Raw genomic sequence first — 57,671 nt, 5'->3', positions numbered from 1 at the left:
TTTGACATTTTCTTGTCTCACAGTTTTAAAGACAAAAAGTATATCGCTGGTCTATATTTAGAGTTGACTTCAAAAGGATACTCTGTTTATGTGGATTGGATTATCGATCCTCATTTTCAACGAGACAATGTAACGAAAGACACTGTTAACAAGATTAGATTGAGAATGAAGCAATCCAAATCTCTAATATATGCTACTTCAGAAAACGCTTCCAATTCTAAATGGATGCCATGGGAATTAGGGTTTATGGATGGAGACAAAGGAAGATGTGCAATTCTTCCAATTACAGATTATGAAAATGACACTTTTAAAGGTCAAGAATTTCTATCGGTATATCCTCTTGTAACCAAAGGAAGTAACATTTATTATGATTCAGATTTGAATATTCAATTAAGTACATTTTCATCTAAAGAGATGAAAAGTTGGATGAACTTTTAACTAAAAATATAACCTTAAAAACAAAATATTATGGCAAACACTCACAATCTTTTTATAAGTCATTCATGGCAATATCCTGATGCTTAAGAAGGTCTGTGTAATTTATTGGATAATAGAAGTTATTTCTATTACAAAAATTATTCAGTACCAAAAGATGACCCTGTTCACACAAATGGGACCGACAAAGAACTAATAGATGCTATCTACAATCGGCTACGATTATGTCATGTCGTATTAATAATGGGAGGAGTCTATTCTACCTATAGTAAATGGATTAATAAAGAAATATTAATAGCAAATGAAAGTTTCTCAATACCAAAACCTATTATAGGAATTAAACCTTGGGGACAAACCAATATCTCCACTAAAGTTCAAGAGAATGCAGTTGAAATAGTTGGTTGGAATACAGAATCTATAGTTGCTGCAATTAGAAAACATTCAAACGCATAATTATGAGAAAAGCATTAGTAATTGGAATAAATCATTATGAAGATATTAAAAGTTTAAATGGTTGTGTAAATGATGCAATGGAAGTTAACAGAGTCTTAAGTCGACATGCAAATAATGAAGACCATGAAAAGAATTTTGAAGTAGAGTTAATAACTGCTGATCATGGCCTACAACTTTCTAGAGGAATTTTAAAAGATAGAATCGAGGAGCTTTTTCGAGACCCAAGAGAAATTTCTTTATTGTATTTTTCTGGACATGGTCATGTAGAGTTTACAGGAGGATATTTAATGACTTCAGAGTGTAAAAGAGGTGATGATGGGCTTTCCATGGCTGAAATATTGAGCATTGTTAACAATTCACCAGCTCATAATAATATTATCATTTTTGATTGTTGTCATGCGGGTAGTTTTGGAAAAAGTTCAATGAATACTAATTTAACTTCAATTAATGAAGGTGTTACTGTTTTAGCTGCTTCTGCTGCAAATCAGTATTCTGTAGAAAAAAATGGTTCTGGTGTTTTTACTAGATTATTAATTCACGCTTTGGATGGTGGAGCTGCAAGTATTTTAGGTGAAGTGACACCAGGAAACATATATGGATACATAGATAAAGCTATGGGAGAAAAAGGTCAAAGACCAATTTTTATGACCAGTATAAGAAGATATACCAATCTTAGAAAAGTTTATACTCAAATTAGACCTTTGCATTTAAAAGAAATGATAAACTTATTTCCAAATGGTCCAGATGAAGTATTTAATCTGAACCCCTCATTTGAACCCAAAAGCGAGAATCCTAACCCCGAAAATGTAAAGAAATTTGAAGTTCTTCAGAAATACAATAGAGTTAATTTAGTTGTTCCAGTTGATGCTCCTCACATGTATGATGCTGCAATGGAATCAAAATCGTGTAAATTGACTACGCAAGGGAAGTCATATTGGGAAATGGTTAATAACGATATAATATAAAAACTATGAACGAAATCTTATTTTACATCACACACTACGGAATGTACTTGCTTTATGGATTGATAGCATTCTTAATTCTAAAATCTATTTTTAGTGCTTCTTTAAAAAGCTATCACTCAAGGTGGAACACTTTGATAGATGATTTTAATTTTTCTACAAAAGATTTTTATAAGCTTCTTAAAGAAGAGCTAGAAAACAAAGGGATTAAACGAATTAAAATGGAGCAAGTGTCTTTAAAAGAAGGTAATGCATTGTCATCTAGACGATCCTATTTAAGAATTACATGGAAAGACTATCAATATGATATTTGTGGAGCACCATTTGGTAACGGTTTTTTTATTTCATGGTGGCTATTATATAAAAACTCTTTTGGTCAAATACTAATTTCAAAAATACCATTTGTAGGCGGTTGGCTAGCTAGAAAATTATATCCTGTTACTTATTATAAAATTGATACAGCCTCTATGTTTATGAGTTATGCACAAGCTGCTGTATTAAAAGTGATTGATGATATTACCAAATCTCAAGGGATAAGATCATTATCAGAACAAGAACGCAAACCAACACTACAAGATATCTTCAAACGATAATGAGATGAAGCTATCATTAGTAGAACAGGCTACAATTAATTTTTATGAGTTTGATTATAAGGGACGTGGTTATTACCACTTCCCTTTTTGTGTAGAAATAGAACCGCCTTTTAATCCTTTTTCTCATTATCAAATTCTAAATAACTATCCGCAAAATTATGATGATGGAAAAGTTCCTTCCTATTTTAAACAATTAACAACACTCTTTTCTTCCAAAGAAAAAGAATTAAAAGTTGAAGATAAACCTTTTTTACCAAAACAAGTTACTTCAAAACCGACATTAATTGGATTAGAAATTTCTTTTCCAAAACGCCCTTATATTGATAAAACCTTGTTTGTGGAGCTGTTGAATATACTTTGCTATACAGAAAGTAATATATCTTTTGAAATTATTGGCACTTTTGAAAAAGTTACGATTCAAATTGTATGTAGTGAAAAAGATAAAATGCGTGTTGAATCTCATTTTAAAGCCTATTTTTCTTCTATTTTGCTTAATGAAATAAATGCTTTAGAACTTCCTTTTAATAATTATGATGACATTGCTATTTGTGATTTTGGTTTGGAAGAAGAATTTATGCGTACTATAGAGACTCCTCAAAATTTTAGTATTGATAGTCTTACAAGTGTATTTGCTACATTGGAAAATTTACAACAAGGAGATGTTGTAGTTTATCAGGTTCTTTTTAAGGGTGTTTTAAATTCTTGGTCAAAAAGTATTATTAATTCGGTTTCTGATTCACAAGGGAATTCTTTCTTTATGGATGCTCCAGAGATGCTACAAGTGGCAAAAAACAAGGTATCTAAGCCTTTGTTTGCTGTTGTGGTACGATTAGCTACACAGTCATTATTAAAGGAACGTGCCCAATATTTAGCATCTGAAATAATAAGAACAATTTCTACATTTTCAAAATCTGAGTTCAATAGATTAATTCCCTTATCTAATGAAGGGTACAAATATCAACATCATGTAGAAAATCTTTTTTACAGACAGTCTAATAGATTGGGAATGTTATTAAATACAGAGGAATTAGTGTCGTTAGTACATTATCCAAATGAGAGTGTCATCTCATCCAAATTAGGGTTTACCGATGAAAAAACAAAAAAAGCACCACAAATTGTTTTACTAGACACAAAAGGTTGTTGCATCGGCATCAATTCACATCAACAAGAAAAACAAAATGTTTACTTAAATAAAGAACAAAAGCTTAAACATATTCATATTATTGGAGCTACAGGTGTTGGGAAATCGACGTTGATTGCAAACATGGTTTTGGATGATATTGTAAAAGGAAATGGGATTGCGCTGTTTGACCCGCATGGCGATATTTGTAATGACATTTTACTCCGAATTCCAGCACATAGAAAAGAAGATGTTATTATTATTGATCCATCAGACAGTGAGTTTCCTATTGGATTTAATTTATTACATGCAACTACTGATGCAGAAAAAATAGTACTAAGTTCAGACTTGGTTTCTGCTTTTAAACGTCATGCTACAGCTTGGGGAGATAATATGACAGCAGTATTGTCGAATGCTATTAATGCTTTTCTAGAGAGTAACACAGGAGGAACACTCATAGAATTAAAACGTTTTTTGATTGAAGAAAAATTTAGAAATTCATTTTTAGAAAATGTAGATGATAATTCCATCCATTATTATTGGCAAAATGAATATCCAATGGTTAAAAAAGGAATTGCACCTCTTTTAACACGAATAGATACGTTTTTACGTCCAAAAATAATTCGTTATATGTTGGCACAAAAACGCGGCATTGATTTTAAGGAGTGCATTGAAAACAAGAAAATAGTTTTACTCAAATTATCTCAAGGACTTATTGGGGAAGATAATTCATATTTATTAGGCTCTATTTTTATTTCAAAGTTCAACCAAGTTGCTTTATCAAGACAAAGTATTTCAAAAGAAAAAAGACATCCATTTTATATTTATATGGATGAATTTCAAAATTTTATTACGCCTTCTATCACTTCAATGCTCTCTGGTGTTCGTAAATATGGTATTGGACTTGTTTTAGCACATCAAGAATTGTCACAAATTGAAGAGTCAAAAATTTTGAATTCAGTGATTTCGAACCCATTTACAAGAATATGCTATAGATTAGGCGATAATGATGCTCGAAAATTAGAATCTGGATTCTCTTTTTTTGAGCAAAATGATTTACAGAGTTTAGGAACAGGACAAGTAATTATGCGTGTAGGAAGTAGCGCAAATGATTTTTCACTTACAACTCCTAAACTAACTGAAAATATAAATTCAGAAATTAAGAAATTTATAGTAGATAACACCAGAAACAAATACACTAAAAATCGTTCGGAAATAAAGAAATTATTAGATAATTTGTTACCAAAAATTACGAAGAAATCGCTTGATAAAAAAGACGAAGAAAAATTTACACAAACGGAAAAAGAAAAAAATATTAATGTAATTCCTATTCCTGTACCTACTTCTGTAATTGAAGAAACTGAAATTATACCTTCTGAAATAAAGATAGAAAAACCAACTACTCCGTTTGAAAAACAAAAAGAAATCTATCTCGAGCAAGCTGAAGAGCAAGAAGTACTTCGTCAACATCGTTCACTACAATATTTTGTAAAAACAATGGCAGTACAACGTGGCTTTAAAGCTACATTAGAAGAAGAAACGAATAATGGAGGGCGTGTTGATGTTGGGTTGTTAAAAGATGATATCCGTATCGCAATTGAAATTTCAGTTACCAATACTGTTGATTATGAAGTTCAAAACATTCAAAAATGTATTGATAATGGATATTCATTGGTATATATGATTTCTAATAATGAAAAGCATTTGCAAAATATTAAAGAACAATCTTTTAAAATTATCTCTAAAAAATTACACTCTAAAATACACTTCTTTCCTTCTGAAGAATTATCACTCTATTTGGAAGCACTAAACCCAACATCAATAACCAAAGAAAAACGTGTTCGTGGATATAGAGTAAAAGTAAATTACAAAACAGAAGATGTAGATATAAATAAGCAAAAATCAATCGCTAATATTATTATGGATGCGTTGCGAAAGAAGTAGCATTATTTTTCAAAAATGTATTGATTTTTGTTTCTGTTTTTTTATCAAATTTACAGTATCTAGCTTGTTCTATTTTTAGAATTTCTTCTTTAGGGAGATTAACCATCTGTAAAAAGTTATCCATTGAAACAGAATTCTGTTTCCTCCATAATTTTGTTCTCATTCCAATTTTATCAAAGCCTGATTTTAGTCGTGGAGTGAATCCCAAAAAATCAAGTATAGATTCTAAATATTTTGGATGTATTGTTTTTTTGTTCAATTCCCAACTTGATAAACACATTCCATTTACTCCGAAGGATTTTGCCGCAACTGCTTGAGATAGATTCTTTTGTTGTCTTACTTTCTTTATGAATTCACCTAAAGTTTTAGGTTTGATTTTTGGTATTGATTTTTTCGGTATTTTAGCCTTTAGAGTAAAACTGCAAATGGGTGTCATTGAGTATAGCCCTTGTTGTGTGTAGTTTTTTATTCGTTTTTATATTCTAAAATATCTCCTGGTTGACACTCTAAAGCCTCACAAATTGCCTCAAGTGTTGTAAATCGTATAGCTTTGGCTTTACCTGTTTTCAATATCGATAGATTTGCTGGTGTAATTCCGAGAATTTCAACCAATTCTTTCGATTGCATTTTTCTTTTCGCAAGCATTACATCTAAATTAACTATAATAGCCATAATTATATAGTTAATTCGTTTTCTTCTTTTAAAGTTATTCCTTCTTCAAAAATATCCGCTAAAAAGAACATTAGATAACCTAAAATTAAAAAAACTATTAATTCAGTTGACAATAAGTCAATTACTTTACTTGAACCCAGTGTCCAAGCTAACACAGCAATATCAATAATCAATGTTCCAAAAGCAAAAGCAAGAAATAATTTTCCTGCCTTTTTAAAAGCAGAACCAACTTCTTTTTGAAAAGTAATTTTCTCAGCAAACAGCTTGGTCGTTTTATTCAGTTGATAAAGACCTAAAAATATGAAACCAAATACAATAATATAACAAATGGCAAATATTAAATAAGCAGTTATTGACATTTGATTATTAATACTTGTCAAATTTACCTTAGAGAAAAAAGGCTCTTCTGGTAAATTCCATTTTCTTATTAATTGAAAAGTCCATTTTAGATATTCAATTAGTTTCATTCCTGCGAAAACAATTCCAATAACGTAAACTGTGTGAAACGCTTTAATACCTTTGTCTGTGTTTTTTGTTTTATTTTTCATTTTATATGAGTTTTATTATTGCAAATCTATAATAAATTATCGTAAAACAATAATTAAATATTAAAAAAGAATAAAAATAATTATATTTGTCTGATTTTCAAATGTTTATTGTTTGGTTAAATTACACACAACAATCGTCTTTATGCCAAAAGTTCAATTTTAACGAAAACTCTTATACCTTAACCTTTTTTTGTTTTTTTTTCCGTACCAAATCTTAAACCCAGTATAAGTAAGTAAAACAGGAATAAAACCTGCAACAAACCAAAGTACTCTTGTAAATAATCCTCCAAATTCGCCAAAATGAATTGGTAAATGCCACTTTTCCATTATCGCAGAACCCAATGGTAAGTTTTTTGGATTACGCTCAGCAAGTATTTGTCCTGAATAAGCATCTGCTTTTAGAAATACTCTTGTATCAGCACCAGCATATATTTCAATGTTTTTTTGATATGCAAATGATAAAGTGCCAGAAACCTCATCAGTCATCCACAAATTACGTTTGTACAATTCAACATAATGTTTGTTCATTTCTAACAAAGCTTCTTGAATTGTAAGCTTATTTTTTTTGCCAAAATGAAGAATTGTACTTTCTTGTGTCCATAGAGATTTATCCAAAGGCTCTGAAAATGTAATGGTATCAATCGCCCATTGCACCTCATCGTCAAAGTAAAAAGCGGTTCCAGTTATTCCAACGAGAAATAAAGGAATAAAAAAATAAAAACCTATAACATTATGTAAATCGTAGTTACGACGTTTCGAACTTGATTTCCATTTTATTTTAAAGCTTGTTTTACGTCTACCTTTATGATTAGGATACCATAAATACAGTCCAGTTGTAAGCATTAATAAAGCGAAAAGCAGAGAAGCAGTTCCCGTAATAATTCGCCCAGTATCACCTACAGTCAAAGTTGTATGTAAATCAAGTATAAAACCGAAAAATAAATTACCCAAAGCCTCGCCACCTTTGGTGATTTTGCCTGTTGATTGGTCAATATAATACCAGTTTTTATCATTGAAAAGTTTAAAAATGTAGGTATCTCGACCACGCTTTGGCCATTGAATACTTTCTATAGATTTATTAGTTTTATTTTCAATATAAGTCGCCAAGGCAATATCATCTTTAAACAAATCTTTACTGTCTTGGGTTTGATAAAGGTCGCGCTCCAAAAAGGCAGCAAGTTCTGGCTCAAACACATAAATTGAACCAGTAATACCTATAACGGAAAGTATTAGTCCAGAAGCTAACCCAAACCACAGATGTATTTTTCTTACTGCTTTTTTTAAACGCATTTACGTATAATAATTTTTAAAACTTTGCTGCAAGCGAAAAAATAGCAGTCGTTGGTGCACCATATAAGAAACTTCCAAATGCAAGACCTTCAATAAATTGGTTATTGGTAAGGTTGCGAATGTTTGCACGAGCCGTCATTTCTGTTCCCATTATATTAAAATCATATTTTGCTCCAAGGTCTAAACGTACGTAACCATCTACCTCAAAGGTTTCTAAATTGTCTGCAAAACGGTCACCTGTGTAGAATATTCCTACATTAGTCGAAAGCCCTTCAACAAAAGATAATTTATAATCTGCATAAATATTACCCTGAAACTCTGGCACACTCGCAGGTCGTTTTCCATCAAGCTTAGGCTCTGTTTCGTTATCAATTTGGGCATCTAAATAAAGCCCTCCTACAACTAATTTTAAGTCGTTTGTTACTTTCCCTGAAAGTGTAAATTCTGCGCCACGATGTCTTTGGCTTCCTCCATAACGGAAAATGTTATTGTTATCTATAAATGCAAGTGGCTGGTCAATATCAAACACTGCTGCTGTAAGTAGGGCTTTTTTAAATAATTCAACCTTCGCACCAAATTCAAACTGTTCTGTTTCAACCGGGTCTAAAAAAATATCGTTACCGAAATTGTCTGCCTCAGTAGGTATTTGCAATCCATTGGTCACTCCTGTTGCATAACTACCATACAAACTTATATCTTCAGTAGGCTTATAAATTACTCCAATATTTGGCGACAAAATATTGTCCTTATAAGATTCTTTAAGTGTTTTACTATCATTAAATACATCTTCATTTTTCTGTTCCGTATAGCGAACTGCTGCCAAAATCTCAATTTTATCCGATATTTTGATAAAATCTGTTATATACGCAGCTTTTTGAGTAAAAATCAATGCTTCAACGGTAGGACCTGCTGTGGCATTAGGATAGGGAAGGTCAATAGGGTTAAATATATTTGAACTACCTGCCGTAAATCTTGCATTAGTTGTAGAAAAACTTAATGGATTTCTACTGTAAGCAGTACCTACAGCAATATTATGTTCCAAAGAAAATGTGTTGAACTTCCCTGTCAAAAAGACCTCTGTAGACAATGGGTCTCTTACTTGTGAAGGGCTAAAGTATATTTGAGATTTAAAATCGCCATTAGCTTGTAGAGTACCATTTACAATACCCGCAGCTTTCTGGTCTCTAATAAGATTCATTTTTTGAATACGCCCCTGTACTTTCCAGTTGTCATTAAAATTATAAGTAACACCTATAGAACCCACGAAATTTCGCGTAGGATAGGTCCCCCATTTTTGACCGATAAATGTTTTGGGGTCAAAATCTTCAAGTAATTGTTTTCGCTGGGCAATACTCAATTTAGAATCAAACGAATTTAGCCTAATAGTAGCCTGTTGTTCCAATTCACGATATTGATATTCTCCTTCAAAATCAATAGTCAATTTTTCACTAGGCTTCCATTCAAAAAGTGCACTAAACATTTGCCGAGGTCCCGAAACATCATTTACAAATGACGCTTCTTCAGAAACCAACGCATTTATTCTATACCCAAAAGTTTCATTAATTGTTCCGCCAAAGTCTCCGTGAATACCTACAGTCCCATTACTATCACCAAAACCTTGTATAAAAATATATGGTTTAGCTGTCGGTCTTTTTAACACATAGTTAATAATTCCGCCTGGTGGTGTAAAACCATAACGTATAGCAGCAGGACCTTTTACAATTTCAACCGCGGCCTTGTTCTCAAAAGGACTTTGAACCTGATTTTGAAAAATTAAATTTTCACGACGATAACTACTCGAATTATCCAAATTATAACCTCGTACATTAATCGTTTCATTAAACCCAGGTGGATTACTCACTATAATTGATGGATCGTTACGTACAAGATCTCCTAAAGCACGAACTTGTTGGTCAAGCAGCACTTCTTGGGTAATAACAGAAACCGATTGAGGAATATCAACCAAATTGCGTGAGCCAAACGTAGCTGCTGTCTGCTTTTTTGCAACATAACCTACCTCACGCTCGCCTACAATAATTACCTCATCTAATCCTTCTGCACTTTCTTTTAATGTAAAATTAACTACCTGCACATTATTTGTTAATCTAATTCGCTTTTCAACTGTTGTAAAGCCAATTAAACTTGCAACAATTGTTATTTTACCATTATCAAGATTTTTAAAAGTATATTTTCCATTCTCGTTTGTAATTGTTCCTTTTGAAGTATTTTTAATAATAACGTTAACACTTGAAATTGGGCTTCCATTGCTATCTGATATTGTTCCAGTTATTGTTGCATTTTGTGCAAATGCTAAATTAGTTAGCAAAGATAAAGCCAAGGTAAGTAATAAATTTTTCATTGTTTTAATTTAGATTTAATATAAACAGTTAATTTTCCACAAAAATATGTTTGCCTTTTAATATATCCAAGTTATTTATAATAAATCTAAATAATAATTTTAAGAAGTCTATTTAGTCTTGTTAATAGCATGTTTTTTTCTTTTGAAAAAGAAATGTAACAAAAGAAAAGAAACTATCTCGCAGAGTAATTTTTTGCGCACGCGGAAATCTATCACTAAACTTTCTATTTTAGAATTCAGAATATAATTTATTATATTGTCTACACACTTTATATTTCCTTACCACTTTAACAACAAGAGAAATCTAATAACATATAACTACAATAAGTAAGAAAAAATATAAATAATTTAAAAACAGGTATTTATACCTGTTTTTATTTCAAAAATAAATAGTAATTTTACCAAACTTTCATAAATTACATACTTCTTACACACCAAGCAAAACATCATTTGGCCAAATGATTACAAAGAGTTTGCAAAACGCAAACCTATTTTAATCAAATTGTTTGTTACAGCACAAAAAAATAAAAACAATTGTGCATTCAAATACAAACAATTATAAAACAATCTATTATGGCAAAGCAAAAAGGCTTTATAAAGCTTAAAGGTTCTTTAGGAGGACTAACATTTTACGAAAGTAACGGAAAAAACATTGTAAAAACTACAGGAGGTGTAGACAAAAGTAGAATAGAAAACGACCCAAACTACAAAAGAACAAGAGAAAACATGTCAGAGTTTGGAGCATCTGCAACAGTAGGCAAAGCACTTCGTCAAGGCTTAGGCGCCATCATTAAAAATATCAAAGACCCTACCATTACAGGAAGAATCACAGGGCTCATGAAACAAATCAATACCCTAGGTACAGGTGTACGCGGACAAAGATCCTTTGAAATTTTAAAAAACAAAATTATTTTAGAAGGCTTTCAATTCAATAAAAAAAAACCACTCAGTAGTGTATTTTATCCAGAATACGCACCACCAACACTAGATGCCAATAGAAGCATTGCAACCTGGATAGTACCAGATTTTAATACAAACAATTACTTAAGAGCCCCAGAAGGAGCAACACACTTTAAAATAATATTAGTAACTACAGTTTTAAGTAACTATCAATACGAACCAAAAGCCAAAAAATTCGAACCATCAAACCCAACAGAAAACCAAACAAATGGCATCAATTACAGTACAGCCATACCAATTGGTGGTAACGTAGGCTCAAACACTACTTTAACCGTAGATTTAGAATTTACAGCACCATTACCAGCAACAGTAGGCGTCATAAGCGCAATAGGTATTTTGTTTTACCAACAAATAAATACCGAGCTCTACGAATTATCAAGCGGCAATGCAATGCAAATAAGTGTAGTAGGGTAGGGCACTTTTATCTTAAAATATAAATAAGGCAGTAGTAAGAAACATGTTTTGTTTATGAAAGTAAGAGGTTATTTCATTAGAAATAACCTCTTTTTTTTAAAATAACCAGAGTTCTATTTAAAAATAAATAGATAACTACATCTTAATTTGTTAACAAACAATACTTTACACCCCATATCATTTCAACCACAACAAAAACCCCATAATTTAAAACACCAATTTACAAAATCCCATATGCTACATTATCAAGAATCATATTAATTATCAAAAGAAAATAGTTAACTCATTAATAATAAATTAGTAATATGTCATACTCACCTTATAAGGTACTATGCAATCATCATAGCCCTACAATAATACACAAATTCCAAAGAGTAGGGGAGTGTACCCTGTTAAGGTACAAGAAGCAATTTAGGTTTACCTTTCAGCTAAATGGTGCATCATCAGTCTTATATATAAAAAGTTAATCTTATTGCATCCAACGATCTTGTATATGAAACGTAGCCTGTAAATAGACACTAACTTTTCGGATTATACACGAGCCGAATTTTTATTTTTTCTATTTATTTTTTTAGTTTTTAAATATACAAAAATAAAAATTTGGCGGACTTCATTAATAAGCAAAAACCTTTGGGAAAGCCCGAAATAGCTATGTTTTATATACGTTATTGGCGGTAGTATTTTATCGTTCGTTGTGTCCTTTTCCGTCAAATATTTTCGGCATTGACTTTTCAATTCTCGATTCACGAGTTTTTGATTGTCTGGCTTGCGAAAAATATAATAAATACCCTCTTTGTCGTCCTGGTGTTAAGTCGTAAAATGCAGTCTCTAAATCAGGATTTTTTTCAAATGCTTGTTTAAGTTCATCAGGCATTTTAAATTCTGAAGTCTTTTTCATTTTCACTTCCAAACCTGCTTTTTCCACTTCGATTGCCTCAAAAATGTAGGTTTTGATAACGGATTTTAATTTAATTATTTCTTGCAAAGTGGTAAATCGAATTTGTCTTGCCGATTGTACGTTTTCGGTTTGTTGGATTAGAATTTCATTTGTGTCTTTTAACAAAACACCTTTGTGAAAAAGTAAGGCACAATATTCTTTAAATCCGTGAATTAAAACAATGTTATTGCCTTGGAATGTATAACAAGGGTGCATCCATTTGAAATCTTCGTCAAGTCCACAGTCCAAACAGATTTCTCTTAACAATTTGGTTTCTTCTTTCCAACTTTTTATTTTTTCTATATATTTTTCGACTTTTTCCATTTTTAAGTTTGTTGTATTAGTTGACTGAATTTTCTGCTTTCTGGTCTAAAATACCAAGACAGAACAGTTACAAGCAATAAAACTAATGACGGTAACGCATCTGTTATTGATTGTCCGACTGCAAAATGGGAAACCATTGCTCCCGACATTGTAAAGAAAAACCCTGCATAAGCCCATTCTTTTAAAAGTGGGAATTTGGGAATGAGAATTGCTATGACTCCCAATATTTTCCAAACTCCAAGAATACTCAACAAATATTTTGGATAACCCAAATCTTCAATGATTTCAACATATCCGCCAATTTGAAGTAATTGTTGTATTCCGCCTGCTAACATTCCAAATGAAAGGAAAATGGTAACTACCCAATAAATGATTTTTTTACTTTTTGATGACATATTTCGATTATTTCAAATTGATTAAAATTTCTTGTAATTTATTGTGAGCCATATTCAAACCATTAGCAAAAGGTAGTTTTAACTGTTCCGCTCTATGTTTCTCTGATTTGTAAATTATTTGAATTGTAAGTTTACTCGTGTCTTTAGTAAGTTTTGCAAAGTCCAAAAATTCAAGTTGCACACCAATTGGCATATTTTCCATTTCAAAGGTTCGTATGATTTTTTGATTTGGTAAAACTTGATGAATGGTTCCATTTGCTTTAAATACTACGTTTCCGTTGTATGAAGTTTCAAACTGGTAACTCCCGTGATTTTTATTTTCAAGTTTTATCACTTTTGTTCCCATCCATTGTTCCACAAGTTCCGGTTCGGTATATGCCTTGTAAAGTAGTTCAATGGGTAAATCAAACTCCCTTGTTATTTCTAATTCCTGTTTGCCGTTTTCGGCATTGATTTTTGTTTTATTTTCCATTGTGTTCGTTATTTTGATTGATGCTTTTTCATTACGGATTCTAATTTATTAAATCGTTCATCCCACATTTTTCTGAACGGTTCGATAAATTCGGCTATTTCTTTCATTCCGTTTGGATTTAACTGATAGTAAATCTCTCTGCCTTTTTGTTCTTGTTCCAATATTTCGCATTCTGTGAGTATTTGAATGTGTTTGGAAATTGTTTGCCTTGAATAGTCGAAATTTTCGGCAATTGCAGTTGGTGTCATTGCTTGTAGAGCGACTAAAGAAATTATCGTTCTTCGAGTTGGGTCAGTAATGGCTTGAAATACATCTCTTCTTAATTTCATTACGCAGTTATTTGACTGCAAATATATGTGCAATCATTTAACTGCACAATTTTTTTCCGATTTTTTTTAACGGAAGTTACGAAGTTTGTTGTGTGTTCTGCGGTTTCTTAATATTACCGCCAACGATGTATAAGATTCATAAGAAAAATAAACTAATAAATAGGAATGTCGAATTATTGTAGCGTTAATCTGAGAATACATAAATATAAAATTAGAAAACTAATTATTATATTTACTGCACACAACTGCGAATATAAAAAATGCCAAAAAAAGAGCACTTCCCATATTCGCAGACGTTACAAGCAATCCCCCATAGAAACCTTCTTTCCTCATTACGTTGGCTAACGTAAAAATCGTATCTTTCTAAATAATTAATTTGAGCTCTTTGCAAGGCCGTTTTTCAAAGTGTTGCTACTGCGTGTAAGCACGTGCGCAATCCTGGTTGAAATGTTTGCCATCAGTACATTGGCGATCCCGATAGCTATCGGGAATCCCGTTCAGAATAATCTCTTTGCCTAAAGCACATTTCCTTAGAGCTTTTTAAAATCTTTAAGTATGAAAGAACAAATTAGCTTAGATGTAGTCAATAAAAATGCAGCAGGCATTGATATTGGTAGTAGAAGTCATTGGGTGGCAGTTGGTCAGAGCGATGACTTAATCAAAGAGTTTGGCGTCTACAATGAAAATCTATACCAACTTGCCGATTGGTTGACCTCACACAAGATTAAGCATGTTGCTATGGAGAGTACCGGAAACTACTGGCAAAATTTACATGCCGTACTGCTCTCAAGAGGATTTGAGGTAACCCTGTGCAATGGTAAATTTACCAAAAACATCAAAGGAAAGAAAACAGATGTCAAAGACTGTCAATGGATCCAAAAACTACACAGTTTAGGACTGCTCTCGGGTAGTTTTTTACCCGATGAAGACACCGAAATACTCAGGACATACACAAGACACCGATACAATCTGATAAAACAAGCTGCCTCGGCAACAAAGAAGATGCAGAAATACCTTAGACTTATGAATATTCGCCTCGATGTAGTGGTCAAAGATGTGGTGGGACTTACAGGACTTAAAATTATTCGTGCCATTGCTCTAGGCGAAACCGATCCAGAAAAACTAGCAAGTTTACGTCATTACAACTGCAAGAAAAGCGAAGAAGAAATTGCCAAAGCATTGCACTCCAACAGAAGAAAAGACTTTCTTTATGCACTAAAAGATGAGCTAGATACCTACGATTTCGTGCAAAAGAAGATAAGAGAATGTGACGACCAGATTGCCGCAAAACTCGACGAAATAATAGGTAAAGACCCTGAAAAACAAGAACATTATATCGATAAGAAACCGTATAAACGCGTTAACAAAAACACTCCTAAAGACATAGACATCAATTTAAAATCCTACCAAATGTTCAAAGGTGTAGACCTTTTAGCCATAGAAGGTATGAGTTACAATACCGTCCTTACCATTATGAGTGAAGTAGGTTTTGATGGAATCAAAAAGTTTAATTCCGCAAAACAATTTACATCTTGGCTTAGGCTGGCGCCCAACAACAAAGTAAGTGGTGGAAAAGTGCTATCCAGCAAAATAGGGAAAGGAAGCAACAGACTCAAAATTGCTCTGCGAAATGCAGCAAACTCCATTGGTAATTTAAAAGACAGCACACCACTGCGGGATTTTTTCCATAGAATCAACTTCAGAAAAGGCCGTGTCTCGGCCATCACTGCAACAGCAAGAAAATTAGCAGTCATCATTTGGAATATGGTCACAAAAGGAATCCCATACCAAAATCCAGAAGGCTATCTCTACCTTGACCAAAAAAGAAAATTAGGTATCGTTAAAAGAATGAAGAAACAAATCACTAAATTTGGAATAACAAATGACGATTTAGAGCTAAACACAACCCCTTGAAAAACAAGAATTTAATTTTACGTTAGTCAGAAGCAAAAAACGAAATGAAGTACATCGTAACAATAATTTTACTAACAGCATTATTTTCTTCTTGTCAAGACAAATCTAAAAACAAAGGATATTTAATTAATGGATTTGCAGAAAATGTATCCGACAGCACTAAAGTTTTATTGTACCTCTACCCAAAGACAAATCAAATAGCTGATTCCACATTTGTAATCAATGAAGAATTCCAATTTAAAGGGAATTTAAGCCGTCCAAGATTGGCACATTTAAGAATAATCGAAAGCAAAGATGATAAGACATTTTGGCTTGAGAACAAACAAATAAATTTCATTGGTAAGAAAGGCAACTTTTCTAAAGGAAAAATAAAAGGTTCAGAAACACAGAAAGAATCGGAAATACTTTTAAAAAGAAAAGACTCTATTTTTAAAGAAATGGAAAAGCTCGAAGCAAAGGTTACAGAGAAAAATCGAGATTCCCTTTTTAAGATTTATGAAAAAATGCAAAACATAGAAATTGAAATTAATAATAAGTTCATTCAAGATTATCCCAATTCTTACGAAAGCCTCACTCGCTTAAACTGGTCAAAAGAACGAATGGGAAGTGAAAAAACAGCCATAGTTTTCTCATATTTAAATTCGGACTTAAAATCTACTGAAGAAGCAAATGCAATAGAAGAGTTTATTTCTAAGAATAAAAACTTAAAAATAGGAAACAAATTTGTAGATATTGAACAATCCAATATCTATGGGGAAATCACAAAGCTCTCTCAAATACATAAAAAGTACACTCTCATAGAATTTTGGGCCTCTTGGTGTGGTCCTTGTAGAAGTTTCAATCCAGAACTGGTTCAACAATACAATCTATACAAAGACAAAGGGTTTGAAATTTTCGGAGTATCACTAGATACCAACAAAGAAAAATGGAGAAAAGCCATAGAAAACGATGGTCTTAATTGGGAAAATGTAAGTGATTTAAAAGGAAATAGTAACCAAGCTGCCATGATTTATGGAGTTAGAGATATTCCCGATAATTTCTTGATTGATAAGAGCGGTGTAATCATCGCAAGATTTATAAGGGGACAAAAGTTAGAAGAAAAATTAAAAGAATTATTTAACAATAAATAATGCCAGCAGTTAACAAATAACTCAGGTAAAAAACAAGTAAAATAGACTTAATTTTCAACCAAAGTACTTCTAAAAGTATCATCTACGGAATTCCATTTTTAACGATAGCAAAGGCCTGTTTTACTGCTATTAATGCTAATTTTTTGCTCTTACCCTTAACCCTTAGCTACAATTCTATTAAATAACGTCTTGTAACTTATTAAATAATGGTAATGCCTATGAAAAAGGTATTCAAAACGTTAAACTTAATACATTTTACACGAACAATTCTTTAGGTTTCACAAAAAGATAGAAGCAATTTACTTTTAACCCTAAAGTAGGTTTTCAGTTTGAAAAACAAAATTTAGAAAGTGTAATTTTTACATCAGAAAATACAACTAAAAATTTTGAAAACAATTTAGATTAGACACATTCTAAAGTCTATTTTAATTTACAAACACAATACAAAAAAGATAAATGGCGAATAAAATTTACAACACCTATTAATTTTTATAACTACCAATTAAAAGACAAACCTTTACAACGTAATCAAAACCTAAATAGATTAACTTTTTAACCACACTTTTCTTTAAATCATAATATTACTAATTTAAATTACATTAGCAAATTCGTGATTAAAATATTTTTAGAAATCAAAGCAAAAAGTACTAAAGTATATAGTTTTAACTAAATTCAAAAAAAATAAATTACCCAATTTGTAAACATATAAAAGAGATACTAGTGCCATGTCAACGTCATGTCAACGTCATATCAACGTCATGTCAACGTCATATCAACGTCACGTCTAATAAACACTAAAATTATCAAATAAAAACCAAATAGAAAACCCGAAACAATTTTTGTAAGTAGGCAAGAACAAATAATTACTTATAGTTATTGTTAGAGATCCATTATTTCTTAGTTGTCAACCAACCCATATAAATAGATTTAACTAACCAAATTCCTGTCTGTAGAAGAATTTGGTTAACTTAATCAACAATAACCTTCTCGATAGTAGAGGTAGAATCGCAACGTTTTACGTACAAATGTACATTCCTTAAACTGTCTTTTCCAGTAACAAAGTATTCTGCACAAGGCTTTTGTCTTGGTTTACTTTTGCCGAAATCTACATCTCCATTTGTTAGAATTGTAGAAATTTTTAAAGTATCAATATCAAATTTCTGCATTGTATTTTTTGCGTCATCAGAAAAAAAACGACTTTTAATTCGAATTGTTTTAAGAGTTCTGGCGTCCATTCCATAATCGAAAGTTGCATTTTTCTTTTGCCAGAAAAAATAAACTCCCACAGATCCAATAGCTAAACCAATTAAATAATAAAAAATTCTCTTTACTAACATTTTTGAATTTTGAAATGCAAATTTATGTAAAATGAGTGGTTTTTTTAAGTAGTTTTGGTGTTATTTATGGAATTTATTGAACCGTAAATTTTTAATAAATCTAAACTCAATAGAAATAGTTTTCTTAATTACTTTAAACTAACATCTACTATATACTTTCCATTCAGCCAATTTCTGCCAAGTAAAACTTTATAGGTTGATGTTGATCTGTCATTTAAATCAACTAAGACTTTTCTAGAAGTTTTTTTATATACTAGTGTTAAGTAAACAAAGATTCTTTTCTCTTTTTTTTCAGCATTAAAAACCACTCTTTCATCGATAATTTTTTTTGTTATAGAAATTTTTTTACCTTTTCTATTTACAATACTAAATTTTACATATTTACCTTTCTTTTTTATGTTTTTCGCGTTTATAGATGTTGTTTTAGCACCAGTATCTACTCTAGCTCTAAATTTAATTTTTGCTGCTTTAGTTTTTGCTCCTTTAGTTTTTGTTCCTTTAATTTTTATGGTTACTTTTTGCCCTATAATTTCTTTATCTTTATTTTTTTGAGAAAAAGATATTGTAAATTTAAAAATAAATATAATTAAGATTAATATTTTAAAGATTGCTTTCATTATGTGTTTTCTTAAGACTAGTTAATGTTTTTTTTGAGTATTTTTAATTAAGTTTTTTGTTAAAACTTCGAAAATAAAGAGTATAAGTATGTCGATAATTATTGCAGAAAACGATTTTTTTTTTAATATTATTTAATTCTCGTTTTTCTTTTAAAACTGTCTTAAATGTTAAAATTGTAAAAGACATAAAAATCATTCTAAAATAAATAAGCTTGTATTATTTTAGTTCCCATTTAACACCAACTCCTGCATATTGGTTTCTATACCCTCTAAAAGATCGTGCACGTATATTTGTAAAGTTGGTTGATCTTAGCATACTGTATGCATTTGCGGTTAAATAAAAACCATTTTTGCCTAATTTATGAGACATATTAGCAGAGAATTCAAAATATTTATATTTAATTTTCTCGCCAATAAATCCATCATTATTCTTACTTTTAAGATTTGCATAATTTCTACTAAGATATTTAAATGAAGTGCTAAGAATAGTTTTCTTTGACCTAAATTTAATTTGTAGAGAAGGTCCATGTTGTTTATATCCAGATTTATTATTTAATTTATCAATTCGGGTTAAATAATAATAACCAGATTTAACTTTTAACTTCTTACTTATAGGGTACTGGTAAAAAGCCATTGCATATATTAAATTCCAATTTCGTTCTTTGTTGGGTTTAGTAGATGCTGCATTAAAAACTTTATAGTCTCGCTTTCTAAAACTACTTGTAATTCCATATTTATGAATAAGTTTATTAGGTTTAAATGATTGTACAGTATTTAACTGAACACCAAATTCTTTGTACTCTAAATCTCTAGTGCCAAATTTATCATAATCTCTAAATTTAAAAAAAGTTTCTATTGTAGTACTATTTTTGTTAATAGGTTTAAAAAACACTCCTACATTTAAACCATAGTTGCTATATCCAAGTGGATTTACAAGCACATCTTGATCTCCATCTAACCCTTTTCTAGCCATTCTTAAAAAAGATGTATTTAAAAATAACTTTGTTCGCTTTATAAGATTGTACGTGTATTTTAAGTTTGTATGTAAACTCCAATAACTGTCGTTACTATTGTTATAAAATAGCCTAGTTTTTGGAGTTGTACTAAAATTAATTTTATGAAGATTATATTTGTATTTATAGCTATAATTAACTTTTATATCTTGATAGGCACTACTTTTAATAAGTTTATCTTTTGTAAATAACTTACCACCTCTAAGAATTTCTTCAGGACTTTTAAAATAATTATATTCATAACCAGTTAAAGTTCTTGTTTTAAATTTATGTTTTGTTTGTCCGCTTATTAGTATAGTTAAAAAAAGACAAATAAGACTTAATACTTCTGTTTTCATAATATTGTTTATTAAGTATTTTATTACTCTACTAATAATTTTATAGCTTTAGTCATTCCACATTTGTTTACCGATTGAATTGCTAGTCCTGGGCGTACGTTGATTTCCATTATTTGTGGTCCTTTAATTTTATCGATAACAATATCTATTCCCAAATAATGTAAAGGAAAAACCATAGCAGTATCAATAGAGAGTTGTAATATTTTATCCCAATATGGAATAGGCTTTCCACTTACCTTTGCTGGTTTATCTGGATGATGATCACTATATCTTTTACCATCAAAAACTTGTGTTAATTTGCCAGTAAGCATATTAATACCAATACCAACTCCATCTTGATGCAAGTTTGCTTTTCCATTAGATTTTGATGTTGGCATTCTAAGCATAGACATAACAGGAGTTCCTTTATAGGTAATAATTCTAAAATCTGGAACACCATCACCATATATTTCTGCAAAGAAAGGATGTGGTATTATACATTCTTCAATAAGACATGAGTCGTTTGAGGTCATCGAGAATACACCTGAAACAATACTAGTAATATGTTGAAATATTTTGATTTCTGAAATCGGATTACCACCACTAATCCATTTGCCATCTATAGATTTTTTTAAAACCTTAATACCTTCACCACCAAATCCATTAGAAGGTTTTATTACTAGTGCTTTATATCTTTTGCAAGATTCCCATTTTTGTTTTATCTCGCTTATTTTTTTAATTACAGCGTATGTTTCAGCACAAGCAATATTATTCTTATGAAGTATTTCTTTTGTTTTTACTTTATCATCTGCAAGAGAATAATCTCTTTTCTTATTATTTGGATAAATTAATTCTAAATTTCTTTTGTTAATACCTATAACTCCTAAAGGGTTTTGTATTTTAAAAATTTTATTAAGCATAAATTCTTGTTTTTATTGTTATTAATTTTTTAAAGCGAAATAATTCAGTTAGTCGAAATCCAACGTATTTTCCAAGCAACATTGCTATAACTATAACTAACATTAGTATTTCTGGAAATAAAATAAGTATAGAAGATACCCATTGGTTGTTTAGTAGAAAGAAACAACAACAAACAGCTATTAATGTTTGAAAGAGAATAGATGTTGCTTTTTGAAACCCATCTTCTGCTATTAAATTCGTAAAACGTTCAGCAGACATGGCAAGGATTATTGTTGGAAAAAAGGTTAAAGAAGTTAACCAACTTGCCCCTGTACTTACTCCTAAGTATGAGCCTAAAACCATAACTAAAACCATTATTGTTAGTGAAATAACGAATTTAGGGGTGCTTAATAACTTCAATTTATCAAAAGGTGTAGTTACAGCTCCTACTAATAATATTAAAAATACGAAAAGCAAAATTCCTTTTACAAACCCAGTCTCTATTAATGAGAATGCAATTAAAACAGGTAAAAACACTCCAAACGTTTTTATACCAATAACATTTCTTAAAAAAGCAACAACTAAACCACCTAATGGTAGCATTAATAACAAAAGTAAACCCTTTACAGAGATAACTTTATGTTCAATTAGTTTACCAAGAGATATTGGAGAAATATCGTTTATTTGACTTATACTTAATTTTAGAAATGGTATTTTGTTCTTTTCTTCTATCTTATAATTGTAATCAAATTGTATTCCAGGACTACGCGTAATCAGGGACTTATCACCTTCGTAGAGTTCTAAATAATTTGCAGGTAAAAAACCAAAATGTCCATTAAGTGCATCAAAAGGAACAGCTTTATCATCAATTATTACTTCAACCCATGCATGTGAGGTGCGTTTCTGATTTTCTTGCATTATAATACCTCCTTTTATTCTTGCGGGATAACCAAGTGTTCTAGAGAGCGCAGTTAACAATCTGCTTTTGCCATTGCATGATGCGCGATTCTGTTTTAACGCACTAATTGCATCTGTTTTTGTAATAATAGGTGCAGAAGGCATTTTGTATACAAAATCGAAAATTGCATGCATCTTTTCTTTATCATTTTTACATTCTTTTGTTAAACTATTTGCTAGCTTATGAATCTCTGTATTGTTTGATTGTATCAATTTATCGCTCTTTAAAAGAGAATCGTATTTATTACTATAAGGTTTAAAGGTATTAGGTATAGTGTACGTTTTTGACTTTCCTTCAAATATGTATTTATATTCGATGTTTAAATACGAGTCGTTTTTTTCGGTTTTCCATATACCTTTTACATTATTGCCTTCGTATTTTTTTGTTGGTAGTAAATCAGAACTATTTTCAGCAAATTTATTTTCTCTTTGTTTATTATAATTGCTTATACGTTGGCGATCATTACTTACAGGCAAATAGGTCTCTATAAAAACGCCATTACTATTGTTCTTTAAATAATAACTTTGTGTTAAATGATACATGTTTTCAGCATGGAAATCATCGATGTATTTCGATAGTGGCAATAATTTATAGGTTATTGATCCTACAGATAAAAAAGTAATTATTATAAGTATAAGCTTATAACTTTTAGAAATTAACATAGTTATTGTTTTTTTTAATTTAAAACAAATCTATGGCTTGTCTACATTGCAAAAAAAAATGTGCAATGGTTGTATTCTAAAACGCATTAAGTTGCATATTTATAAAAGTTAAGTGTATTTTACTGTTTATATTAAATAATGTTCCATCTACTGTTAAAATTATACCATTGAGAAGCTAATAAAGTACAAGCGTTGCATTGAGTAATATAATCTATAGGTTGTTTTGGGTAATATCAATACTTTTGCGTTTAAATTAATGAGTTGTGACACCAATATCTCGAAGTCAATTTAAGCTAGTAGTACAATTAATCTTTTGGACTCTTTTCTTATTACTTTTTATTCTATTAGAATATGTCTTAAATGATGAATTGAGGGAGAATAACATTAAAGTTAACACTATCAGTAGGTTTGTGTTTGATGCGATAATATTTTATTTTCATTATAAATATCTATCTCGGTTACTTCTTTCGCAAAAAAAATATCTATTGTATATAGCAAGTATTACTGTAATTCTTTTTTTAGCAATATTAGAAGAAATGCTTTTCTATTCTATTTATCTAAAAGGAGGTACTTATAATATTTCTTTAAGTAGCAGATTATTTGTTGAATTTATGACCACATGTGTGCTTATTATTTCAAGCGGTGCAATGTATTTTTCTAGTGAGTGGGTAGACGCAAAGCACAAGGAAGAAATTTTAGAAAAAAATAACTTAAAATTAGAAGGAGAACTCAAGTTTTTAAAAGGACAAATAACGCCTCATTTTCTTTTTAACATATTAAATAGTATTTATTCGTTATCTTATAAAAATAGTCCAAAGGCAGCTCTTATGGTCGACAATCTATCGAAAATAATGAGGTATTTAATTTACGAAGGAGCAAAGAATAGAGTATACCTTAGCAAGGAGATAAAACTAATACAAGATTATATTCGTTTATATGGGACAAGGTTTACCACAGATAATAATATTGATTTTTATCATGAGAATATACTTCCTCATCACAAAATTGCTCCTATGTTATTAATTTCTTTTGTTGAAAATGCTATTAAACATAGCGATATTTATAATAACAAAAATGCTTGGGTAAAACTTGAGTTTATTTTAGAAGACAATACACTATTTTTTACTGCTAAAAATTCTAAACCAACTAATAAAAACAGAATATTATCTAACAATATTGGTAACCAGAATGTTATTAAACAATTACAATATATATACCCAAACGCACATAGTATTGAAATTAAGGATAATATAAATGATTATAACTTAAAATTAACTATAAATTTATGAAATTAAAATGTTTAGTGGTTGATGATGAGCCTCTGGCTAGAGAACTCTTGAAAGATTACATAGAAAGATTAAACCCAACATTAATATTGCAAGATGTTTGCGATAATGCAATAAAGGCTCAAGGTATTTTGTCTAAAAATGAAATTGATATATTATTTATAGATATTGAAATGCCAAATATAAATGGGTTCGATTTTATAAAATCTTTAAATAACCCACCTTATACTGTATTTACTACAGCTTATTCAGAGTTTGCAGTTGCCAGTTATGAGCTTAACAATGTTTTTGATTATTTAATTAAACCTATAGCTTTCAGTCGTTTTATTAAAACTGTCAATAAATTTGTTGATATTGTAAATAATAATTCATACGTTTTAAATAGAGAAAATAATTATTTTAAAAAAATATCTATACCAATAGAAAAGGAAGAAAAGAGCAAATATCTATTCTTAAAACAAGATGGGAAAATTATAAAATTAGATCATTCTGAAATTTTTTTTATAGAAAGCTTTGGAGAATATGTAAAAGTTAATATTAAAAACAAAAGAGTTGTTTCCCGATTATCGTTAAGCAAACTTATGGATAACCTACCTTCCAATCAATTTATTAGAATACATCGTTCATACATTGTAAACGTTAAATTTATTACTCATATAGAAGGAAATCAAGTGGTTGTTTGTGATGATGCAAAAATACCAATTAGTAGAAGTAAAAAAGATGAATTATTAGACTTTATTAAAACACATGGATATTTAGATTAATAAAAAAAAGACTTATAAATTGTTTGACATAAAATTTCAAGACTGTATGTATGCAAATAATAAGTACTCTACTTATTTCTTTGCGTTTAAACCTTTAAAGAATTAACAAATTAATATCTCTAAAAGGCAAATCGAACCAATCTGCCACTGTTTTATTAGTAAGAATTCCGTGATAAAAATACATTCCGTTTCTTAAACTTTTATCGAACCTGGCAGTATTTTCGAAACCACCTTCTTCAGCAATATTTAATAAATATGGAGTAAAAATATTACTAATAGAAACAGAAGCTGTTCTTGCATATCTCGCAGGAATATTTGGTACACAATAATGGATAACTCCATGCTTTACAAAGGTAGGCGTTTTATGTGTTGTTACATTTGAGGTTTCAAAACAGCCACCTCTATCAATACTAACATCTACAACAACAGCACCTTCTTTCATTTTTTCAATCATTTCTTCAGTGGCACAAATGGGCGACCTATTTTTTCCTCTAATAGCTCCAATGGCAACGTCACAACGCATTAATGCTTTTAAAACAGACTTTGGCTGAATCGTAGAAGTGTATATAGGTGTATGCAAACAATCTTGTAATTTTCTTAATTTGCTAATAGAATTATCAAAAACTTTAACTCTTGCACCTAAACCGATGGCTGTTCTTGCAGCATACTCACCCACAGTTCCAGCTCCAAAAATTACAACACTTGTTGGTGGAACTCCACCAATATTACCAAATAATAAACCATTACCCTTATTAACGCCGCTCATTAATTCGCCAGCAATTAAAATGGAAGCAGTTCCTGCAATTTCACTTAACGATTTTACAATTGGGTACGAATCGTGTTCGTCTTTTATATAATCGAAAGCAATCGCTGTAATTTTTTTCTTAGCCAAACACTCGAAATATTTTTTAGATTGTGTTTTTAATTGCAATGAAGAAATTAAAATCGCATTCGAATTTATAAACTTAATTTCATTTTCAGTGGGTGGTGCAACTTTTAAAATAATATTACATTTAAAAGCCTCTTCTACATTGTAAGATATTTTTGCACCAGCTTCAGAATATTCTTTATCTGTATAATTTGAACCATCTCCTGCACCAGTTTCTATAACAATTCGATGTCCGTTTGTGGTTAAAGCAGCCACAGCATCTGGCGTTAAACAAACTCTTTTTTCACTTAATTGTGTTTCTTTTGGCAAGCCAATAAACAATTCTCCCTTTTGCTTTTTAATTTCTAATTTTTCTTCTTGCGGAATTAGTTCTTCTTTACTAAATGGAGAAAATGAATTCATAATTTGGTTATTTTAGTTGAATGTTACGTTGCCCATTTTCTAAAGTAGATAAATGAATTGCTACGGATTCTAAAGGTAATAAATTTTCGACATTTTCTGGCCATTCAATTAAACACCAATCGTTATTGTATAGATAATCTTCAATTCCCATATCTAACGCTTCATTTTCATCTTCAATTCTATAAAAATCGAAATGAAAAACTTTAGTGTTTTGAGACGTTTTATACTCGTTAACTAAAGAAAAAGTAGGAGAGGAGATATTGTCTAAAACACTTAACTGCTTACAAATTTCTTTGATAAGTGTTGTTTTTCCAACACCCATTTTTCCGTAAAATAATAAAGTTTTATTTTCTACTGAAGTAATAATTGCTTTTGCAATTTCTTGCAAATCTTCTAAAGAATAGTTTTTATTCATAAAAACAAAAATAAATAAAAGTATTCAGTATTCACTTGCAGTATTTAGTTTAAAATCTCTAAAAAAGATATAAATAGTAAAGAATACATTTTCTAATTAATTTAGTGAAGTTGTTTTTTTGGGTTAAATAATTACAGATTAAAAAGCGGAATAGAAATTGTATATTTGTTGATAATGTAAAACCATAAAACTATGGTAATGGTTATAAAACAAGGGGAAACTAAAAATAATTTAAAGAACATACTTGAAAAGTTATCAAAAAAAATAAAACCGAAAGGAATCGATGTTTATAAATATGTAGCTAAAATTAACCTTCATAAAGACGCTTTAGACATACAAAGAGATTTGCGTAATGAGTGGTAATAAGATATTTTTAGATACTAATATTATTCTTTATTTACTAAGTGGAGATGAAACCTTAGCTGAATTGTTAAATGGTAACAACTATATATTTCTATTATTACAGAATTAGAACTTTTAGCATATAAAGGAATTACAGATGAAGAAGAAAAAGTAATTAAAGAATTTGTTCAGCAATGTAGGTCTATTACTATAAATGATGCTATAAAACAAGATACAATTAGAATTCGTAAAACTTACAATACCAAATTACCAGATAGTATCATTATTGCAACAGCACTTCATTTAGATTTTCCATTAATTACTGGGGATATTGAGTTTAAAAAAGTAGACGAACTTACACTTATTTTTATATCAGAATTAAAAAAAGTACAAAACTCACTGAAAACTAAGACTGTAACTGTCTATTAATCATTATATCTATAATGCCCAATTACCTTAAAATCGAACAAACAATCTTGTAAAACTTGTCCAGCACCAATATTATGGACAATCATAAAACGTTTTCCATCTCTAGATTTTTTATTTACGACGATTCCAATATGCGTTATTTCACCACCTAAATTCCAACAAATAATATCTCCAGGAATATAATCTTTTGGGTTTTTAGAGTTGGTTTTTACAGTTCCTTTTCGAGAGAAAAAGGTCATTAAATTAGGCACTCTTCTATGGTCTATATTTTTATCAGTTCGTTTTAATCCCCATATTTTAGGATACATATCGAAATTTTGTTTCATGTCTTCATGAACTTCTTTCTGCAAATCGATTCCCAATTTTCTATAAGCTCTAATTACCACATCTGTACAAACGCCTTTTCCTTTTGGCACATCTCCATTTGGGTAATCAATAGAGAAATAACTTGGGTCGTAAACAACTTTGTCTTTTGTGAGTTCTAAAGCAGAGTTTGATAGTTTATCTTCATCAACTTGTGCGAAAGCACTATTTATTGATAAGAAAAGAAAAAGTATTGAGAAAGTTTTTTTCATTTTACTATCTATTTTTTAAATTTTACCACATAGATTTATAGAAAACATAGCTCTACTGAGACTTAAAATCTCTTGAGAGAAACGCAAAGTGCAAAGCTTTTTTTTATTTTGTTCAGATAATACTGCTACTGAAAACTGAGACTGCCAACTGCCTACTAATCTATTTCGGACTATAAACTGCACAAGGAATAATTACTTCTTCCAAAGAAATACCTCCATGTTGGTATGTGTTTTTATAATATTTTACAAAGTGATTAAAATTGTTTGGATAGGCAAAAAACAAATCTTCTTTTGCAAAAATAAAAGGACTATTCATAGCTATTGTTGGCAAGAAAATATCTTTTGGGTTTCTTACAGCATACACATCTTTCTCTTCGTAAGAAAGGCTTCTTCCAGTTTTGTAACGCAAATTGGAACTAATGTTTTTATCGCCAATTACCTTTGTTGGATTTTTACAATTTATCGTTCCATGATCTGTGGTAATAATTAATTTTTGCCCTAAATTTTGTGCTTTTTGGATGATTTCAAACAATGGAGAATTTTTAAACCAACTCAACGTTAAACTTCTATAAGCCTTGTCATCGCCTGCTAATTCTTTAATTACTTCCATTTCTGTTTTAGAATGCGAAAGAATATCTACAAAATTATAAACAATTGCTGTTAAATCGTTTTCTTTGGTTCCATTGTAATTATCTGCCAATTCTTTTCCACTTTTAAGTGAAGAAATTTTATAATATTCGTGTTTAATATCTAAACCTAAACGTTTTATTTGAGCTGTTAGAAATTCATTTTCAAACAAATTCATTCCACCTTCTTCTGTGTCATTTTTCCAATAATTAGGATGCCTTTTCTCCATTTCTGAAGGCATTAATCCAGCAAAAATGGCATTTCTTGCATATTGAGTTGCAGTTGGCAGAATAGAAAAATACGTGTATTCTTCGTCCTTTTTGTAATGATTGTTAATTAAAGGTTCTAAAATTCTATATTGGTCGTAACGTAAATTATCTATTACAACCCATAAAACACCTTGGTCTTTTTTCAACTCTGGAACCACGTAATCTTTAAATAAAGTATGCGAAAAAGTCGGTTTATCGTGTGCCGTTAAAAAATCTTCATAATTTTTTTTAATGAACTTAAAAAACTGCGAATTTGCTTCTTGTTTCTGGCTTTCTAAAATGCCCAACATTCCAGGGTCGCTAATGTTTTCTAATTCTAATTCCCAGTGAATTAGCTTTTTATAAAGCTCAATCCAATCTTCATAAGAATTTACCATACCCAAATCCATTGAAATTTTTCTAAACTCTTGCTGATAATTGGAAGTTGTTTTTTCTGAAACCAAACGAGAATTGTCTAGGTTTTTCTTCAGACTCAACAAAATCTGACTCGGATTTACGGGTTTTATCAAATAATCTGCAATTTTAGAACCAATTGCCTCCTCCATAATATATTCCTCCTCACTCTTGGTTATCATTACCACAGGTAAATTGGCTTGTTTTTGTTTAATTTCTGCAAGTGTATCTAATCCCGTTAAACCTGGCATATTTTCATCCAAAAAAACAATGTCAAAATTATTTTCGGAAACTAAATCTATGGCATCAGCACCATTTGTACAGGTTGTAACTTTATAATCTTTACGCTCTAAAAATAGAATGTGTGGTTTTAATAATTCAATTTCATCATCAACCCATAAAATTTGTATGTTGCTCATCGTGTCTTTTCGTTTTATTCTGAACGTTAAAAATACCCATTTGTTACATTTTTATTCATTTTGAAATGATAAAATATTGCCAAAATAATTTTATAATCAGCTGTAATTAATTCAGAATTTATTTTTTTGATGTCTTGCCACGAATTCACGAATTAAAATAAAGAAATGAGATTGAATTAAAAATCTATATTTTAAAATGTTAAGGTTTTTAAAAACATTAATTTGTGTAAATTTCTGCAATTTTTAGCAAAATAATTTCAGAATAATTTTAAATTTGATTTAATTTTTACTCTTCAATCTAAATTAAAACTTGCGCAATTGTGGCAATATGTTGTACTTTGCATTGTATAGATAAATTTTTATCAATTTGAAGAAAAAAACGCCCAACAAACTTAAAATATTAAACGATCCTATTTACGGATTTATTCAAATACCAAATTCACTAATTTTCGACATAATAGAGCATCCATATTTTCAGCGATTGCGAAGAATAACACAAATGGGGTTTTCTAATTTAGTCTATCCAGGAGCGAACCATACACGTTTTCATCACGCCATTGGTTGTATGCATTTAATGCAAAAAGCAATTCGTGTTTTACGATTTAAACAAGTCGAAATTACAGAAGAAGAAGAAAAAGCATTATATCTGGCAATTTTGCTGCACGATATTGGTCATGGTGCATTTTCGCACGCTTTAGAACACAGCATTGTTAGTGGAATTTCTCATGAGGAAATTTCTTTAAAATTTATGAAGAAATTAAATGACGAATTTAATGGAGAATTAACGTTAGCTATCGAAATTTTCGAAGGTAAAAATCCACGTAAATTCTTAGGTCAGTTAATTTCGAGTCAGTTAGATATAGATCGTTTAGATTACTTAAAAAGAGATAGTTTTTACACAGGTGTAACAGAAGGAAACATCTCATCAGATCGTTTAATAGCAATGATGAATGTGAAAAACGATGAATTAGTAATCGAGAAAAAAGGAATTTATTCCGTAGAAAAATTCTTAATTGCCAGGCGATTAATGTACTGGCAAGTATATTTGCATAAAACAGGTTTGGTTGCAGAAAATATTTTGGTAAATGTTTTAAAAAGAGCCAAAGAATTGGCAGAAAAAGGAGTGGAGTTGTATGCAAGTTCTGCGCTTCATTATTTTTTATACCATCAAATTAATGCTAATAATTTTACCAGAGAAACTTTAGAAATGTTTTCTAAGTTAGACGATTACGATATTTTATCAGCCATAAAAGAATGGGTAAATCACGATGATAAAACTTTATCATTGTTAGCAAAAATGATTGTCGATAGAAACCTGCTACGAATCGAAATTCAAAAAGATGCTTTCGATACATCTTATATCGAAAAAAAGAAATTAAAAGCAGTTAAGAAATTACAGATTTCAAAAGAAGAAGCACGTTTTTTTGTTTTTACACAGCAAATTAGAAATCAGGCGTATAATTTAGAAAAACCAGTTTTAATTTTAAATAAAAAAGGAAAATTAAAAGATATTGCAAAAGCATCCGACCAATTAAATTTACAAGCATTAACAAAGCCTGTTATAAAACACTTTATTTGTTATCCAAAATAATTTGAGATTAGCCAAAACCGTATTATTTTTATATTTTTGCGTTTGATGAAATTTACAGCACAACAAATAGCCGATATTTTAGAGGGCAACATTTTGGGAAATCCGAATGAAGAAGTATCTACCCTATCTAAAATAGAAGAAGGTAAAAAAGGCTCTTTAACTTTTTTATCGAATCCAAAATACAACTCGTATTTATATACAACAAAAGCTTCTGTAGTTATTGTTAACAAGAGTTTTGTTCCAGAAAAAGAAATTAGTGCGACTTTAATTCAAGTTGAAAATGCGTATAAATCTTTCTCTAAATTATTAGAATTTTATAACGAAGTAAAAAACAATAAACAAGGCAGAGAGCAACCAAGTTTTATTTCAGAAACTGCAAAAATTGGCAAAAACGAATATATAGGAGCATTTGCTTACATTGGAGAAAATGTAAAATTAGGAAATAATGTAAAAATTTATCCGAATTCTTATATTGGAGATAATGTAATTATAGGTGATAATACCACTATTTTTGCTGGAGTAAAAATTTATTCGGAAACTGTAATTGGCAATAATTGTAAAATACATTCAGGCTGTGTAATTGGTGCAGATGGATTTGGCTTTGCACCTAATGAAAATGGAGAATATAAGGCAATTCCGCAAATTGGAAATGTTGTTATAGAAGATAATGTAGATATTGGTTCTGCCTCAACCATAGATAGAGCAACACTGGGCTCAACAATAATAAGGAGAGGAGTAAAATTAGACAATCAAATACAAATTGCGCATAATGTAGAAGTTGGAAAAAACACTGTAATTGCATCTCAAACAGGAATTGCAGGATCTACAAAAGTAGGCGAAAACTGTATGTTTGGAGGACAGGTAGGAATTTCTGGACATCTTAAAATAGGGAATAACGTTAAAATATTAGCACAAGCAGGAATTTCCAAAAATATTAAAGATGATGAAATTTTAAATGGTTCACCAGCATTTAAAGCCATAGATTATAATAGAAGTTCTGTTTATTTTAAAAAATTACCATCTATTGTAGATAGAATAAATCATATAGAAAAAGTAGTTAAGTCTCAAAAAGAGGAATTATAATGAGTAAGAAACAAAAAACGATTCAAAAAGAAGTAAGTTTATCTGGTGTAGGGCTTCACACAGGTAATACTGTTAATATGGTTTTAAAACCAGCTCCTGTAAATCATGGTTTTGCTTTTAGTAGAGTAGATTTAGAAGGCACACCAACAATTGAGGCAAGAGCAGAATATGTGGTAAATACACAAAGAGGAACAAATTTAGAGAAAAATGGTGTTCAAATACAAACTTCCGAGCATGTTTTAGCTGCTGCTGTTGGTTTAGATATCGATAACCTGTTAATAGAAATCGATTCTTCAGAACCACCAATTATGGATGGTTCTTCGAAATATTTTGTTGAAGCTTTAGAAAAAGCAGGAATCGAAGAGCAAGATGCAGAAGTAGAAGAGTATATTGTTAAAGAAATTATTTCTTACAAAGATGAGGTTTCTGGAAGTGAGATTATTTTAATGCCATCAGATGATTATCAAATAACTACAATGGTAGATTTTGGTACGAAAATTTTAGGAACCCAAAATGCTACTTTAGAAAAAATTTCTGATTTTAAGAAGGAAATTGCAGATGCAAGAACATTCAGTTTTTTACATGAAATTGAAATGTTATTAGAAAACGATTTAATAAAAGGTGGCGATTTAAACAATGCAATTGTATATGTAGATAAAGAATTATCGGAAAATACAATGCAAAAATTAAAAAAAGCCTTTAATAAAGAAGATATTTCTGTAAAACCAAACGGAATTTTAGATAATTTAACACTACATTGGGCAAACGAAGCTGCAAGACATAAATTATTAGATGTAATTGGAGACTTGGCATTAACAGGAACTCGAATTAGAGGAAAAGTAATTGCGAACAAACCAGGGCATTTAGTAAATACAAATTTTGCTAAGAAATTAGCAAAAATTATTAAGGCAGAAAAGCGAAACAACGTTCCACAATACGATTTACATCAACCACCATTATTAGACATTCATCAAATAATGGATATTTTACCTCACAGACCTCCTTTTTTATTGGTCGATAGAATTATCGAACTATCAGACAAACATGTTGTGGGGTTGAAAAACGTAACAATGAACGAAAATTTCTTTGTTGGACATTTTCCAGGAGCACCAGTAATGCCAGGAGTTTTGCAAGTAGAAGCAATGGCACAATGTGGTGGAATTTTAGTTTTAAGTACAGTTCCAGACCCAGAAAATTATTTAACATATTTTATGAAAATGGACAATGTTAAGTTCAAACAAAAAGTATTACCTGGAGATACATTAATATTTAAAGCAGAATTAATTACACCAATTAGAAGAGGAATTTGCCACATGCAAGCTTATGCCTATGCAAATGGTAAATTGGTTGCAGAAGCAGAATTAATGGCGCAAATTGCAAGAAAAAAATAAATTATGAATCAACCTTTAGCATACGTTCATCCACAAGCAAAAGTTGCTAGAAATGCTGTAATAGAACCTTTTACAACCATACATAACAATGTAACAATTGGTTCTGGAACTTGGATTGGTTCGAATGTAACCATTATGGAAGGTGCTAGAATTGGTAAAAACTGTAGAATTTTTCCTGGAGCAGTAATCTCTGCAATTCCACAAGACTTAAAATTCGACGACGAAGAAACTACTGTCGAAATTGGAGACAATGTAACCATTCGAGAATGTGTTACTATTAATAGAGGAACTTCCGATAGAATGAAAACTGTAATTGGCGACAATTGTTTAATAATGGCATACTGTCATATTGCACACGATTGTTTTGTTGGCGATAATTGTATTTTTTCAAACAACTCTACTTTGGCAGGTCATGTAACTATTGGCGATAACGTGGTTTTAGCAGGTATGGTTGCAGTGCATCAATTTGCTTCTGTTGGTAAACATGCCTTTGTTACAGGAGGATCTTTGGTAAGAAAAGATGTGCCTCCTTATGTAAAAGCCGCAAGAGAACCCTTGTCTTACGTTGGTATTAATTCAGTAGGATTAAGAAGACGTGGTTACACAACCGAAAAGATTAGAGAAATTCAGAATATCTATAGAATTTTATTCCAAAAAAACTACAATTATACCCAAGCAATAGATATAATTGAAGCAGAAATGGAAGCAACTCCAGAAAGAGACGAAATTATTCAATTTATAAAAGATTCTCACAGAGGAATTATGAAAGGATATTTTAACGCTGGATAAATTTTTAGCTTACAATATTACTAATATAATAGAAGTACATAAATTTTATTGAAACAAAAAACAAAACAAAACATTATAAATGGCAACAACATCAGATATTAGAAACGGATTGTGTATTAGATACAACAACGATATATATAAAATTGTAGAGTTTTTACACGTAAAACCAGGAAAAGGACCAGCATTTGTAAGAACGAAATTAAAAAGTGTTACAAACGGAAAAGTAATAGATAATACATTTCCTGCTGGAAGAAAGATTGAAGATGTTCGTGTAGAAACTCATAAATTCCAATTTTTATATCACGATGGAGAATTTTACCATTTTATGAATGAAGCAGACTATACACAAATACGTTTGTTAGAAGCTGCTTTAGACAATCCTGGTTTAATGAAAGAGGGAGAAATTGTTACCATAATTATAAATTCCGAAGATAATATGCCACTTTCAGTAGAAATGCCAGCAAGTGTAATTTTAGAAGTTACTCATACAGAACCTGGAGTTAAAGGAAATACAGCAACAAATGCTACAAAACCAGCAACAGTAGAAACTGGTGCATCTGTAAATGTACCTTTATTTATTAATGAAGGCGATAAAATAAAGGTAGAAACTACCAAAGGTACTTATCAGGAACGTATTAAAGAGTAAAAAAAGTAGTCTTTAGTAGACAGTTTTTTAGCGGAAACTGCCTACTGAATATTGCTTACTGTAAACTGCCGACTGTAGACTACAATAAGAATGAAATTTAAAAAACCAAAAACTCTTCAACAAATAGCATCGATTTTAAATATTGATTTTGTTGGTGATAAAAATTTTGAAATCCTTGGAATTAATGAAATTCACGTTGTAGAAAAAGGAGATATTGTTTTTGTAGATCATCCAAAATATTACGATAAAGCTTTAAATTCTGCTGCAACCACTATTTTAATCAATAAAAATGTAGTTTGTCCAGAAGGAAAATCTTTGTTAATTTCTGATGATCCTTTTCGAGATTTTAATAAAATAACCAATCATTTTAACCCTTTTATAGCATCAAACGTATCTATTTCAGAAAGTGCTATAATTGGAGAAGGCACTATAATTCAGCCAAACGTATTTATAGGAAATAATGTTACTATTGGCAAAAATTGTATAATTTATCCAAACGTAGCTATTTACGATAATTCAGTCATTGGAAATAATGTTACGATTCATGCAAATACAGTTTTAGGAGCAGACGCTTTCTATTATAAAAATAGATCCACAGGTTTCGATAAATTAATTTCTGGTGGAAGAGTTGTATTAGAAGACCATGTAGATTTAGGAGCTTCTTGCACAATAGATAGAGGAGTTACTGGAGATACAACCATTAAAAAAGGAACAAAAATAGACAACCAAGTACATGTAGGGCATGACACTGTAATTGGAAAAAAATGTTTAATTGCCTCGCAAACAGGAATTGCAGGTTGTGTAATTATAGAAGATGAAGTAACCATTTGGGGACAAGTTGGTACCAATAGCGGAATTACAATTGGAAAAGGAGCTATAATTTTAGGGCAAACAGGTGTTACAAAATCTGTTGCAGGAGGAAAAAGTTATTTTGGAACTCCAATATCCGAATCAAGAGAAAAGTTAAAAGAAATGGCAGAAATAAAACGATTTTTAAAAGATAGAAAGAATTCATAAAATTCTTTTTTAGAAAGAGAACAAAGAACTATTTTTGCGTAACAAAATTAAATAACAAACCAATGAGTGTTTTAGTAAATAAAAATTCAAAGATTATTGTTCAAGGTTTTACAGGTAGTGAAGGTACTTTTCACGCGGGTCAAATGATCGATTATGGAACCAATGTTGTAGGAGGTGTAACACCAGGAAAAGGAGGTCAAGAACATTTGGGAAAACCAGTTTTTAATACAGTTGCAGAGTCTGTAGAAAAAGTAGGAGCAGATACTTCCATTATTTTTGTACCACCAGCTTTTGCAGCAGATGCAATTATGGAATCTGCAGATGCAGGAATTAAAGTAATTATTTGTATTACAGAAGGAATTCCTACAGCAGATATGGTAAAAGTAAAAGCGTATATTGCAGATAAAGATTGTAGATTGGTTGGCCCTAACTGTCCAGGTGTAATTACGCCAGATGAAGCTAAAGTTGGTATTATGCCAGGTTTTATCTTTAAAAAAGGGAAAGTTGGTATTGTTTCTAAATCAGGAACTTTAACGTACGAAGCAGCAGACCAAGTTGTAAAACAAGGTTTTGGAATTACAACTGCAATTGGTATTGGTGGAGATCCAATTATTGGAACTACAACAAAAGAAGCTGTAGAATTGTTAATGAACGACCCAGAAACTGAAGCAATTGTTATGATTGGTGAAATTGGTGGAAATTTAGAAGCAGAAGCTGCACAATGGATTAAAGCAGATGGAAATAGAAAACCAGTTGTTGGTTTTATTGCAGGACAAACTGCACCAGCAGGAAGAACAATGGGACATGCAGGAGCAATTGTAGGTGGAGCAGACGATACAGCACAAGCAAAAATGAAAATTTTAGCAGAAAATGGAGTTCACGTTGTGAGTTCGCCAGCTAAAATTGGAGAAATGGTAGCAAGTGTTTTAAAGTAACCATTTATTTTTAACATTAAAATATATAAATTCCTGTTTCTATTGAGTTAAAGCCAATATTTCAGGAATTTCTTTATTTAATTGAAGTTCTGTGATCGTTTGCTATTTCTATCAAAAAATCAAAATAATTTCATAAATTTAGAAAAAAAAGAATGGAAACTATTAGAATTGATATTTTGAACCCAAAGGCTAAAAAGCTTTTAAAAAATTTAGCAGATTTAAATTTGATAAAAATTAATGTAGAGCGAGGTAAATCAGACTTTAGTTTTCTGTTAGAAAAAATTAGAAATAAACCTTATGAGGATATTTCTTTAGAAGACATTACAAGAGAGGTTGAGGAAGTGAGATCATCTCGTTATGAAAAATAAAAAAAATCATACTTGATACAAATCTTTGGATAAGTTTTCTTATTTCTAAAAAACTGAATCAAATTGATAAATTAATAGAGACCAATTAAAATAACTTTAATTTTTTCAAATGAATTAATTGGCGAATTTGTTGAAGTTGTAAGTCGACCTAAATTTAAAAAATACTTCTCAAAAAGAGATATTGAGAAATTACTTGGTTGCTTCGATGAATATGGTAAATTAATTAAAGTTGAATCTGATGTAAAAATTTGCAGAGATGAAAAAGATAACTTTTTATTAAATCTTTCAATCGATTCTAAAGCAAAATATTTAATAATAGGTGATAGAGATTTATCTAACCTTAGGTAAAATAAAAAATAAATTAGAATAATATATGAAATTATTAGAAAATAAATCAGCAATAATTACAGGTGCAACAAGAGGAATTGGAAGAAGTATTGCCCTTGAATTTGCAAAACAAGGAGCAAACGTTGCTTTTACTTACAGTTCTTCTGTAGATGCTGCAAATACATTAGAAGAAGAATTAAAAGCATTTGGAGTTTCTGCAAAAGGATATCAATCGAATGCAGCAAATTTTAATGCGGCTCAAGAATTAGCAAAAGAAGTACAGCAAGAATTTGGTACTATAGATATTTTGGTAAATAACGCAGGTATTACAAAAGATAACTTGTTAATGCGTATTTCTGAAGACGATTTCGATAAAGTAATCGAAGTGAATTTAAAATCTGTTTTCAACTTAACAAAAGCAGTAATTCGCCCAATGATGAAGCAAAGAAAAGGTTCTATTATTAATATGAGCTCTATTGTTGGTTTAAAAGGAAATGCAGGCCAAGCTAATTATGCAGCTTCTAAAGCTGGTATTATTGGCTTTTCTAAATCTGTAGCCTTAGAATTAGGTTCTAGAAATATTAGAAGTAATGTAATTGCTCCAGGGTTTATAGAAACAGAAATGACCGATAAATTAGATGAAAAAGTAGTGCAATCTTGGCGAGATGGAATTCCTTTAAAAAGAGGAGGACAGCCTATAGACGTTGCAAATGCTTGTGTATTTTTAGCATCTGACATGAGTGCTTACATTACAGGACAAACATTGTCTGTAGATGGAGGAATGTAAACTTTAACAAGATACTTTTAGTTTCTTGAATTAAAGCAAGGGAGCATGCTCCCTTGTTGTATTAATAAAAAATCATTGCAAACAACAACTATTTTATACATCATTATTGCTTTATTGTTCGCTGTTTCTATAGCTTTTTTTCAATATTATTATAAAGCAAAGCATAAGAGAAAAGTTACGATTTTACTTTTTTCTCTAAAAACATTGAGTGTTTTTTCGATTTTGTTGTTATTTATAAATCCTACAATCGAAAAAATAACCTTAGTAAACACAAAACCAACTTTGGCAGTTTTGGTTGATAATTCGAAGTCTGTTTCCTTTTTTAAGGAAGATAATAATGTAAAAGAATTATTGAATAGTATTGCTGATAATAAAGAATTAAACGAAAAGTTTGAAATTAAAACTTTTTCTTTCGGAAATCAATTACAAGTTTTAGATTCACTTTCTTTCAATAATAACGATACCAATATTTACGATGCCATTTCTTCTGTAAATGAGTTAAATAAAGACAAAAAAGCACCAGTTTTACTTATTTCCGATGGAAACCAAACCATTGGAAACGATTACGAATATATAAACTCTACACAACACATTTACCCAATTGTAATTGGAGATACCACAAAATACAAAGATTTAAAAATAAGTCAGTTAAACGTAAATAAATACAGTTATATAAAAAATAAATTTCCTGTTGAAGTAATTCTAAATTATGAAGGAACAGCAACTGTAAAAAGTAAATTTTCGATTTTCAATGGAGGAAAAACAGTTTTTTCTAAAAATGTAACGTTTTCAAGATTAGAAAATTCGAAAACAATTACTACAAATTTAACTTCCAATAAAGAAGGCGTAAATTATTACACAGCAAGTATTCGAAAAATCGAAGGAGAAAAAAACATAAGAAATAACACCAAAAGTTTCTCTATTGAAGTAATTAACGAGCAAACAAAAGTATTGATATTATCTTCTATTTTACACCCAGATTTGGGAGCTTTTAAAAAAGCAATAGAAAGTAATAAACAACGTTCTGTAGATATTCAATTGATAAATAAATTTAAAAATCAAATAAATGATTATCAGTTATTTATATTGTTTCAGCCAAACAATTTGTTTAACGTTATTTTGAACCAGGTTATTGAACGAAAACTGAATTTTTTATTGGTTTCTGGAACGAATACAAATTGGAACTTCATCAATAAAAAACAAGTAGGATTTTCTAAGAAAGCCATTAGTCAAACAGAAAATTACGGAGCGAATTACAACGAATCTTTTTTAACTTTTTTTCAAAAAGATATTGGTTTTAACGATTTTTCTCCCTTAAAAGATAAGTTTGGCGAAATTTCTTTTACTAGAGATCATCAAGATTTATTGTTGCAAAATATCAATGGAGTACAAACGCAGCAACCATTATTATCGGTTTTAGAGCAGAATAATCAAAAAACAGCGGTTTTATTTGGAGAAAGAATTTGGAAATGGCGTTCATTAAGTTTTTTAAATTCGAATTCTTTTCAAGATTTCGACCAATTTATTGGGAATTTAGTACAATATTTAGCTTCTAAAAAGAAGAGAAATCGATTAGAAATAAATACAAAAAGCTTATATCCAGCAAACTCTACCATAAACATTTCTGCTTTTTATGTAGATAAAAATTACAATTTCGATAATAGAGCTTCCTTAGAAATAACAATAACGAACAAAGAAACAAAAGAACTTACAAAACTTCCTTTCTCTTTAATAAATAAGTCTTTCCAAGCAACTGTAGAGAATCTTTCTTCAGGAGATTATAGCTATAAAGTTGCTGTTGTTGGACAGAAGATTTCTAAATACGGTCAATTTAAAATTACAGATTACGAAATAGAAGAACAGTTTACGCATGCAAATTCAGAAAAACTGCAAAAATTAGCAAAAAAAACAGGAGGGAAGCTGTTTTATAAGAATCAAACCAACACTTTGTTTGAAGATTTAATCGATAACAAAGCTTATTTTACAACACAAAAATCTACTACAAAAGAAGAGAATTTAATCGACTGGAAATGGATTTTATTTTTTGTGATTGGTTTATTTACTGCAGAGTGGTTTATTAGAAAATATTATGGAAAAATTTAATAAGAGATACTATTTTCTTTTGTTTAAATATTCCTGCATAACCCTAAACTTAAATGAAAAAAACAATATTTAAAATTACGAAAATGGATTGTCCTTCAGAGGAAAATCTAATTCGAATGAAGTTGAATGAAATTTCAAGTATTATTAATTTGGATTTTGATATTCCGAATCGAAAACTAACGATTTTTCATAATGGTAAAGCCGATCAAATCGAAAACTCAATAATTGAATTAAATTTGGGAGGTAAGAAAATTTCTACTGAACAAACTAATCAACAAGAATTTAAAGAAAATAAAAATCAAAAAAAGTTACTTTGGTCGGTACTTATAATAAACTTTGTGTTTTTTATAATTGAACTAACTACAGGAGTCATTTCAAAATCAATGGGATTAGTTGCAGATAGTTTAGATATGCTTGCAGATAGTTTTGTGTATGGAATTAGTTTATTTGCAGTTGGAGCAACAATAATTAAAAAAAAGTATATTGCAAAACTTGCTGGATATTTTCAAATAGCACTAGCAATTATAGGTTTTTTAGAAGTTTTAAGAAGATTTTTTGAGAGTGAAAAGCTTCCTAACTTTTCAACAATGATTATTGTTTCGGTTTTTGCACTTGTAGCAAATGGAATGTGTTTATATATCTTACAAAAATCAAAAAGTAAAGAAGAAGCTCACATGAAAGCTAGTTTAATTTTTACATCTAATGATATAATTATTAATTTAGGAGTAATAACTGCAGGAATTTTGGTAAATTATTTAAATACAAATAAACCAGATTTAATAATAGGAACAATCGTTTTTATTTTGGTTGTTCAAGGAGCATTCCGAATATTAAAATTAAGTAAGTAAAAATACTAAATTAGTAATATTAATAAAATAATTCTAATTACGGTATTATAACATTAAGTTTTAAATTTAACATGTATTAAAACGAGGTTAAAGAATTATTTATTACAGTTAATTCTTATTATTTTTGTAAAAATAATTTAATTTTTTTGAAACAATTATTCATCATATTATTTACGTTTTTGTTGCTTGCGCCACCAATGCAAGCTCATACAGATGTTGTTGTTTTTAATGAAGTTCCAGAACATCATTTAGATTTCGAATCGGATCATAAAGAACAACATAAAAACGATTCCGAACAAGAAAAGAACCAAGAACACCATCATCATTGCAATTCTATCAGTTTAATAAATATTTTTCTACCAGTAGAAAACCAAGTTATTTTCTCTAAATTTTCAGAAAATAATAAATTAATTATTTTTTATAAAAATGCTGATTATTCTTCTTACTTAGAAACAATTTTTCAGCCTCCAAGAAATTTTAAATTATTCTTACCCGAAAACTGTTAAATACAGTTTCACTTTTCCAAAAGAAAGGTATATGGAAACCTCTAAACTTTAGAGGAAATTTATGTATTACGCATCTTTTCATTCAAAAAGATGTCTATTAAGTACACAATTTTATAATTTAAAATATCAATTAAAATGATTAAAAATATACTAATAATCTTATTTATAGGGTTATTTACTAATACAACATTGGCACAAAATACGCTTAAAATAAAAGTAATTTCAGGAGAATCTAAAGAAACCATTTTTGGTGCAAACGTTCTTGTAAAAGACACAACTATTGGAAGTACAACAGATTTTAATGGATTGGCAACCATTAAAAAAATAGAAAACGGATTGCAAACCATCGTGGTTTCTTACGTTGGTTTCGAAACAGTTTCTAAGAAAATTACATTTCCAAGAACAAATAGATTATTGGTAATTGAATTACATGAAGATGAAGAATCTTTAGACGCAATTGTAATACAATCTACCAGAAGTAAAAGAAGTATTGCTAAAATACCTACAAGAATTGAAGTTATTGGAGCTGAAGAATTGGACGAAAAAGCAGCAATGAATTCAACAAATATTTCGATGGTTTTAAGAGAAAGTACAGGAATTCAAATGCAACAAACATCTGCAAATTCTGCGAACCAAAGTATTAGAATTCAGGGTTTAGATGGACGATTTACACAACTTTTAAAAGACGGATTTCCTTTATTTGGAGGGTTTTCTAGTGGTTTAAGTATCATGCAAATTCCGCCTTTAGATTTGCAACAAGTAGAAATTATCAAAGGAAGTTCTTCTACTTTATATGGTGGAGGCGCAATTGCTGGCTTGGTAAATTTAGTTTCAAAAAAACCAAAAGAAGAGCAAAAATTAAATATAATGTTAGATTATACATCCAGAAATGGAAAAACGGCAAATGTATTTTATAGTAATAAATTTAATAAATTGGGTTTTACATTATATACTTCTGCAAATTTTCAAAATAGTGTAGATGTTAATGAAGATCACTTTTCTGACATTCCAAAAGTAAGAAGTTTTAGTATCAATCCTTCTTTTTTTTATTATCCGAGCGAAAATGAAACTTGGAGGTTGAGTTTAAACTCTTCCTTAGAAAATAGAATTGGTGGAGATATAGATGTAATTAATGAAACCCCAAGTGGAAATCATCTTTTTTTTGAGGAAAATAAATCGGAACGTTATGCAACGCAATTAACGTATAACAAAGATATTTCAGAAAATAAAAGTTTCCATTTTAAAAATAGTTTAAGCTATTTTAAAAGAGACTTGTTGTTACAAAATTTTCAGTTTTTAGGTGCACAATTTGCAACCTTTACAGAAGCTACTTATAATTTATACAACGAAAAATCGGATTGGGTTTTTGGAGGAAATATTATTTCAGAAAATTTTAAAGAAGATGAAAATACAACAATAGATAGAAGTTACAGTCAATTTACGTTTGGAGGGTTTGCTCAAAATACTTGGAAGTTTAGTAATAATATGACCTTAGAAAGTGGTTTAAGAACAGATTATAACAATAATTATGGTGCTTTTATATTGCCAAGAACGTCTTTATTTATTGAATTTAACGATGTAATTTCCTCAAGAATAGGAGGCGGATTTGGGTATAAAATTCCAACTATTTTTACAGAAGATGCAGAATTACATTCGTATGAAAATGTTTTACCAATAAACACTAATAATTTTAAAGCTGAAACTTCCATAGGTTTTAACGCAGATGTAAATTATAAAACGAAAATTTTTAATAATCATGTTTCACTTTCGTTTAATCAGTTATTTTTCTATACGCAATTAGAAAATTCACTAATTTTAGAACAAAAAGGAACGGATTATGAATTTACAAATGCCAATAAACCTTTAAACAGTACTGGTTTTGAAACAAACCTAAAGTTAAAATACCGAGATTTTGTGTTGTTTACAAATTATGCATTTAATAATGTAAAAATAGAAAGTAATCAAAAAGCATTAACTCCAAAACACAGTTTTGGAGGCGTTTTAATGTATGAGGTAGATAATGCTTGGAGAATTGGTTACGAAGCCTACTATAAAAGTTCTCAATTTAGAAATAATAGAACTGAAACACCTAATTATTGGACAATGGGTTTTATGGTAATGAAAACGTTTAAAAATATTAGTTTGTATGCAAATTTCGAAAATTTTACAGATACAAAACAGCAAAACTATCAATCTATGATTGAAGCTCCTCATAATAATCCGACTTTTACAGATATTTGGGCACCAACAGATGGTTTTATATTTAATACAGGAATTTTAATAAAACTTTAAACTCAATAGACCAATAATTGCATCTTTTAAAGTAATTATTGGTCTATTATAAAAATAATTAACATAAAAGTAAGGAAGTATACTTCCTTGTCATAGCATATGGGACACAATCACAATCATCATCACGATTCATCATCAAAAAATATAGGAATAGCATTTTTTCTAAACCTATTTTTTACAATTATCGAATTTATTGGCGGCTTTTACACCAATAGTTTGGCAATTACGTCTGATGCAATACACGATTTAGGAGATAGTTTAAGTTTAGGAATGGCTTGGTGTTTTCAAAAAATATCTAATAAAAAAGCTTCTCAAACGTATTCTTATGGTTTTAAACGCTTTTCACTTTTAGGAGCGATAATTAATTCCGTTATTTTATTAATAGGTTCGTTTTTTATAATTTCGGAAGCAATTCCAAGAATTATAAACCCAGAAGCATCAGATGCAAAAGGAATGATGTGGCTTGCTATTTTAGGAATTATTGTAAATGGAGCAGCAGTTTTAAAACTAAAAGGAGGAACATCAATTAACGAACGTGTGGTTTCACTACATCTGTTAGAAGACGTTTTGGGTTGGGTAGCTGTTTTAATTGCAAGTGTTGTTATGCAGTTTTGGCATGTTCCTGTATTAGATCCCATTTTGTCGATATTAATTGCCTTATTTATCTTGTACAATGTTTTTAAAAATGGAAAAGAAAGCATAAGAATTATTTTACAAGGTGCTCCAATGGAAATTTCTGTGGATGCAATTCAAACGAAAATCCTTCAGCATAAAAAAATAAAAAACATACATGATTGCCATTTATGGTCTATGGATGGAGAGTATAATGTGTTTACGGCTCATTTAATTATTGAAGAATCGCTAAATAATGAAGAAAAAATAATCCTAAAAAAAGAAGTAAGAAAAATTTTGCATGGCGATTTTCATTTAGAACACATAACTTTAGAGTTAGAATTAGCAAACGAAGATTGTGGCTATATAGATTGTGTTTAATAAGTTTTAATCGTAAATTTGATAAAATTATAAAAAACAAATAAACATGGCAACAAGACAACCAGAACTTAGCTTCCCAAAAGGTGGTGTTCTTTTTATTATTATAGCAGTAATCGCTGTAATTATATTTTCAAAATCTACAGTAACTATTGGACCTGGAGAAGGAGGCGTTATTTTTGAAACCTTAGGAGATGGTATAGATACAGAAAAAACGTATGGAGAAGGGTTTCATTTAATGTTACCTTGGAATAAGATGATTATAAGAAAAGTGCGTCAGCAATCGATTTCCGATGAAATGAATGTGCTTTCTGTAAACGGTTTAGAAGTTAAAGTAAATGGAACCATTTGGTACGAACCAGAATTTGCTAATTTAGGTTCTTTAATTAAAACCAAAGGAGAAGATTACGAACGCGAATTATTGGACCCAGCCATAAATGCGGCTGCAAGAAGCGTTGTAGGTCGTTACACACCAGAGCAATTATATTCGAGTAAGAGAGACGTAATTGAGCAAGAAATCTTAGACGAAGTACAAAATATACTAAAAGGTCAGTTTTTATCTGTAAAAAGAGTTTTGGTAGAAGACGTGAAACTGCCAACTACGATTAGAACTGCCATTGAAACAAAATTAAAACAAGAACAAGAATCTTTAGAATATGAATTTAGACTAGCAAAAGCCAAAAAAGAGGCAGAAAGACAAAAAATTGATGCAGAAGGTAAAGCAATTGCGAACAAGATTTTAAGTGCTTCTTTAACCGATAAAATTTTACAAGAAAAAGGTATAGATGCTACTTTAGAGTTGTCTAAATCTTCTAATAGTAAAGTTATTGTAATTGGTTCTGGAAAAGATGGTTTACCAATTATCTTGGGAAATCAATAAAACTTAGAACTTTTTGATATCTAAAAATCTAGCTTCGGCTAGATTTTTTTTGTTTAACAAACTTTTAAGGAGGTTTGCCAAAATTGTGTTAAACAAAAAATATAGTGTAACTAATTAGATTTTGTTGCGTCTTATGGATGTAACAAAATTAGAAATAAAACATATTAAACATTATAATTATGAAATCATCACAAACCTTAGAAAGAGAAAACAAAAAATCAAATTCCTTTGAAACAATTCAATCTAAAAGACATACTTGGAATACAAGGAGAAAATATAATTACAAATACATTACAACTGTATTTTAGTTATTTAGTTAGTTTTTAATAGTTGATTAAGGTCGGGAGTTATGCTTCTGACCTTTTTCAATTTAACTAAAAACAGTTTAAATCTAATAAATATTTTTATCAAAATTATCTTAATAACGTACTGTTTAAAGTTCTATAATTTTTTGTAGTCTTGTTCTCTTTTAAAATTAGAACAAGTTTATAAATAATGATAATAAAATCTAATTCTTATCAGGAATTTTATTTCTTTCAATTTTTCCTTTCTTTTGTGCTTTATAATTTTCGTAGCAATCTAAAATGGCTTCAATTAATTGTAAATCAGAAGCTTTTTTAATAAAATAAGCAGAGTAATTACAGTCCGTTAACAAATCGGAAAGTTCTTGCCTGTCCATTTCTAAATACTCCATCATTACTTCTCTGTCGAATTTACCAGCTAGCATTTTACGTAAATCGTCTTCTTTTTTTAATTTTTTAAGCTTCTTTAATTGCTTTGGTTTATCTCCAAAGAGATTATAGAGAAAATCTACTGGTTGAAACAGTGCAGCAATAGGAGAGGAGAAGTCTTTGGCTCTTGGCTTACCAACTTCGTAAGTTTGTGGTAGCCCATTAATATGTATTCTTGTAAAACGATCTTTTGGCACTTGTTTTACATCAATTTCTAAAACACCAATTAATTTTGTAGATTTTATTACTACTTCTTTAACTTCTTCTGGTTTTTCAAATAACGCAATTTCAAGTTCATTACCTCTTAATAAATCGTTTGTAATTTTTAATTTTATAGAAGAATATCCTAAGAAAGAAACTAAAATTGTATCATTAACTCTTGTTGGTAACTCAAAAAAACCTTTTTCGTTGGTAATGGTTCCACTAACCGTATTTAAATTTAAAATATGTGCGGCACTCAACGCTTTTTTAGTTTCTGCATGAACAACCTGACCTTTTAACACTTTAATTTGTAAGCTGTCTTTTTGAGAAAATGTGCTTAAAGACAGGAATAAGCATAAAATAAATAGTAACTTTTGCATATTGCAATATTAATAATAATCCATTATACTTTGGTTAATTATTTGTGAAAGAAGTAAAAAATAAAGAAAAAGAGTTATAAAGTTTAAAAGTGCGCACGAGAAGACTCGAACTTCCACGAACTTGCGTTCACAGCCCCCTCAAGGCTGCGCGTCTACCAATTTCGCCACGTGCGCATTATTTTAAAGCAAAAAAGCCAAGCGTTAGCTTAACTTTTTCTTTGTGACCGGGCTGGGGCTCGAACCCAGGACCCTCTCCTTAAAAGGGAGATGCTCTACCAACTGAGCTACCAGGTCTTTTTAATCGGTTGCAAATATACTATCAATCATTGGAATTATTGGCATAATTTTGAAAAATTTTTAACGATATTTGCTAAAAATTAAATTTAATGAAAATTGTACTTTTGGGGTATATGGCTTCTGGTAAATCTACTATTGGAAAAAAGTTAGCTAAGAAGCTGTATCTTAATTTTATAGACTTGGATAATTATATTTCCGAGAAAGAGAAAATGAGTATTTCTGAAATATTTAAAACCAAAGGAGAAATTTATTTTAGAACAATTGAGCACAAATATTTGAAAGAAATTTTAAATTCTGATGAAAAATTTGTGCTTTCTTTGGGTGGAGGAACACCTTGTTATGCAAATAATATGGAGGTTATTTTAAATACTAATGTAAAATCGGTTTATATTAAGGCATCTATAAATACTTTGGTAGAAAGATTGGTAAAAGAAAAAAGAGAAAGACCTTTAGTTGCAAATTTGGAAAATGAAAAAATTACTGAATTTGTTGCAAAACATTTATTTGAACGTAGGTTTTTCTACGAACAAGCAAATTATTCTATTATTACTGATGGTAAAGAAGTTTCTGAAATTGTTACAGAACTAAGAATTTTGCTACACTAAATACGCTTTTGCTTCTTTTTTTGTAAACTCTACATGAATATGTTCTTTTATAGAGGTTGATAAAGAAATTCCTTTAAAATCTGCTTTAACAGGATATTTTTTATGATTTCTATTCACTAAAACAGCTGTTTTAAATCTTTTCAAAGGAACATCTAAAAAGTGTTTTATACCGTAAATTAAAGTCGTTCCAGAGTTTAAAACATCATCTACCAAAACCAAAGATTTATTTTTATAATTTTTAATTTCTAAGGAAGTGGTTACTTTTTCTAAAGGTTTTTTCTTATTTATTTGCACTTCACAAATGGTTACTTTTAAAGGAGATATTTCTTTTAAAATAGCGACAATTTTTTCTGCAAAAATATAACCATTCCCTATAATACCAGCAATTATAACTTCTTTTTCGGCACTGTTACTTTCATATATTTGATACGCAATTCTTCTAATTTTTTGCTGAATTTGTGTGGTGTCTAAAATTATGTTTGTTACAGTTATCATATCTCTTCAGTTGTATCTTCTTGGTAATTATCTATATCTCTTCTATCTTTTTTAGTTGGTCTTCCAGTACCTTTTTTACGATAGTAATCTTTGGCAAATTTTAATAATGCTGTTTTTTCAAATTCTTCTTTAGGTGTAACATCTTTTCTATATTGATCTACTAATTTAGCACCAACTCTACTTTCTGGTAAAGCTAAGACTTTAATTTGATAATTTATCTGGTTTTTTCTAACGACTATTAATTCTCCTCCAAAGACTTCTTTCGAAGGTTTTAAGTTGTTGCTATCTATTTTAACTTGCCCTTTTTTACAAGCTGTTGTCGCGATACTTCTTGTTTTAAAAACTCGAATACACCATAAATATTTATCTATCCTCATAAAAAAAGTTAAAATATACTGTTTGTCTTTTTACAAAGGTATAAAAATGGTAAATTGCACGCTTAAAATTATAGATTAAAAATGAATAAAATAAAAAATATCTTTGCACTGTTAATTGTAGCTTTAGTTATATTTAGTTCTTGTGATAATGATAGGAATGCTTTAGTAAACCCTTTTGCAGATGTAGATTATAAAGCTTTGGCGTTATCTGATAACGATTCTATAGTTAAGTTTTTAAAAACAAACTATTACGATGCTACAGAAGATTTGTTAAAACCTTTAGAAAGTGGCAAAACTGCTATTTTTGAAGATTCCAATAATTTAAAAATAGTGAAGGTAACTCAAAATGAAATTGAATATACCTTATATGCTTATATAACGGAAGAAGGAGTTTCTAATTCTGAAAAAAGTAATCCAACGAAATTAGATTCTGTTTTTGTAAATAGAACAGGAGTTTTTTTATCAAAAAATAAACTTATTACAGATAAACCTTTTGATGTTGGAAATCAATCGTGGTGGAGTTTAGCACCAACTTTTAATGCAGTTATTTCAGCGCCATCGCCAATATCTGGTTGGACAAATGGTTTTCCTTTTTTTAAGAGTGGAGAAAATATTACAAATAATGGACCTATAACTTATAAAAATACGGGTAAAGGTTATCTTTTTATACCAAGTGGATTGGCATATCCATCTATAAATTATGTTGTTGGTAGGTCTCCAAGTGAAAGACCTTATGATCGAATTTTGGTTTTTAAAGTAGAACTTTTAGATTTTGTTAAAGACACTGATCATGACAATGATGGAAAGCCATCAATACAAGAAGACGCAAATGGAGATGGAGATGTTACCAATGATTTTAGTGATTCCGAAAAACCTAAATTACCAGATTATCTGAATCCGAATATAAAGTAGAAAATTCAAATTTTATTGAATAAATTATATAGAAAATGCTCTTGGGAAACCAAGAGCATTTTTGTTTTATTAAATCTTTAAAATATGTGTTTTTTTAAATTAAGATAGCAAATAAATCTTGTTAATTAACGTGAGTTAGATGTACTACTAACTGATTGCAAGTTTCTTAAATATGTTTTAAAAATTAATTTTACTCGGATGACGTAAAATGAGGAATCTCACAAATTACAAATTATGAGATTTCTCCTATCATCGAAATTACACAAAGAACAAAACATACGTCAATACACTAAAATAGAATTGTATATTGTTTCTTAAATAAACTCTCACGTTATAAGAAAAAGATTTATAAGAGATTTTAATAATAATAACGTTATTACTGAATATGAATAAAGTTGTAGAAAAAAAATGCTCTTGAGAAATCAAGAGCATTTTTTTAATATAAAATTTCTAAATAATTACAACTTTAAAGAAAGACCAAAAATTATTTGATTCGTTCTATTGTCTACTGAGACATTGGCAAATTTAGCTTCCGAACTCGATAATCCTCGTTCCCAACGAACATCTACACCTAATCTTCCAAATTCAACACCAACTCCCATTTGTAAACCTACAGAAAATTTATCAAACTCTTTTACTGATAAGCCATCAAATTTAAAATTATCGTCTAAAATATATTGAAAAGAAGGACCGATAAATGCATTTGCAATTCCAAAAAACTTCTTTCCTAATAAAACAGGTACATCAAGTTTCTTAAATTTATAACTTGTAGTACTATTGTTATTGTTGTTATATTCACTTTTTACTTGTGTGTATACAAGTTCTGGCCTTAAGTATAAACCAACAACTGGAATCTTAAAACGAGTCCAAACTCCTGCGTGGAAACCCGCTTTAGATTTTGCTCCTTTTATTACATCATTTCCAGCGGATTTAAATGTAACATCTCCGTTATTATTGTAGTTTACACCTCCTTTTAGACCAAAGTCTACTTGAGCATTCGAAGTTTGGCTAAATGCAAACGCAAAAGTCAAACAGATTAATAAAATTACTTTTTTCATGATTTTAATTTTTAAATTTATTTATTGGATTTTTGTTATAAACGAATTTATTTTCTAGAAATTACTTTTTTAACAGCTTTTATTACAGCATTTGCATCTAAACCATATTTTGCCATTAATTGATCTGGAGTTCCAGACTCTCCAAAAGTATCGTTGGTTGCCACAAATTCTTGTGGAGTAGGGGTATTTAATGCTAAACATCTTGCAACACTTTCTCCTAAACCTCCAAATTTGTTATGCTCTTCTGCTGTAACAATACAACCCGTTTTTGCAATAGATTTTAAGATAATTTCTTCATCTAATGGTTTAATGGTGTGAATGTTTATTACTTCTACAGAAATACCTTCTGCTTCTAATTTTTCTGCAGCTTGTAAAGATTCCCAAACTAAATGTCCTGTAGCAACAATTGTTACGTCTGTACCTTCTGTTAATTGAATTCCTTTACCAATTTCAAATTTAGCATCTTCTGGCATAAAAACAGGTACTTTTGGTCTTCCAAAACGCAAGTAAACAGGACCATCAAAATCTGCAATGGCAATCGTTGCTGCCTTTGTTTGGTTATAATCACAAGGATTTATAACGGTCATTCCAGGTAACATTTTCATTAAACCGATGTCTTCTAAAATTTGGTGTGTTGCTCCATCTTCACCTAAAGTAACTCCTGCATGAGATGCACATATTTTTACATTTTTACCAGAATATGCAACAGATTGACGAATTTGATCGTAAACACGCCCAGTAGAAAAGTTTGCAAATGTTCCAGTAAAAGGAATTTTACCACCAATGGTTAAACCAGCAGCAATTCCAATCATATTTGCTTCTGCAATACCAACTTGGAAAAATCTTTCTGGATTTTCTTTAATAAATTGATCCATTTTTAAAGAGCCAATTAAATCTGCACATAAAGCAACTACGTTAGGGTTTGTTCTTCCTAATTCAGTTAAACCGTCTCCAAAACCAGAACGTGTGTCTTTTTTTTCTGTGAATGTGTATTTTTTCATTATAAATTTATAAAAATGTTGTGTTGTAAAATTCGACGTAAAAATAAACTTTTATTTCACTTTAAAGAAGAGAAAAGAAGTTTTAGAAAAAAGACTTTTTAACAGTTTGTGAGGAAGTCTTAAAATTATGTATTTAAAAATTGATTAAAGGTGTTAAAATTATAAAATTATAAAATTATTAGCTCTTTGTAGAGTTTGTGAACAGGCAAGCCAACCACATTAAAATAACTTCCTTGTAGGTTTTCAATGGCTATAAAGCCAATCCATTCTTGAATTCCGTAAGCGCCTGCTTTATCAAAAGGTTTGTAGTTTTTTATGTAATAATTAATTTCTTCATCAGTTAAATCTTTAAATGTAACAGTGGTAATGTCTGTAATTATTTTTTGAAAATTCTTGTTTTTTATGCTAATAGAGGTAATTACTTCGTGATTTTTACCTGATAAACTGCGTAACATACCAAAAGCTTCTGCTGCGTCTTTTGGTTTTCCTAACATTTTGTTTTCTAGCCAAACAATGGTGTCTGAAGTAATTAGAAGGTCCTTTTTAGACAAATCTATAAATGGCTTGGACTTTAAATCTGCCAAATATTCTGTAATTTCTTTTCCTTTTAATTCTTTCGGATACATTTCTTCAACTTCTTTTAATTGAATTGTAAAATTGATATCTAAATCTTTGAAGAATTGCTGTCTTCTTGGAGATTTTGAAGCGAGAATTATATTGTAATTTTTTAGTTTTTGTTTTAACATTGTTTTTGTCTGGTTTAGCGGAGTCGAAACCTATAAATTTATTTAGTATTTATAACCTCTCGAATAAGATCGAGAGAACATTTTACTGTTAAGTTATCGTAAATAATAACATCGATAAAATTCCGAATAGCATAATTCCTTTCATTAAATTACTTAATTTGGAAAAATCTTTTTTCTTTTCTGCTTTTATTAATAAATACATAAAATAGAGGAAAGGTAAGAGAATAAACACAATTCCATAGATTAAGAAAATGGTTTCACTTTTAATAAATTGCAGAACAATTAGTAGAAAAACCAATAGGATACAGCAAAAGAAAAAAGCGACTTTAGAAGCTCTTTTTCTACCAAATAAAATGGGTAAAGTCTTGGCTTTTATTTTTATATCTCCATCTACATCTTCGATATCTTTTATAATTTCTCTTATTAATGTTGTTAGAAAAGCGAAAAATGAATACGAAATTACGGGTACCCAAATTTGTAAAAATAAGATAGAATTAGTTTGTTCTTTTTGTGTTAATTGCCAAAACTCAATATACTTAAAGTCATAGAGATAAATAATATAAATAACTAAAGCAATAAAACACGAAATAATAAAATTACCAATAAGTAATTTTTTCTTTAAAACCTTTGAATATAAAAAAAGGCCAAAAATGGTGATAAAAAAAATAGATATAAATACATAAAGAGGTTTAGAAATTGAAACATAAATAGCCAATAAAAAACCTAATGAATTTAATAAGAAATAACTATTCCAAGCTTTTTTTGTGGATATTATAGTAGTAACAAAAACTTTATTTGGTTTGTTAATTTTATCGGCTTCAATATCAAAAATATCATTAATAATATAACCTCCAGCAGTTATTAAAAGTACAGATAAAGTGAGAAAAATAAATTCTAAATTCGATAAATAACTATTTTTAATAAAAGAATGAATGAAAGCATATTTCGTTAAAACCATCGTTAATAAAACCATTAAAAGGTTTTTGTAACGAATAAGTTTTAAGAAAGCAATCATAAATAAAGATTATTAAAAAGATCATTCAGGTTTTTAAAACCTAAATGGTTTAAAGATATAGTTATTAGGAATTAAAACTCTTTTTAATTCTCGCCAAGTCACGTTTATTGTCGCGATCTTTTATAACTTCACGTTTGTCGTGTGTTTGTTTACCTTTTGCCAAAGCGATTTCCAATTTCGCAAAACCCCTGTCATTTATAAACAAACGAAGTGGCACAATTGTATTTCCTTTCGCCTCCACATCTTTTTTTAAACTTCGCAATTCACGTTTGTGCATTAACAATCTGCGCTCACTTTTTGGCTTGTGATTAAAGTGATGCCCAAACATATATTCTTGAATGTACATATTTACAATAAACAATTCTCCACGATCGTTAAACTCACAAAAGCTCTCTGTAATTCTTGCCTGGCTTTGTCTTATCGATTTTATTTCTGTTCCAGTCAATTGAATTCCAGCCACATATTTGTCGAGAATTTCATATTCGAAACGTGCTTTTTTATTTTTTATGTTGATGTTTTTCTGAACCATCAATAATCAATTTTTATTTTTAACAAAGATACATTTTTAGATTCGGGAAAGAAACGTAATTTTGATTTCTATTTTCTCTCAAATCAAACAAAACTCTATGAGATATTTGCCTATATGTTTACTTCTCTTTTTAATTTCTTGTAAAACTTCCGAAAAAAAACTCACTGCTCAACAAATTATCGATAAAACAATTTTGTATTCTGGAGCAGATAAAGTGGCAAATTCCGATATTTCTTTTCGCTTTAGAGATAAGAAATACAACGCAGTTCGTAAAAACGGAAACTTTAAATTAACTCGTACTTTTAACCTCGATAATAAACAATTTACAGACGAAATAACCAACACTGGGTTTAAAAGATTTATAAATGGTAAGCAAATTCAGGTAGCAGATACTATACTAAACAGTATCGCAAATTCGGTAAATTCTGTGCATTATTTTTCGGTTTTGCCTTATGCTTTAAACGATAAAGCAGTTAACAAAAAATTGCTTCCTTCTGTAACTGTTAAAGAAAAAAAATACTATAAAATTGAAGTTACATTTAGAAAAGATGGAGGAGGAGAAGATTTCGAAGATGTATTTATTTATTGGATTGGAAAAGACGATTTTTTAATTGATTATATGGCATATTCTTACCACATAAATGGAGGTGGAAAACGCTTTCGAGTTTTAAAAGAACAATGTGTAAAAAACGGAATTCGTTTTGTAGATTATTATAATTACAAACCTATAAATAAAGAAATTAGCCTACTAAATATAGATAAAGCCTTCGAAAAAAATCAGCTCGAAAAAGTATCCGAAATTATTTTAGAAGATATACAAGTAACTATTTTAGAGTAGTTTTTTGAAATTTATTTTGAGCGTAAAAAGAAAGATTGGAATGATAAAAATGTAAAGATTATTTCGAAATAATTTCAATAACCAATTCCTTAGTTAAAGGTTTGCCATTCGCTATTTTCTTAATAGTATCGAACGTAAAAACAAAATCGCAACCATTTTTATAGTTTGAACAACCATAAGCTGTTTTTCCTTTTAAAATGGTTCCTTTTTTACATTTCGGACACGAGATTTTATTCTTGTCATTTCGACCTTGTAGAGAAATCTCATTCTCACTCTCACTCTTTTTTGCAATAGCTTTTTGTTTCGGTTCTAATTTTAAATTAAATCTATCATCAAAACGAACCAAGCCCTCGATTTTACCAGCTTCGGTTTTAAAGCCTTTTAGATTTGTAGTACAACCTTTATCAATCAAACGAATTATTTGATTTTCAGAAACCTTCTTTCCATAAATTTCAAACGGAATTTTTAAATCGCAATTATTTTTATATTCAGAACAACCAAAGGCAGTAGAGCCTTTTAATAAGTGGCCTTTTTTACATTTCGGACAGGTTTTTCCTGCGACTTGTTTTTTCTTTTTGTCATTTCGACCTTGTGGAGATTTCTCGATTGTGCTTGAATTAACAGCCTTATTAGAAGAGATTCGCTTTTTAGAAGTATTAGAACGCACTTCATATACCAATTCATCCACCATTTTTTTCATGTTATTTATGAAAGTTCCAGCGTTGAATTCTCCACGTTCAATTTCTTTTAAACGTTTTTCCCAACGTCCAGTTAATTCTGCAGATTTTAATAATTCATTGTCGATAATATTAATTAAATCGATGCCTGTTTGTGTTGGTAAAACGAGTTTTTTCTTACGTTCTATGTATTTTCTTTTAAATAAAGTTTCAATAATACTTGCACGCGTAGAAGGTCTTCCAATTCCGTTTTCTTTCATGAGTTCGCGCATTTCATCATCATCTACTTGCTTTCCAGCAGTTTCCATGGCACGTAATAAACTTGCTTCTGTAAAATTTCTTGGTGGTTTGGTTTCTTTTTCTAAAAAAGATGGTTCATGTGGTCCTTTTTCACCTTTTACAAAATTTGGTAGTAAACTTTTAGCATCTTTATTTTGAGATTTCTCTCCCGAAATTTCGGGATTACTCGAAATGACATTAGGGTTACTTTTGTCATTTCGACCTTGTATAGAAATCTTATCTTCTTGATAATTTTTATCAAAAACTACTCGCCAACCTTTGGTTAAGATTTCTTTTCCTGTTGTTTTAAAAGGAACATCCGCAGCTTTTCCAATTACGGTAGTATTGGAAACATTTGAATCTGGATAAAAAACACCAATAAATCTTCGGGTAATAATATCATATACTTGTTGCTGATTGTATTGTAAATTACCCTGAATTCCTGTTGGAATTATGGCATGGTGATCTGTTACTTTTTTATCATCAAAAACACGTTTCGATTTTTTTATTTTCTTTCCTAAAAGTGGTTCTGTTAATTTACTATAATTAGTTAATTTCGATAAAATTCCTGCAACTTTTGGATACACATCATTGGGTAAAAAAGTAGTATCAACTCTTGGATAGGTTACTACTTTCATCTCATATAACTTCTGAACCATTTTTAAGGTTTCATCCGCAGAAAACCCGAATTTATTGTTACAATACACTTGTAAACCTGTTAAATCGAACAATTTAGGCGCGTATTCTTTACCTTTCTTTTTGGTAACAGAAACAATTTCAAAATTATGTTGTGCTACTTTATCTGCTAGAACTTGCCCATCTTCTTGTTTTAGAAAGCGCCCCTCTTCATAATTAAAAAGTGTATTTCTGTAGGTAGTTTGCAATTCCCAATAAGGTTGTGGTTTAAAATTACGAATTTCCTCAAAACGATTCACCAACATGGCTAGGGTAGGAGTTTGCACTCTTCCGACTGATAAAACTTGTTTGTAACCACCAAATTTTACGGTGTATAAACGAGTTGCATTCAAACCTAAAAGCCAATCTCCAATGGCTCTGGAATATCCTGCATAATACAAATTATCATATTGTTCAGCAGGTTTTAAATTGTTGAA

General features: G+C 29.8%; 59 protein-coding genes, 2 tRNA genes and 1 pseudogene (2 of these 62 cut by a window edge). 32 read left to right on the top strand and 30 right to left on the bottom strand.

The features are described 5' to 3' along the window. From J3359_RS03130 to J3359_RS03110, 5 genes are all read left to right on the top strand, one after another. Positions 1-438 carry the 3' portion of a toll/interleukin-1 receptor domain-containing protein gene (locus tag J3359_RS03130; RefSeq protein WP_208079295.1) on the top strand. 105 nt of this gene lie to the left of the window's left edge, so 438 of the gene's 543 nt are visible here — the last part of the coding sequence; the start codon falls outside the window, past its left edge; the stop codon is at positions 436-438. Between the two features lie 105 nt (positions 439-543). Further along, on the top strand, positions 544-888 hold the full coding sequence (locus J3359_RS03125) for a TIR domain-containing protein (protein WP_208079294.1): 345 nt from the start codon (positions 544-546) through the stop codon (positions 886-888). Positions 889-890: 2 nt separating this feature from the next. Beyond that, the gene (locus J3359_RS03120; RefSeq protein ID WP_208079293.1) at positions 891-1,853 is read left to right on the top strand and encodes a caspase family protein; all 963 of its coding nucleotides are present in this window, start codon (positions 891-893) and stop codon (positions 1,851-1,853) included. Between the two features lie 5 nt (positions 1,854-1,858). Beyond that, positions 1,859-2,443, top strand: coding sequence for a hypothetical protein (locus J3359_RS03115; RefSeq protein ID WP_208079292.1), 585 nt, complete (start codon positions 1,859-1,861; stop codon positions 2,441-2,443). Positions 2,444-2,447: 4 nt separating this feature from the next. Next, a complete protein-coding gene (locus J3359_RS03110) occupies positions 2,448-5,507 on the top strand; it encodes a type IV secretory system conjugative DNA transfer family protein (protein ID WP_208079291.1) in 3,060 nt (1,019 codons plus the stop codon). Here J3359_RS03110 and J3359_RS03105 read toward each other — a convergent pair. From J3359_RS03105 to J3359_RS03085, 5 genes are all read right to left on the bottom strand, one after another. Next, complete coding sequence (locus tag J3359_RS03105; protein WP_208079290.1) at positions 5,482-5,943, bottom strand: helix-turn-helix domain-containing protein; 462 nt, start codon at positions 5,941-5,943, stop codon at positions 5,482-5,484. The genes J3359_RS03110 and J3359_RS03105 overlap by 26 nt on opposite strands. A gap of 29 nt (positions 5,944-5,972) precedes the next feature. Further along, positions 5,973-6,179, bottom strand: a complete 207-nt coding sequence (locus J3359_RS03100) for a helix-turn-helix domain-containing protein (protein ID WP_208079289.1) — start codon at positions 6,177-6,179, stop codon at positions 5,973-5,975. Between the two features lie 2 nt (positions 6,180-6,181). Next, positions 6,182-6,727, bottom strand: a complete 546-nt coding sequence (locus J3359_RS03095; protein WP_208079288.1) for a DUF2975 domain-containing protein — start codon at positions 6,725-6,727, stop codon at positions 6,182-6,184. Positions 6,728-6,886: 159 nt separating this feature from the next. Further along, a complete protein-coding gene (locus J3359_RS03090; protein WP_208079287.1) occupies positions 6,887-8,017 on the bottom strand; it encodes a PepSY-associated TM helix domain-containing protein in 1,131 nt (376 codons plus the stop codon). A 16-nt stretch (positions 8,018-8,033) separates the two neighbouring features. After that, positions 8,034-10,376 (bottom strand): TonB-dependent receptor, encoded by a 2,343-nt coding sequence (locus J3359_RS03085; protein ID WP_208079286.1) that lies wholly within the window; start codon positions 10,374-10,376, stop codon positions 8,034-8,036. A 573-nt stretch (positions 10,377-10,949) separates the two neighbouring features. Here J3359_RS03085 and J3359_RS03080 point away from each other — a divergent pair. Further along, positions 10,950-11,750 carry a hypothetical protein gene (locus J3359_RS03080; protein ID WP_208079285.1) on the top strand — a complete coding sequence of 267 codons (801 nt, stop codon included), beginning with the start codon at positions 10,950-10,952 and terminating at the stop codon, positions 11,748-11,750. Between the two features lie 682 nt (positions 11,751-12,432). On the opposite strand, the gene J3359_RS03075 is transcribed toward J3359_RS03080, so the two are convergent. From J3359_RS03075 to J3359_RS03060, 4 genes are read right to left on the bottom strand one after another with little or no spacing between them, the layout of a single operon-like run. Continuing rightward, positions 12,433-13,011 carry a YdeI/OmpD-associated family protein gene (locus J3359_RS03075; RefSeq protein ID WP_208079284.1) on the bottom strand — a complete coding sequence of 193 codons (579 nt, stop codon included), beginning with the start codon at positions 13,009-13,011 and terminating at the stop codon, positions 12,433-12,435. Positions 13,012-13,013: 2 nt separating this feature from the next. After that, a complete protein-coding gene (locus J3359_RS03070; protein WP_208079283.1) occupies positions 13,014-13,406 on the bottom strand; it encodes a DoxX family protein in 393 nt (130 codons plus the stop codon). Between the two features lie 7 nt (positions 13,407-13,413). Then, a complete protein-coding gene (locus J3359_RS03065; RefSeq protein WP_208079282.1) occupies positions 13,414-13,878 on the bottom strand; it encodes an SRPBCC family protein in 465 nt (154 codons plus the stop codon). 8 nt (positions 13,879-13,886) lie between these two features. Then, positions 13,887-14,207, bottom strand: a complete 321-nt coding sequence (locus J3359_RS03060) for an ArsR/SmtB family transcription factor (RefSeq protein ID WP_208079281.1) — start codon at positions 14,205-14,207, stop codon at positions 13,887-13,889. A 555-nt stretch (positions 14,208-14,762) separates the two neighbouring features. Between J3359_RS03060 and J3359_RS03055 the strand changes: the two genes are divergently transcribed. Next, the gene (locus J3359_RS03055) at positions 14,763-16,121 is read left to right on the top strand and encodes an IS110 family RNA-guided transposase (RefSeq protein ID WP_208079280.1); all 1,359 of its coding nucleotides are present in this window, start codon (positions 14,763-14,765) and stop codon (positions 16,119-16,121) included. A gap of 44 nt (positions 16,122-16,165) precedes the next feature. Continuing rightward, on the top strand, positions 16,166-17,251 hold the full coding sequence (locus J3359_RS03050; RefSeq protein WP_208079279.1) for a TlpA disulfide reductase family protein: 1,086 nt from the start codon (positions 16,166-16,168) through the stop codon (positions 17,249-17,251). A gap of 47 nt (positions 17,252-17,298) precedes the next feature. Here the strand turns inward: J3359_RS03050 and J3359_RS18575 are convergent. The 6 genes and pseudogenes from J3359_RS18575 to J3359_RS03025 form a co-directional block, all read right to left on the bottom strand. Further along, positions 17,299-17,408: pseudogene (locus J3359_RS18575) on the bottom strand (IS110 family transposase); the annotation flags it as partial. An 811-nt stretch (positions 17,409-18,219) separates the two neighbouring features. Next, positions 18,220-18,588: a DUF4258 domain-containing protein gene (locus J3359_RS03045; RefSeq protein ID WP_208079278.1), complete on the bottom strand. Its 369-nt coding sequence runs from the start codon at positions 18,586-18,588 to the stop codon at positions 18,220-18,222. Between the two features lie 128 nt (positions 18,589-18,716). Beyond that, positions 18,717-19,205, bottom strand: coding sequence for a putative ATP-dependent zinc protease (locus J3359_RS03040; protein ID WP_208079277.1), 489 nt, complete (start codon positions 19,203-19,205; stop codon positions 18,717-18,719). A gap of 217 nt (positions 19,206-19,422) precedes the next feature. Continuing rightward, complete coding sequence (locus J3359_RS03035; protein ID WP_208079276.1) at positions 19,423-20,556, bottom strand: hypothetical protein; 1,134 nt, start codon at positions 20,554-20,556, stop codon at positions 19,423-19,425. Positions 20,557-20,579: 23 nt separating this feature from the next. Then, the gene (locus J3359_RS03030; protein ID WP_208079275.1) at positions 20,580-21,455 is read right to left on the bottom strand and encodes a sugar-transfer associated ATP-grasp domain-containing protein; all 876 of its coding nucleotides are present in this window, start codon (positions 21,453-21,455) and stop codon (positions 20,580-20,582) included. Next, positions 21,448-23,055 (bottom strand): 7TM domain-containing protein, encoded by a 1,608-nt coding sequence (locus J3359_RS03025; RefSeq protein ID WP_208079274.1) that lies wholly within the window; start codon positions 23,053-23,055, stop codon positions 21,448-21,450. Before J3359_RS03025 ends, J3359_RS03030 begins: the two co-directional genes overlap by 8 nt. A 263-nt stretch (positions 23,056-23,318) precedes the next feature. On the opposite strand from J3359_RS03025, the gene J3359_RS03020 reads away from it, so the two are divergent. Both J3359_RS03020 and J3359_RS03015 read left to right on the top strand, forming a co-directional pair. After that, positions 23,319-24,344: a sensor histidine kinase gene (locus J3359_RS03020; protein WP_208079273.1), complete on the top strand. Its 1,026-nt coding sequence runs from the start codon at positions 23,319-23,321 to the stop codon at positions 24,342-24,344. Continuing rightward, positions 24,341-25,105 (top strand): LytR/AlgR family response regulator transcription factor, encoded by a 765-nt coding sequence (locus tag J3359_RS03015; RefSeq protein WP_208079272.1) that lies wholly within the window; start codon positions 24,341-24,343, stop codon positions 25,103-25,105. Before J3359_RS03020 ends, J3359_RS03015 begins: the two co-directional genes overlap by 4 nt. A 94-nt stretch (positions 25,106-25,199) precedes the next feature. Here J3359_RS03015 and J3359_RS03010 read toward each other — a convergent pair whose 3' ends face one another. Further along, on the bottom strand, positions 25,200-26,396 hold the full coding sequence (locus J3359_RS03010; protein ID WP_208079271.1) for an alanine dehydrogenase: 1,197 nt from the start codon (positions 26,394-26,396) through the stop codon (positions 25,200-25,202). A gap of 7 nt (positions 26,397-26,403) precedes the next feature. Then, positions 26,404-26,811 (bottom strand): tRNA (adenosine(37)-N6)-threonylcarbamoyltransferase complex ATPase subunit type 1 TsaE, encoded by a 408-nt coding sequence (gene tsaE / locus J3359_RS03005; protein ID WP_208079270.1) that lies wholly within the window; start codon positions 26,809-26,811, stop codon positions 26,404-26,406. 192 nt (positions 26,812-27,003) lie between these two features. Between tsaE and J3359_RS03000 the strand changes: the two genes are divergently transcribed. Then, positions 27,004-27,174 carry a hypothetical protein gene (locus tag J3359_RS03000; protein WP_208079269.1) on the top strand — a complete coding sequence of 57 codons (171 nt, stop codon included), beginning with the start codon at positions 27,004-27,006 and terminating at the stop codon, positions 27,172-27,174. Positions 27,175-27,261: 87 nt separating this feature from the next. Next, a complete protein-coding gene (locus J3359_RS18500; RefSeq protein WP_208080401.1) occupies positions 27,262-27,582 on the top strand; it encodes a type II toxin-antitoxin system VapC family toxin in 321 nt (106 codons plus the stop codon). Here the strand turns inward: J3359_RS18500 and J3359_RS02990 are convergent. Further along, complete coding sequence (locus J3359_RS02990) at positions 27,579-28,157, bottom strand: DUF1287 domain-containing protein (protein ID WP_208079268.1); 579 nt, start codon at positions 28,155-28,157, stop codon at positions 27,579-27,581. The two genes, J3359_RS18500 and J3359_RS02990, sit on opposite strands and share 4 nt — an antisense overlap. Positions 28,158-28,317: 160 nt before the next feature. Then, positions 28,318-29,865, bottom strand: coding sequence for a T9SS response regulator signal transducer PorX (porX, locus tag J3359_RS02985; protein ID WP_208079267.1), 1,548 nt, complete (start codon positions 29,863-29,865; stop codon positions 28,318-28,320). Between the two features lie 367 nt (positions 29,866-30,232). On the opposite strand from porX, the gene J3359_RS02980 reads away from it, so the two are divergent. The 17 genes from J3359_RS02980 (at position 30,233) to J3359_RS18385 (ending at position 46,726) form a co-directional block, all read left to right on the top strand. Further along, the gene (locus tag J3359_RS02980) at positions 30,233-31,456 is read left to right on the top strand and encodes an HD domain-containing protein (RefSeq protein ID WP_208079266.1); all 1,224 of its coding nucleotides are present in this window, start codon (positions 30,233-30,235) and stop codon (positions 31,454-31,456) included. A 45-nt stretch (positions 31,457-31,501) separates the two neighbouring features. Further along, positions 31,502-32,539, top strand: a complete 1,038-nt coding sequence (gene lpxD / locus J3359_RS02975) for a UDP-3-O-(3-hydroxymyristoyl)glucosamine N-acyltransferase (RefSeq protein WP_208080400.1) — start codon at positions 31,502-31,504, stop codon at positions 32,537-32,539. Further along, the gene (locus J3359_RS02970) at positions 32,539-33,930 is read left to right on the top strand and encodes a bifunctional UDP-3-O-[3-hydroxymyristoyl] N-acetylglucosamine deacetylase/3-hydroxyacyl-ACP dehydratase (protein ID WP_208079265.1); all 1,392 of its coding nucleotides are present in this window, start codon (positions 32,539-32,541) and stop codon (positions 33,928-33,930) included. The genes lpxD and J3359_RS02970 overlap by 1 nt, the downstream gene beginning before the upstream one ends. A gap of 3 nt (positions 33,931-33,933) precedes the next feature. Beyond that, positions 33,934-34,719, top strand: a complete 786-nt coding sequence (gene lpxA / locus J3359_RS02965; RefSeq protein ID WP_208079264.1) for an acyl-ACP--UDP-N-acetylglucosamine O-acyltransferase — start codon at positions 33,934-33,936, stop codon at positions 34,717-34,719. Positions 34,720-34,798: 79 nt separating this feature from the next. Continuing rightward, positions 34,799-35,365: an elongation factor P gene (gene efp / locus J3359_RS02960; protein WP_208079263.1), complete on the top strand. Its 567-nt coding sequence runs from the start codon at positions 34,799-34,801 to the stop codon at positions 35,363-35,365. Positions 35,366-35,455: 90 nt separating this feature from the next. Further along, complete coding sequence (locus tag J3359_RS02955) at positions 35,456-36,382, top strand: UDP-3-O-(3-hydroxymyristoyl)glucosamine N-acyltransferase (RefSeq protein WP_208079262.1); 927 nt, start codon at positions 35,456-35,458, stop codon at positions 36,380-36,382. Positions 36,383-36,444: 62 nt separating this feature from the next. Continuing rightward, positions 36,445-37,317, top strand: a complete 873-nt coding sequence (sucD, locus tag J3359_RS02950; protein ID WP_208079261.1) for a succinate--CoA ligase subunit alpha — start codon at positions 36,445-36,447, stop codon at positions 37,315-37,317. A 152-nt stretch (positions 37,318-37,469) separates the two neighbouring features. Further along, the gene (locus J3359_RS02945) at positions 37,470-37,685 is read left to right on the top strand and encodes a hypothetical protein (RefSeq protein WP_208079260.1); all 216 of its coding nucleotides are present in this window, start codon (positions 37,470-37,472) and stop codon (positions 37,683-37,685) included. 84 nt (positions 37,686-37,769) lie between these two features. Then, on the top strand, positions 37,770-38,033 hold the full coding sequence (locus J3359_RS18495; protein ID WP_208080399.1) for a putative toxin-antitoxin system toxin component, PIN family: 264 nt from the start codon (positions 37,770-37,772) through the stop codon (positions 38,031-38,033). A gap of 25 nt (positions 38,034-38,058) precedes the next feature. Further along, entirely contained in the window at positions 38,059-38,799 is a 741-nt protein-coding gene (fabG, locus tag J3359_RS02935) for a 3-oxoacyl-[acyl-carrier-protein] reductase (protein WP_208079259.1), read from the top strand. Positions 38,800-39,003: 204 nt separating this feature from the next. Next, entirely contained in the window at positions 39,004-40,902 is a 1,899-nt protein-coding gene (locus tag J3359_RS02930; protein ID WP_243765976.1) for a VWA domain-containing protein, read from the top strand. Between the two features lie 53 nt (positions 40,903-40,955). Beyond that, positions 40,956-41,750 (top strand): cation efflux transmembrane domain-containing protein, encoded by a 795-nt coding sequence (locus tag J3359_RS02925; RefSeq protein WP_208079258.1) that lies wholly within the window; start codon positions 40,956-40,958, stop codon positions 41,748-41,750. A gap of 146 nt (positions 41,751-41,896) precedes the next feature. Then, complete coding sequence (locus J3359_RS02920; RefSeq protein ID WP_208079257.1) at positions 41,897-42,256, top strand: hypothetical protein; 360 nt, start codon at positions 41,897-41,899, stop codon at positions 42,254-42,256. A gap of 135 nt (positions 42,257-42,391) precedes the next feature. Further along, positions 42,392-44,548: a TonB-dependent receptor gene (locus J3359_RS02915; RefSeq protein ID WP_208079256.1), complete on the top strand. Its 2,157-nt coding sequence runs from the start codon at positions 42,392-42,394 to the stop codon at positions 44,546-44,548. Positions 44,549-44,647: 99 nt separating this feature from the next. After that, complete coding sequence (locus J3359_RS02910) at positions 44,648-45,541, top strand: cation diffusion facilitator family transporter (protein ID WP_208079255.1); 894 nt, start codon at positions 44,648-44,650, stop codon at positions 45,539-45,541. Positions 45,542-45,587: 46 nt separating this feature from the next. Further along, positions 45,588-46,418, top strand: coding sequence for a prohibitin family protein (locus tag J3359_RS02905; RefSeq protein ID WP_208079254.1), 831 nt, complete (start codon positions 45,588-45,590; stop codon positions 46,416-46,418). Between the two features lie 179 nt (positions 46,419-46,597). Continuing rightward, a complete protein-coding gene (locus J3359_RS18385; protein WP_302850199.1) occupies positions 46,598-46,726 on the top strand; it encodes a hypothetical protein in 129 nt (42 codons plus the stop codon). A gap of 200 nt (positions 46,727-46,926) precedes the next feature. Here J3359_RS18385 and J3359_RS02900 read toward each other — a convergent pair whose 3' ends face one another. The 3 genes from J3359_RS02900 to J3359_RS02890 form a co-directional block, all read right to left on the bottom strand. Further along, the gene (locus tag J3359_RS02900; protein ID WP_208079253.1) at positions 46,927-47,730 is read right to left on the bottom strand and encodes a carboxypeptidase-like regulatory domain-containing protein; all 804 of its coding nucleotides are present in this window, start codon (positions 47,728-47,730) and stop codon (positions 46,927-46,929) included. Positions 47,731-47,820: 90 nt separating this feature from the next. Then, positions 47,821-47,904: transfer RNA gene (locus J3359_RS02895), tRNA-Leu, on the bottom strand. Between the two features lie 47 nt (positions 47,905-47,951). After that, positions 47,952-48,024: transfer RNA gene (locus J3359_RS02890), tRNA-Lys, on the bottom strand. Positions 48,025-48,116: 92 nt separating this feature from the next. Here J3359_RS02890 and J3359_RS02885 point away from each other — a divergent pair. Beyond that, on the top strand, positions 48,117-48,632 hold the full coding sequence (locus J3359_RS02885; protein WP_208079252.1) for a shikimate kinase: 516 nt from the start codon (positions 48,117-48,119) through the stop codon (positions 48,630-48,632). Here J3359_RS02885 and J3359_RS02880 read toward each other — a convergent pair. Both J3359_RS02880 and J3359_RS02875 read right to left on the bottom strand, forming a co-directional pair. Next, a complete protein-coding gene (locus J3359_RS02880) occupies positions 48,624-49,127 on the bottom strand; it encodes a phosphoribosyltransferase family protein (protein ID WP_208079251.1) in 504 nt (167 codons plus the stop codon). The two genes, J3359_RS02885 and J3359_RS02880, sit on opposite strands and share 9 nt — an antisense overlap. After that, a complete protein-coding gene (locus tag J3359_RS02875) occupies positions 49,124-49,504 on the bottom strand; it encodes an RNA-binding S4 domain-containing protein (RefSeq protein ID WP_208079250.1) in 381 nt (126 codons plus the stop codon). The genes J3359_RS02880 and J3359_RS02875 overlap by 4 nt, the downstream gene beginning before the upstream one ends. An 81-nt stretch (positions 49,505-49,585) precedes the next feature. Here J3359_RS02875 and J3359_RS02870 point away from each other — a divergent pair, with 81 nt between their 5' ends. Continuing rightward, positions 49,586-50,416 (top strand): FKBP-type peptidyl-prolyl cis-trans isomerase, encoded by an 831-nt coding sequence (locus J3359_RS02870; RefSeq protein WP_208079249.1) that lies wholly within the window; start codon positions 49,586-49,588, stop codon positions 50,414-50,416. 458 nt (positions 50,417-50,874) lie between these two features. Here J3359_RS02870 and J3359_RS02865 read toward each other — a convergent pair whose 3' ends face one another. The 5 genes from J3359_RS02865 to smpB all read right to left on the bottom strand — a co-directional run bounded on the left by J3359_RS02865 (position 50,875) and on the right by smpB (position 54,765). Beyond that, on the bottom strand, positions 50,875-51,474 hold the full coding sequence (locus J3359_RS02865; protein ID WP_208079248.1) for a porin family protein: 600 nt from the start codon (positions 51,472-51,474) through the stop codon (positions 50,875-50,877). 47 nt (positions 51,475-51,521) lie between these two features. Next, on the bottom strand, positions 51,522-52,475 hold the full coding sequence (locus tag J3359_RS02860) for a transketolase family protein (RefSeq protein ID WP_208079247.1): 954 nt from the start codon (positions 52,473-52,475) through the stop codon (positions 51,522-51,524). A gap of 167 nt (positions 52,476-52,642) precedes the next feature. Then, positions 52,643-53,221, bottom strand: coding sequence for a Maf family nucleotide pyrophosphatase (locus tag J3359_RS02855; RefSeq protein WP_208079246.1), 579 nt, complete (start codon positions 53,219-53,221; stop codon positions 52,643-52,645). A gap of 88 nt (positions 53,222-53,309) precedes the next feature. Then, complete coding sequence (locus J3359_RS02850; RefSeq protein ID WP_208079245.1) at positions 53,310-54,236, bottom strand: geranylgeranylglycerol-phosphate geranylgeranyltransferase; 927 nt, start codon at positions 54,234-54,236, stop codon at positions 53,310-53,312. A gap of 64 nt (positions 54,237-54,300) precedes the next feature. Beyond that, entirely contained in the window at positions 54,301-54,765 is a 465-nt protein-coding gene (gene smpB, locus J3359_RS02845) for an SsrA-binding protein SmpB (RefSeq protein WP_208079244.1), read from the bottom strand. A gap of 97 nt (positions 54,766-54,862) precedes the next feature. Between smpB and J3359_RS02840 the strand changes: the two genes are divergently transcribed. Continuing rightward, entirely contained in the window at positions 54,863-55,603 is a 741-nt protein-coding gene (locus J3359_RS02840; protein WP_208079243.1) for a DUF6503 family protein, read from the top strand. 58 nt (positions 55,604-55,661) lie between these two features. Here the strand turns inward: J3359_RS02840 and J3359_RS02835 are convergent, their stop codons facing one another. Then, positions 55,662-57,671: the 3' portion of a type IA DNA topoisomerase gene (locus tag J3359_RS02835; protein ID WP_208079242.1), read on the bottom strand. 423 nt of this gene lie beyond the right edge of the window; only the last 2,010 of its 2,433 coding nucleotides appear in the window; its start codon lies off the right edge, out of view; its stop codon occupies positions 55,662-55,664.

Origin of the sequence: Polaribacter cellanae (assembly GCF_017569185.1) — a bacterium.
Classification (GTDB): domain Bacteria; phylum Bacteroidota; class Bacteroidia; order Flavobacteriales; family Flavobacteriaceae; genus Polaribacter; species Polaribacter cellanae.
This window is presented reverse-complemented; position numbering and strand designations above follow the sequence as displayed.

Bases quoted from the DNA above. Each gene is read 5' to 3' on its own strand.
- J3359_RS02875 (WP_208079250.1), bottom strand. From the start codon at position 49,504: ATGAGGATAGATAAATATTTATGGTGTATTCGAGTTTTTAAAACAAGA.
- J3359_RS03075 (WP_208079284.1), bottom strand. From the start codon at position 13,011: ATGGAAAAAGTCGAAAAATATATAGAAAAAATAAAAAGTTGGAAAGAA.
- J3359_RS02955 (WP_208079262.1), top strand. From the start codon at position 35,456: ATGAAATTTAAAAAACCAAAAACTCTTCAACAAATAGCATCGATTTTA.
- J3359_RS03115 (WP_208079292.1), top strand. From the start codon at position 1,859: ATGAACGAAATCTTATTTTACATCACACACTACGGAATGTACTTGCTT.
- J3359_RS03090 (WP_208079287.1), bottom strand. From the start codon at position 8,017: ATGCGTTTAAAAAAAGCAGTAAGAAAAATACATCTGTGGTTTGGGTTA.
- J3359_RS03120 (WP_208079293.1), top strand. From the start codon at position 891: ATGAGAAAAGCATTAGTAATTGGAATAAATCATTATGAAGATATTAAA.
- J3359_RS03105 (WP_208079290.1), bottom strand. From the start codon at position 5,943: ATGACACCCATTTGCAGTTTTACTCTAAAGGCTAAAATACCGAAAAAA.
- J3359_RS02855 (WP_208079246.1), bottom strand. From the start codon at position 53,221: ATGTTAAAACAAAAACTAAAAAATTACAATATAATTCTCGCTTCAAAA.
- J3359_RS02970 (WP_208079265.1), top strand. From the start codon at position 32,539: ATGAGTAAGAAACAAAAAACGATTCAAAAAGAAGTAAGTTTATCTGGT.
- J3359_RS02840 (WP_208079243.1), top strand. From the start codon at position 54,863: ATGAGATATTTGCCTATATGTTTACTTCTCTTTTTAATTTCTTGTAAA.
- J3359_RS02880 (WP_208079251.1), bottom strand. From the start codon at position 49,127: ATGATAACTGTAACAAACATAATTTTAGACACCACACAAATTCAGCAA.
- J3359_RS03040 (WP_208079277.1), bottom strand. From the start codon at position 19,205: ATGAAAGCAATCTTTAAAATATTAATCTTAATTATATTTATTTTTAAA.
- J3359_RS02850 (WP_208079245.1), bottom strand. From the start codon at position 54,236: ATGATTGCTTTCTTAAAACTTATTCGTTACAAAAACCTTTTAATGGTT.
- J3359_RS02905 (WP_208079254.1), top strand. From the start codon at position 45,588: ATGGCAACAAGACAACCAGAACTTAGCTTCCCAAAAGGTGGTGTTCTT.
- J3359_RS03095 (WP_208079288.1), bottom strand. From the start codon at position 6,727: ATGAAAAATAAAACAAAAAACACAGACAAAGGTATTAAAGCGTTTCAC.
- J3359_RS03070 (WP_208079283.1), bottom strand. From the start codon at position 13,406: ATGTCATCAAAAAGTAAAAAAATCATTTATTGGGTAGTTACCATTTTC.
- smpB (WP_208079244.1), bottom strand. From the start codon at position 54,765: ATGGTTCAGAAAAACATCAACATAAAAAATAAAAAAGCACGTTTCGAA.
- J3359_RS03085 (WP_208079286.1), bottom strand. From the start codon at position 10,376: ATGAAAAATTTATTACTTACCTTGGCTTTATCTTTGCTAACTAATTTA.
- J3359_RS03015 (WP_208079272.1), top strand. From the start codon at position 24,341: ATGAAATTAAAATGTTTAGTGGTTGATGATGAGCCTCTGGCTAGAGAA.
- J3359_RS03030 (WP_208079275.1), bottom strand. From the start codon at position 21,455: ATGCTTAATAAAATTTTTAAAATACAAAACCCTTTAGGAGTTATAGGT.
- tsaE (WP_208079270.1), bottom strand. From the start codon at position 26,811: ATGAATAAAAACTATTCTTTAGAAGATTTGCAAGAAATTGCAAAAGCA.
- J3359_RS03110 (WP_208079291.1), top strand. From the start codon at position 2,448: ATGAAGCTATCATTAGTAGAACAGGCTACAATTAATTTTTATGAGTTT.
- J3359_RS03100 (WP_208079289.1), bottom strand. From the start codon at position 6,179: ATGGCTATTATAGTTAATTTAGATGTAATGCTTGCGAAAAGAAAAATG.
- porX (WP_208079267.1), bottom strand. From the start codon at position 29,865: ATGAGCAACATACAAATTTTATGGGTTGATGATGAAATTGAATTATTA.
- J3359_RS02870 (WP_208079249.1), top strand. From the start codon at position 49,586: ATGAATAAAATAAAAAATATCTTTGCACTGTTAATTGTAGCTTTAGTT.
- J3359_RS02925 (WP_208079258.1), top strand. From the start codon at position 40,956: ATGAAAAAAACAATATTTAAAATTACGAAAATGGATTGTCCTTCAGAG.
- J3359_RS03025 (WP_208079274.1), bottom strand. From the start codon at position 23,055: ATGTTAATTTCTAAAAGTTATAAGCTTATACTTATAATAATTACTTTT.
- J3359_RS02900 (WP_208079253.1), bottom strand. From the start codon at position 47,730: ATGCAAAAGTTACTATTTATTTTATGCTTATTCCTGTCTTTAAGCACA.
- J3359_RS02945 (WP_208079260.1), top strand. From the start codon at position 37,470: ATGGAAACTATTAGAATTGATATTTTGAACCCAAAGGCTAAAAAGCTT.
- J3359_RS03065 (WP_208079282.1), bottom strand. From the start codon at position 13,878: ATGGAAAATAAAACAAAAATCAATGCCGAAAACGGCAAACAGGAATTA.
- J3359_RS03050 (WP_208079279.1), top strand. From the start codon at position 16,166: ATGAAGTACATCGTAACAATAATTTTACTAACAGCATTATTTTCTTCT.
- J3359_RS03010 (WP_208079271.1), bottom strand. From the start codon at position 26,396: ATGAATTCATTTTCTCCATTTAGTAAAGAAGAACTAATTCCGCAAGAA.
- J3359_RS03045 (WP_208079278.1), bottom strand. From the start codon at position 18,588: ATGTTAGTAAAGAGAATTTTTTATTATTTAATTGGTTTAGCTATTGGA.
- J3359_RS18385 (WP_302850199.1), top strand. From the start codon at position 46,598: ATGAAATCATCACAAACCTTAGAAAGAGAAAACAAAAAATCAAATTCC.
- J3359_RS03000 (WP_208079269.1), top strand. From the start codon at position 27,004: ATGGTAATGGTTATAAAACAAGGGGAAACTAAAAATAATTTAAAGAAC.
- fabG (WP_208079259.1), top strand. From the start codon at position 38,059: ATGAAATTATTAGAAAATAAATCAGCAATAATTACAGGTGCAACAAGA.
- J3359_RS03080 (WP_208079285.1), top strand. From the start codon at position 10,950: ATGGCAAAGCAAAAAGGCTTTATAAAGCTTAAAGGTTCTTTAGGAGGA.
- lpxA (WP_208079264.1), top strand. From the start codon at position 33,934: ATGAATCAACCTTTAGCATACGTTCATCCACAAGCAAAAGTTGCTAGA.
- J3359_RS02915 (WP_208079256.1), top strand. From the start codon at position 42,392: ATGATTAAAAATATACTAATAATCTTATTTATAGGGTTATTTACTAAT.
- J3359_RS02860 (WP_208079247.1), bottom strand. From the start codon at position 52,475: ATGAAAAAATACACATTCACAGAAAAAAAAGACACACGTTCTGGTTTT.
- sucD (WP_208079261.1), top strand. From the start codon at position 36,445: ATGAGTGTTTTAGTAAATAAAAATTCAAAGATTATTGTTCAAGGTTTT.
- J3359_RS02885 (WP_208079252.1), top strand. From the start codon at position 48,117: ATGAAAATTGTACTTTTGGGGTATATGGCTTCTGGTAAATCTACTATT.
- J3359_RS03055 (WP_208079280.1), top strand. From the start codon at position 14,763: ATGAAAGAACAAATTAGCTTAGATGTAGTCAATAAAAATGCAGCAGGC.
- J3359_RS03035 (WP_208079276.1), bottom strand. From the start codon at position 20,556: ATGAAAACAGAAGTATTAAGTCTTATTTGTCTTTTTTTAACTATACTA.
- J3359_RS02990 (WP_208079268.1), bottom strand. From the start codon at position 28,157: ATGAAAAAAACTTTCTCAATACTTTTTCTTTTCTTATCAATAAATAGT.
- J3359_RS03060 (WP_208079281.1), bottom strand. From the start codon at position 14,207: ATGAAATTAAGAAGAGATGTATTTCAAGCCATTACTGACCCAACTCGA.
- efp (WP_208079263.1), top strand. From the start codon at position 34,799: ATGGCAACAACATCAGATATTAGAAACGGATTGTGTATTAGATACAAC.
- lpxD (WP_208080400.1), top strand. From the start codon at position 31,502: ATGAAATTTACAGCACAACAAATAGCCGATATTTTAGAGGGCAACATT.
- J3359_RS02910 (WP_208079255.1), top strand. From the start codon at position 44,648: ATGGGACACAATCACAATCATCATCACGATTCATCATCAAAAAATATA.
- J3359_RS02865 (WP_208079248.1), bottom strand. From the start codon at position 51,474: ATGAAAAAAGTAATTTTATTAATCTGTTTGACTTTTGCGTTTGCATTT.